Here is a 56218-nt window from a genome sequence, read left to right as displayed (position 1 = left end):
CGTTCCGGGTCAGGAAGAATCGTAGCGACGAAATGTGCGCATCGATTGTTTGGGTTTTTACCTCAAGCTTGCGCTGCCCCCCGGTAACAAGTGGTGCGACGACGTCGTAGCCGAACAGATCGGAGACGAGGCTCACCCGCGAGCAACGGTCGGCAAGGTCCGCGCGTCGCATCCCCCGAAGCTCCTCGCGAACGAGATTTAGGACGTGCTCCTCGCCCGCTGCACCCACCTCCGCTTTATCCTGCCCAAGTGTGCGTTCGTTCACGATTCGCAAGAGTTCTTTGGGTGCTGCTTCACCGAAACTGGCCTCGAGAAATATCCTTAGTGCGGACGTGGGCCGCAGTCGATCGCCGTCGAGTTGGAGGAGGCCGGCTTCAAGCAGTAACCCCTCACCGACACGGAGTATCGATGGTGAGAAAGTCCTGTCAGCGGCTGCAGTACGGTACGCGGTGCGGACATCGGAATGCACGTTCCCGGCGTCATCGATCCAACGCGCGACCTGAAGGGCAGCGACCAACTCGTGCTCCGTCGGCTGGCTCACTGCTCCTGAGCCCCCGAAAGGTGTTCCAGTACCTCCTGAATGTCCAGACCGTCGTCCAAGACGTCACCGATGTTCTCGTCGTCCGGTAGCGCCATGGTTACTAGGCCAGGATCCCTGAGCATCTGGCCGAGGCGAGTGACCTTCGCCGTAAGTCGCTTCTCGACACGCTCATCGATGGTTCCCTCAGAACTGAGGAGATAGAAGCGCGTCTCAGTTCCTTCTTTCAGCCCCAGTCGATGAATGCGATCGAGCGATTGCAGGTACTGGCCCGCGTTGAATGTGCGGTCGATATACACTGCGTCATGACACCAGTGATGAAGTGAAACGCCCTCAGACATCGCAGCCGGATTCGCGAGGAGCACCAAGCAGTTTGGATCCTCCCTGAACCTACGCAACTCCGTCTCGCGGGTCCTGACTCCCGGTTCGGTCTCCTCGCCGCTTGGAATCCCGCCGTAGACGACGGCGGGTTCTAACGCCGCAAGCTGCTGTTCAAGCGCGAGGAGATTGCCGGGAAAATGCGACCAAACGAGCGTCTTCCGAGGAAATGGCGTGTGGTTTGCGTTTCGGAATACGATCTTGCAGGCTTCGGCAATTTTTGCGGGCACCTCGTGCTCCGAGTAGGTTTCGACCATTCGTGCGAGATCGCTGCCCGGGGGAATTGCTAGCGGCGGAAATCGGTAGGTTCGGGATGGGTCCGCGGCAGACGCCAGAAGTTGGGGACTCGACGCCGCTTGTATGAGGTACATTGCCACCTCGCCCATCCTCGCGAACTTATCGGCGTCATTCTGTCCGAGGCTGAGCAATCCAGCATAACGCCGAAGCATCGCGTCATAAATGTCCTTTTGCAAGGGCCCCATCTGCAGCGGCGGAATCCGGACGTATCTCACAGGCGGAAGACTCAGTGTGTCTTTCGTCGTACGAACGTACATCGGTTGGATGTGGCGGTTCATCTCAAGCAATGCCGACTTCGTCGGTTCCGCGGCGAACGCTCGACGCGGGATCGCGCGCGTCGCCATGCCGCCGGGCCAGAGGATGTCGAGCAGCGCGACGAGGTCCTTGGGGTGGTTGGGGGCAGGCGTCCCGGTAAGAACGTCGCGCCGAGCAGCCAACGGAGCGAGCGCCATGAGTCCGCGTCCCCACTCACCCAGGCTGCCTCGCTTTGCACGATGCGCCTCGTCGACGACCAGATGAACTTTCCGGGATCCCATCCACTCTGTGAGTTCTGGAATTGCGCTAGCTAGCCGCTGGTAGTTTATGATCACAACGTCGGCATCATTCCCCAGTCGTCCGGACCAGCGTGTTGTCGTCAGGGGGGGAGAGACAATGCCGTTCGCTTCCTCTTCCCACGCTTCGAACGCAGATAGCGGTCCGACAACGATAAGTCGGTCAACGCGGTCGACGGCACGTTCCATTAGGTGGACCGACAGTGTGACGGTCGTCTTGCCGGCCCCGGGCACGGAGAAGTTCGCGCCGTGACGCATTTCCCAGAGTCGGGATACGTCCGCCTCCTGAAACGCCTTCAGGTCTCTTCCCACGAGTCGGTGGCTCCCGGCAGACATTTCAGGACGTGTTCGGGTTGGAGAACTCCCGGTCAGCAGCGCCGTCAAGGTCACCCTGTCCTCTTTGAGCCGACCAAGAACAGTACGCACTGATGCGTCGACACTCATCGAGGCGCCCAAGCCAACGAGTATCTGCTTGAGCGTATTGGCGCGAGCGACGATCTGATCTGCGGATGCCAGCAAGGGAGTACTTGGGCGCGGAAGTGTTCCCGTAACCCTCACGGCGATGTTCGCCCAATCCGTGTCGTCTATGCCGGAGCGGCTCAACTCGATAGCCCGGCCATCGTCCGCCAAGCGCATCATCAGTCGTGGCTTTGTGCGCAACGGAGCAGGCTCCTCAACCACGGCTAAGGATTTCCCGCATCTCGTCCAGTCCTGCTGCCACTTCGTCCAAGACTGCCCATACCTCAGCAACAGACCCTGCGAACTCATCGTCCTCGATGACGTCGGCCAACGCGCTGTTTGCCTGCTCGAGAGCGGTCCGCGCATCCTCTAGCAACCTGATTGGCTTTTCGAGCCGTGCGCCCGCGTCCAGTGCCATCTTTGCGGACTTCAGCGCTGCCTTCGTCGACTGAGCGAGCGCGCTCAGCACGTCGGAGGCAGGTAGCGAAGTTCCATCTGCCAACGTGACTTTGCCCGAAGTCCCCGCGCGGCGTGCCTGAAGGGTGACGCTGACTACGGCCTCCGCTGCCTGGCTGCCCTCGTTGCCGTCCCCGCCGCCAAAGTTGAGCAGATCGAGATCCCCGAACGAACCCTCCTCAATGTCGGTGTGCGTCTCACCCGGCTGGGCGGCGAGCGAAGCAAGCTTCTTGCCGACGTCTCCGGACCGGTCCAGCGCTCCGAGTAGGTGCTTGTCGACCCAACCGGGTGTGGCGCTGCGGAGGTTGTGCACGGCGTCCAGGTCCAGGAGGTGCAACTGAAGGTACTCCCGAAGATGATTGTCGCCCGCCTCCTGGCCGTCCTCTTCGTCAAGACGCTCAACCCGGGCAACGAGTTCTTTCCAGTTCTGCAACTGGGTCTTGGCACCGCCGAAGCTGTCGATAGGCAGTGGCTCGGGCGTTAGGTGTCGTGCCCGCTCCATGAGTGCCAGCACCTTGAAGCGCAGTGCAACCTCGGGCACCCGGATCCGTTGCCGCTTTGCAATGCGTTCCGCGGACATGCCACCGACCTCGTGCAGCCTGCGCAGCATCATCAGCTCGGACACCAGGTCGTACTCATCCTTGTAATCGCGCTGCTTCTGAAGGACGGCCTCCAGGTCGTAGCGCTCGGCCGGGCCGACGTCCTCCGGCAGCACCGCAACACGGATCGCGTTCTCTCTCAAAACGCCCTCATCCAGCAGCTCGCGCATCAGTATGCATCGCGTGTTTGCGTTGATGAGAACCCCGTCCCGCGTAATCACGCCAGGGTCTGACTGACCCTCCTCCCGCAGCGAAACCTTGAGATCCTCAGCGCGATGATGTCGGGCGCGGACCAACTCGCGAACGACATTCTGCGCCTCAGGACTTGTCGGATCCGACTCGACGAGACCGCGGTCAGGGTGGTCGAGGAGCACCGGCGCGATCCGCGAGGACTCTGCATTGAGCAGCGGCGCCGTAACGGGCAGCGTCACCACGGCAAGCATCGTCTGACCTCGACTCAAGGGGAACGGGCTCCGCTCAGGGCTACCGCTGCTCGCGTGCACCTGCAGTGCCATTCGGATCTGCTGCTCCAACGATGCCTCGGTCAATGGGGTTCCTCCCGTGCGTCGAGCTGATTGCGAGCCTAAGCGTAGAGGTAGCCACCGACAGCGGCGCAAATTCGACACGACGGTGCTGCCGCTCGGCGACACACCCGGCGAACTTGGCGGCTTCGGCACGTCTTCATCCCGCCCGCGGGGAGTTTTCAAGGAATCGACCTGGATCACCGCCCGAACATCGCCGCATCTTCCTCCGTCGGCGACTCGGGATCACGACGTGACGCACATGCACCCTCATCGAGCACATCGTCACCGGGCGCCCGCAACATGCTCGTGAGCGCTTTCCTTACTGGCTCCAGTGCGCGGCTCCGCCGCGTGGGGCGGCCTCCCGGGCGGGGCGCCGCGCTCCGCTCGCTCCGCGTACCTCACCCTCCCACTCCGCACGGCGAATGCGGCCCCGAGCCGTCCCCGGAACCGCCACTCATTGCTCTGCCGGACGCTGTGCCGCCGTCGACCACCTTCTTGATCCTTCATCCCGGCCGTGCCGTGCCGCTCGCGTTCGGCCCTTGACTGATCGCCGAGCATCCGGCCGACTCCTCCTCGCGTCAAGGGCGACTTCGGCGTCGCGACGCGATGGCCTGCGGCCACCCCTGACCCGGCCTCCGCCGACTTCTCAGGCTCCGCCATCGGTTGGGTGCCTTCGAGTATCCCCACTGGTTGGCTACTTCGGTTTCCTCACCCCGATGGACTGGGGCCCCAGAACCCCAGGAGACACAGCGACGCCGAGGCGAGGGACTGTGAGCATCACGCCCAGCCCGAGTGTGACCCTCGAGAAGTGGTCGGGGCCCCTCGCCGTTTCCCGAGGGCGAACCTGCTGCTCGCCGCGAGCTGGTCCCTACGAACGCCCCTCAGGGCTGGCCCGAACCGACACATCCCCGCTCGTCCGGCCCCTCTCAAGGCCGACCAGCACGCGCTGGACGTCGCCCAGCGCGGCATCGTCGAGACACTCCTGCCACGCGTCGCCCGTGGCTGCCCGACGCCCACCACCCAGGGCCCCTCCGTCGGGACGTCGTCGGGCGTCGGGACGGATGCCCCTGTCGAGCAGGCACCGAGGCTGGCCGTTGCGACCAGCACCATGAGCGCGGCTCGGAGTCGTCGAGGAACGAGCACGGTGACCTCCGGGCGTCGCGGGGCGGTTGCGGGCCATCATGGCCGACGGACACCGCCCTGACCAGCGTCGCCGGGTGCCCTCGCGCTGTCACGACATGGTCGGTTCGCCCGAGATGAACCAGCCGGTCGGGCCCATCGGTGGAAGAGTGTCCCCGTGACCTCGAACGACGCCGACAGCGCAGACGACCAGCCGAGACCGTCCGGTGCGTTCGCCGCAGCCCCCGACGCCGACTCGGTCTTCCCTGCGCGTCCCGCGCCGGCGCCCGGTGAGGGAGCGCCCGCGAACAGTGGCGACGCGACCGACCCGGCCGGCCCGGCTGGCCCGGCCGACCAGCCCACGCCCCAGCAGCCCGCCGACCACGACCCGGAGCACGGGACGCACCACGACCCGGCCCCCACCCGCCGCCGCTGGTCGTTCGCTCGCGAGGTCGGGATCATCGTCGTCGCGGCGCTGATCATCTCGTTCCTCATCAAGACGTTCCTGGTCCAGCCGTTCGTCATCCCGAGCGAGTCGATGGAGGACACGCTCATCAAGGACGACCGGGTCCTGGCCTCGCGCCTGGTCCCGCGGTTCCTCGACGTGCACCGCGGCGACGTCGTGGTCTTCAAGGACCCGGGCGGCTGGCTCGCGAGCCAGCCGCAGAACGAGTCGACGGGGCTGGTCAAGGCGGGGGAGACGTTCCTGACGTTCATCGGCATCCGTCCGGTGGACGCCAACGAGCACCTCATCAAGCGGGTCATCGGCCTCCCGGGCGACCACGTGACGTGCTGCGACGCGCAGGGTCGGGTCTCGGTCAACGGTGTGCCGATCGACGAGACGTACATCAAGCCGGGCTCGGCCCCGAGCGAGATCCCGTTCGACGTGACGGTCCCTGAGGGATACCTGTTCGTCCTGGGCGACAACCGCCAGAACTCGGGCGACTCGCGGTACAACACCGACAAGCCGGGGAAGGGTTTCGTGCCCATGGAGAACGTGGTGGGCACCGCGGTCGCGAAGGTGTGGCCGCTCGACCGGGCCGCGTTGATGCGCAACCCGGGCAGCGTCTTCGAGGACGTCCCGGAGCCCTGAGCGGCCTCACCCGCACGACGACCCCGCCGCCCGGGCACTCTGACCCCGCATCCCCTAGCGTGGGGGCACTGCCCGCGCGCGGAAGGACTGTCCGTGTCTGAGAGGTCTGCTCGTCCTGTCGGGGGCCTGCGTCGCAGGGCGGTCCTCGTCGCGACCGCGGCGGTCGCTCTGGTGGTCGCCGCGGGCTGCACGGGGTCGCCCTCGCAGGACCCGGGCCCGACGCCGGAGCGCCCCACCGCGGGCGCCTCGCCGTCGGAACGGCCCACGCCCACGCCCAGCCCCACACCGGCCCCGACCCCGACCCCGACACCCACGCCCACCCCGACGCGTGCCGCGTCGAACGTGCCCATGACGCGTCTCGCGCCGGGCGAGAACCCGCCGCAGTTCGTCATCTTCTCGTTCGACGGCGCGGGGTGGCACGACCGCTGGACCGAGTTCCGCGAGGCCGCGGCGCAGGTGAACGCGCGGTTCACGGGGTTCCTCACGGGCATCTACCTGCTCACGGACGAGCACCGCGACGCCTACACGGGTCCCGGGCACTCGCCGGGCAAGGCGTCGGTGAGCTTCGGGGGAGACGCGGCGACCGTGACGACGCTCGTGGGCGACCTCAACGCGGCGTGGATGGAGGGGCACGAGATCGGGACGCACTACAACGGTCACTTCTGCGCGGACAACCCGCCGGGCGGGGCGTCGTGGTCGACGGCCGACTGGAACAGCGAGCTCGACCAGTTCTTCGGGTTCTGGAACGGCTGGCAGGAGATCGACGGCCTGCAGGGCACGCCGCCGCTCGCGATCCCGGCGTCCGAGGTCAAGGGTGGCCGGACGCCGTGCCTCGAGGGGAACTGGGACCAGATCGCCCCGGCGTGGGCCGCGCACGGGCTGACCTACGACTCGTCGATCCCGGGCAGCGGCATCGCGTGGCCCAAGCAGGAGTACGGCGTGTGGGAGTTCCGCATGCAGACCACGAGCTCCCCGACGCTCGGGAGCGTCATGGCCATGGACTACAACTTCTGGTACAAGTTCAACAAGGCCAAGAACCAGCCCGAGCGGGCCCCGGAGATCCACGCCGCGGTGCTCGAGACCTACCGCCACATGTACGAGGCGGCCTTCATCGGCAACCGGGCGCCGGTGCTCGTGGCGAACCACTTCAACCAGTGGAGCGGCAACGCGTTCAACCCTGCCGCGAAGGGGTTCATGCTCGAGACGTGCGGCAAGCCGGAGACCATCTGTGCGACGTACCAGGACGTCATCGCCTGGATGAACCTGCAGGACCCGGCGGTGCTCGCCGAGCTCCAGGCGCGCCCGGCGGTGTACTGAGCCGTGGTCACGAGCGCGGGGCTCCTGCTGTACCGGGTCGCGGACGACGGCGCGTTCGAGGCCTTGCTCGGCCACATGGGCGGGCCGTTGTGGGCGCGCAAGGACGAGCGCGCGTGGACGATCCCCAAGGGTGAGCACGCCCCTGACGAGGACCCGCGCGACGCAGCGGTCCGCGAGTTCACCGAGGAGCTGGGCTCGCCGCCGCCCGAGGGCCCCGAGGTCGACCTGGGCGAGATCCGGCAGCGAGGGGGCAAGACGGTCCGGGCCTGGGCGCGCCGGGCCGACTTCGACGTGAGCACCGCGGTGAGCAACACGTTCGAGATGGAGTGGCCGCCGCGCTCGGGCCGCCGGGCGACGTTCCCGGAGCTGGACCGCGTGGAGTGGGTGCCGTTCGGGCGGGCGCGCGAGCTGGTGGTCGCGGGTCAGGTGGCCCTGCTGGACCGCCTCGAGGAGGCGCTCACCGAGCCCTGACGTGCCCGAGGACGGAGCGCGCCCCGGGCGACCACCTCTCCGTCGGGAGGTGGTCGCCCGGGGCGCGCGGCGCCGTCGGGCAGGGAGGGCGGGGCCTACTCCGGGAGGCCCGTGACGCCCGTCAGCTCGTTGGGCACGACGTCGAGCGTGGTGCTCGCGTAGACCTCGCCCGACTCGACGTCGACCGCGTGGACGGTCTGGGTCGCGGGGTCGGTCACGTACGCGGTGTGGTCGAGCACGAAGAGCGTGGGACGCGGGGCCTGCCACTCGTCGGGCTCGGTCCAGGCGTCCGTCACGGCGATGGTGCGGGTGATCGTGCCCGTGGCGGGGTCGATGACGCGCAGCGACCCGTCGGTCCCGAGGACGAGGGCCTCGCCGTGCGGGCCGCGGCCGAGCGAGCGGAACGAGTAGCTCGCGCCCGTCTCGACCAGGGCGATCTGCTTGCTCACCGTGTCGACGAGCGAGACGCGGGTGGGGCGTTCGAGGTCGGCGTCGGGGTCGGTCTTGTAGTCGCCGAGGACGACCGGGGACTCCTCCGAGCCGGCCTGGTTGCCGATGCGGCCGTACGCGTCGGCCGACGCGATCTTGGTCAGCTCGCCGCCCGCGTAGACGACGACGCCGTCCTGGCAGCCCACCACCACGGCCTCGTCGGACGCGACGGCCTCGCCGTGCACACCGGGGCAGGTGTCGGTGCGGGCGATCTCGTGGCGCGCGCTGTCGAGGACGACGACGCTCGACCGGGCGTCCTCGGTGCCGTCGGTGACCAGCAGGTCACCGTTCTCGAGCTCGACCGCGACACCGTGGTGCGGGGCCGGCGTCGTGTACGTGGTGGTCTTCGGGTCGCCGTCGGCGAGGTCGTGCGGGTCGAACGACTCGACGAGTCCCGAGCCGTCGTTGAACAGGACCGTGCGGCCCGCGTGGCGGACCACGTGCCCGGGGTTGTTCGCGGCGAACTCGACCTTCGTGAAGGCCGGGTCGGCCGTGTAGAAGTGCGAGTGGTCGCCGTGCGGCTCGCCCCACGTGCCGAGGTCGAGGACCCGGAACGCGTCGCCCGCGGAGACGATCACGTGGCGCTCGTCGCCCGCGGGGTTGAGGCGCGTGAAGCCGTCGACGGGCAGGTCGGCGACCTGTTCGAGGCTCGTGCCGTCGAGCACGACGACGCCGCCGTCGTAGCTCAGGGCGATGCGCGGGGTGTCGGTCGCGGCCTCGGTCCCGTGGCCACCCCCCTCGTGCTCGTGCTCGTGCTCTGCTGCGTCGGACGCGGCGGGGGAGCCCTCGCCCGTGGCACAGCCGGCGAGGACGGCGGCGGGCAGGGCGAGGGCGATCCCCAGGGCGAGGCTGCGGTGTCTGGTGCTGGTCATGGCGTCACGGGACCCCGACGGGTCCCACCGTCCTTCCGGTAGGTGGATGGGTTCCGACGCAGGAGCGACGGACCTCGCACACCGTAGCAGAGAATGAGAACCACTCTCATTATCAATCGCAACCTCGCTGGACCTACGCGTCGCGCACGAGGAAGCGCCAGACCCCCAGGCCGCCGACCAGCACCACCCAGGCGAGCGCGACGAGCGTCGCGGTCGGCCCGTCGAGCGCGCCCGGACCGGAGTCGAACCAGGCCGCCGCGGCACGGTCGGGCAACCAGCGCGCGTGCTCGGTCGCGCCCGCGAGCAGCGGGGACACGACGAGGACCAGCGCGAGGACACCGACGAGCGCGGGCACGAGGTGACGCACGACCAGCGCCACGGCGTGCGAGAACACCCCGATCAGGACGAGGTAGGCCGTGGCTCCCAGGAGCGCACGCGCTCCGGCACCGTCCGTCGAGGCGGGAGCGTCGAGCAGGCGCTGCGTGACCGTGGCCGCGGCCACGCACGCGCCGAGCGTCGAGATCGCCGCCAGCGCGACCACCGCGGTCGCCGCGATGCTCTTGCCCGCGACGAGCAGACCTCGTCGCGGCACCGCTGCCAGGGTCGTGGCGACCTGGCGACCGGCGTGCTCCTGGGAGACCGCCAGCACCCCGACCAGCACCAGGCCCGCCACGACGAAGGGCACCGTCCGGAGCGTGACCTCGACCGCCGAGGCGGGCAGGTCCTGGTCGGCGGTCGCGCCCGCCTGCGCCGCGGCGATCAGGGCGCCGACGACGACGGTCCCCACGACGGCGAGGACCGTGACGGGCAGCGTGCGCAGCTTGTCGAGCTCCGCGGCGACGACGGACCGCAGTCCCACGGCCCTCACGCGTCCCGCCGGGAGAACACGGCGCCCGCGACCACGAGGAGCGCCAGGGCCCACCCGGTCATGACGAGCGCGCCGGGTCCGGCGGCCAGCCCGCCGGCGACCGTGTCGACGTCCCCGAAGAGCCTGCGCCCCGCCATGTCCGGGAGCCAGTGCGCGACCGGCGTGAGCATCGTGAGCAGGAGTGACACCGATACCAGGGAGCTGTTGACCACGAGCACGAGGAGCGGGACGACCCCGTTGCGCGTGAAGACCGTGACGGCCAGCGCGAGGAGCGCGGTGAGCGTCCAGTAGAGGGCCGCGCCGAGGCAGCGCCGGACGGCCTCGTCGACGGGGACCGTCGAGGTCGCGGCGTCGCCGATGATCGCCTCGGCGAGGGCGACGCTCGCCGGGATCGCCACCGCCGCGGTCGCGAGCACGAGGAGGACGACCGCGCCGGCCTTCGCGACCAGGACGCCCACGCGGCGCGGGACGGCGACGAGCGTCGTGCCGATCTGCCGCCCGCCCCCGGCGTCGGGGCTGTTCGCGGTGAACTCGCTGCTCATCGCGACCACGCCGATCACGACCGCCCCCACGGTCCCGATCGGCATCGACGCGAACGCGGTGTCGAACGCGGAACCGTAGCCCGAGTCCTCGGGACGTCCGGCGACGAGCGCGTCGCGGACACCGACCGCGTTGAGCAGGGTCAGGGCGGCCGCCCCGAGGACGGCGACCGCCGCCCCGGTCCACACCGCCGGGAGCGCCGAGAGCTTTTGCAGCTCCGCGACGAACACGTTCCACGCCCTCATCGGACCGTCTCCCGGCCGTCGCTCGTGAGCGCGAAGAACGCGTCCTCGAGGGTCTCGTAGCGGCGGGTCACCTCGTCGAGCGTCCCGTCCGCGACGATCCGCCCGCCCGCGATGATCACGAGGTCGTCGGCGATGTCGGCGACCTCGCCCATGAAGTGGCTCGACAGCAGGACCGTGCCGCCCGCGTCCGCGTGCGCGCGGAGCAGGCCGCGGATCCAGCGGATGCCCTCCGGGTCGAGCCCGTTGACGGGTTCGTCGAGCACCAGGGCCTCGGGCTCGCCCAGGAGCGCGCACGCGAGCCCCAGGCGCTGCCCCATCCCCAGGGAGTAGCGCCCCACGCGCGTCCGTGCCGACGCCGTGAGCCCGACCTGCTCGAGCACGTGGTCGACCCGCCGCTGGGGAAAGCCGTTGCTGCGCGCGACCCAGGAGAGGTGGTTGCGGGCCGTGCGCGAGCGGTGCGCCCCGGAGCCGTCGAGCATCGACCCGAGGGTGCGCAGCGGGTCGCGAAGGGACCGGTAGGGCCGGCCCGCGACGAGGGCGCGCCCCTCGTCGGCCCGGTCCAGGCCGAGGAGGATGCGCAGGGTGGACGACTTGCCGGCGCCGTTCGGCCCGAGGAACGCGGTCACCCGGCCTGGTCGGGCCTCGAAGCCGACGTGGTCGAGGACGGTGCGGGAGCGATGGCGTTTGACGAGGTGCTCGATGGTCAACATGCCCACAGTCCAGCCGCCCGGGGTGCGCAGGTCATGGGGCCAGGGGCCGGACCTGCGGCGCGGCGTCCGACCGTGGTCCCTCGGACCGTGGTCCGATGTGCGCCGCGCGGCGGGTCCCTAGACTCCGGGGGTGGAGACCACCGCCCGACCCGTGCTGCGATCTCGCGTGTGGCCGATCGCGGGCGGCCTCGTGGGCGCCCTCGTCCTCGTGCTCGCGACCCTCGGCGTCGACCGCCCGGTGACGGCCCTCGTCGTCCTCCTGGTGGCGACCGCCGTGACTGCGGGAGTCCTGGCGTGGGCCCTCGTCCGGTCCCGGCGCGAACGCCGCGCGTACGAGGAGGACCTGACGGGCTGGGCAGCGGAACGGGCCGCGCAGGCCGAGCGCCTGCGCATCGCCCGCGACCTGCACGACCTCGCCTCGCACGGCCTGGGCCTCATCACGGTGCGCGCGGCGTCGGCGCGCACCGTCCCGGGGCCCGACGGCGATGCCGAGCGCGCGCAGGCTCTCGCCGACATCGAGCGCGCCGGGCGGGACGCGACCACGGAGCTGCGCAGGATGCTCGCCGTCCTGCGCAGCCCGGGAGACGGCGCCCCCTTGCGCCCCGCAGAGACGCTCGACGACCTCCCGCAGATCGTCGAGAGCGCGCGGACGGCGGGCCTGGACGTCACGCTCGACACCGAGGACGTCACGGTGTCGGCAGGTGTGGGGCTCGGCATCTGCTCGGTCGTCCGTGAGGCGCTCGCGAACGTCCTGCGGCATGCGGGCCCGACGAGGGTCCGGGTCGTCCTCTCCCGTGGCTCCACGGGGCTGCGGCTGGTCGTCGAGGACGACGGACCTGCCCCCGGATGGGCGCCCCGTCCGGGGGCAGGAGTGGGGCTCGTCGGCCTGCGCGAGCGGGTCGTGGCGCTCGGCGGCTCGCTCGCCTCGGGCCCCTGCGGGCGCGGTTTTCGGGTGGAGGCCGCGCTGCCAGGCGGGCGGTCGTGACGACGTCGGGGCCCGCGGCCTCGGGGGCGCCCGTGCGGGTGCTGGTCGTGGACGACGAGCCGCTGATCCGCCACAGCCTGCGGCTCGTGGTCGACGGCGCGGACGACCTCCAGGTGGTGGGCGAGGCGGACTCGGGCGAGGCCGCGGTGGCGGTCGCCCGGCGGACCCGGCCCGACGTCGTCCTCATGGACGTGAGGATGCCCGGTGGCGACGGGATCGACGCCACGCGCCGGATCGTGGCCGACCCGGTCCTCACCGGGACGCGCGTCCTCGTGCTCAGCATGTTCGAGCTCGACGGGTACGTCCACGGAGCCCTGCGCGCGGGGGCGAGCGGCTTCCTGCTCAAGGACGCGGAGCCCGCGAGCCTCGTCGACGCCGTACGGCGTACGCACGCGGGCGAGTCGCTGTTCGCCCCGGCCATCCTGACCCGGATCGTCGGGCACTACCTGGACGGCGGGCCGTCGCGCGAACCGGTGAAGCCCCAGGCCCTCACGAGCCGGGAGGTCGAGGTGCTCGCGCTCGTGGGGAGGGGGCTGTCCAACCAGGAGATCGCGCAGCGGCTGACGATCTCGATGGGCACGGTCAAGACCCACGTCGGCAACCTGCTCGCCAAGCTGGCCGCTCGTGACCGGGCCCAGCTCGTCATCGCGGCGTTCGACCACGGCCTCGTGACCGCCGAGCGCCCCTCGCCGGCCGGCCGACCCGCCCGACCCGGCCGCGCGTAACCCCGGACCGCGCCTCTGGTCAGGGGCTCGCGACCGGGCCCGGGTCCGGACGGGACACGGGTGGCTCGGCCTGCGCGGGCGCTGCGGGCTCGGTGGGGCCAACGGGCTCAGCGGGGTCGGTGGCCGCCCGCGCGGGGGCCGTCCCCGCGGGCATCCTGCGTCCCAGCCGGACGAGCTGGACCACGGCCCCGACGAACAGCACCACGAGCGCGACGTTGCGGACGGCCGCGAGCAGGACGATCCACGGCGTGCCGATCATGAACTCCCAGTACGCGACCGGGTAGAGCACCTGGGTCAGCGCCGCGGTGCCCAGGACAGCGAGCGCGGGCGGGGACCACACCGATCGTGCGCCGGGTCCGGCGAGCGCGATCGCCACGGCGACCGGCGGCCCGATCCACGCGACGAACTGCGGCGACCCCACCTTGTTGAACACGATGAGGCTCAGGAGCAGCGCCGTCACCGCGAGGAGGAAGACGTCGGTGCGGACCTCGGGTCGGCGGCGGACGGCCCACCACGAGATCGCGGCGATCGACAGGACCGCCAGGGGCAGCAGCACGTCGAGGAGCCGCCCGGTGGTGCGGGCGCCCGGGCCGAGGATCTCGAGCGTGCGGATGTCCGGGTTCATCCAGACCCGCCACTGCGGGTCGATCAGCCGCAAGAGGCTGAACGGCGTCGCGAACACCGACTCCGACTGGAGGCCGCGCGCGTCCTGGGTGCCGAACACCCCGAGGACGCGTGACCCCGCGCCCCCGGCGAGCGCGAGCGCGACGACCACGAGGCTCACGACCGCGCCGGGCAGGATCACGGTGCGCCACGGGCGCTTCGCGGTCGTCAGGAGCGCCACGACCACGGCCCCGGGCGCGATCTTGACCCAGGCGCCGAACGTCGCGATCGCGGTCGCGACGGCGGGGCGCCGGACGGCGACCGCGAGTGCGACGACCAGCAGCGCCCCGGCCACGCCGTCGAGGCGCCCCAGGAAGATGGGGCCGAGGGCGACGAGGAACGCCAGCCACCACCAGGCCGCGATGCGGCCGCGGCCCGGCAGCCGGGCGAGGAACCAGAGCGCGACCGCGTCGAGCACGACGACCAGGGCCAGGAACTGCGCGTAGTAGGCCTCGAACGACGTCCCGACGAACGCGGGGGCGGCGACCGGCAGCAGGGCCCCCACGGGGTACACCCAGTCGTAGTCGAGCACGGGCCAGATCCCGCGGTCCCAGCCTGCGCGGGCCCAGTACCAGTAGAGCTGCACGTCGCCCGAGATCCGGTATCCCCAGGTCAGCGCGTCGACGACCAGCCAGGCGTGCACGAGCACGAAGCCCGCGACCAGGGCCCAGGGGGAGCGCAGCGTCCAGGCGAGGAACCGGCGTCCGGTCGACGTGGGCCGGGCGGCGGTGGTCTCGGGCACGGGCTCATCGTCGCACGACGGCGCCACGCACGGCGGGCGAACGACGCCCGGTGGACGCGTGCGCCGTCGGGCACGAAGAAGCGGCCCGCCCGGGCGGAGAGGAGGCCCGGGCGGGCCGCTGGTCGCGCGGTGAGGCAGCACCGCGCGACGCGAGGAGGAACGACTCAGGCGCGCAGGATCAGCGCGTCCCCCTGACCGCCGCCGCCGCACAGCGCGGCGGCGCCCACGCCGCCTCCGCGGCGCTGGAGGGCGAGGGCCAGGTGCAGGGCAAGGCGGGCGCCCGAGGCGCCGACGGGGTGGCCCAGGGCGATCGCGCCGCCGTCGGCGTTGACGACCGCAGGGTCGATCCCCAGGTCCTCGACCGACTGGAGCGCGACGGCCGCGAAGGCCTCGTTGATCTCGACGAGGTCGAGCTCGTGGGCCTTCATGCCCTCGCGCTCGAGCGCACGGGTGATCGCGCGGGCGGGCTGGGAGTGCAGCGAGTTGTCGGGGCCCGCGACCTGGCCGGCGGACCCGATCTCGGCGAGCCAGGTGAGGCCGCGCGAGACCGCGAAGGCCTTGCTGACGACCACGACGGCCGCGGCGCCGTCGGACAGCGGGGACGACGAGCCCGCCGTGATGGTGCCGTCCTGCACGAACGCGGGACGCAGCCCGGCGAGTGCCTCGACCGTGGTGCCGGGGCGGATGCCCTCGTCCTCGGCGACGACGACGGGCTCGCCCTTGCGCTGCGGGACCGTGACGGGCGCGATCTCCTCGGCCAGCCGCCCCTCGGCGCGGGCCGCGGCGGCGAGGGCGTGCGAGCGGGCCGCGTACTCGTCCTGGACCTCGCGGCCGATGCCGCGCGTCGTGCAGCCGCGGTCGGTGGCCTCGCCCATGATCTGGCCGTCGAACGGGTCGCGCAGGCCGTCGTGCGTGAGCGAGTCCGCCATGGTCACGTCGCCGAACGCGAAGCCCTTGCGCGAGCCCAGCACGAGGTGCGGCGCGTTCGTCATGGACTCCTGGCCGCCCGCGACGACGACCGACGCCTCACCCGTGCGGATCAGGCGCGCCGCGTCGATGATCGCGGTCAGGCCCGACAGGCACAGCTTGTTGATCGTGACCGTCGGGACGTCCCACCCGATGCCTGCCGCGATCGCGGCCTGGCGGGCCGGGCCCTGACCTCCGCCCGCCTGGATGACCTGACCCATGATCACGGCGTCGACGTCGGTGGCCTCGACCCCGGCGGCGTCGAGCGCGCCGCGGATCGCGTGCGCGCCCAGCTCGTTCGCCGACAGGGACGCGAGCGCACCCTGGAAGCGCGTGAAGGGCGTGCGCGCGCCGTGCAGGAGGACGGGAACGTGGGCGTCGTTGCTCATGGGGTGCTCCGAGGGGGAAGGGGACCCGGCGCCGTGCTTGTCAGGTGAACGAGGAGGTCCGGTACGGCGCCGGGTGGACGGTGGTGCCGGCCGACGACCGGCCGACGGAGGGTGCGGCGCTCCCGGTACGGGGGAGCGCCGCCGGTGAGGGGCTACACGAACGCGGAGACGCCCGTGATGTCGCGGCCCACGATGAGGGCCTGGACGCTCTCCGTGCCCTCGTACGTGTGCAGGGCCTCGACGTCCGCGAAGTGCCGCGCGACGCGGTTCGCGAGCAGGATGCCGTTGCCGCCGAGCATGTCGCGTGCGCTCGCGGCGATCTCGCGGGCACCGCGCGTGCACGTGTACTTGGCGATCGACGCCTGGGGGCCGCTCAGCGTGCCCGCCTCGTCGAGGCGCGTCATCTGCGCCACGAGGAGCTGCATCTGGGTGAGGGTCGAGAGCATGCGGGTCAGGCGCTCCTGGACCATCTGGTTCGCGGCGAGCGGGCGCCCGAACTGCACGCGCTGCTTGGCGTAGGCGACGGCCGTCTCGTAGCAGGCGGTCGCGTGCCCGACGGCGGACCAGGCCACCCCGAGGCGCGTCGCCTGGAGCACGCGGCCGGTGTCCTTGAACGACCGCCCGCCCGGGAGCACGGCCGAGGCGGGGACGAACACGTCGGTCAGGACGATGTGGGCCTGCCAGATCGCGCGCAGCGAGACCTTGCCCTCGATGGTCGTGGCCGCGTACCCCGGGGTGTCCTGGGGGACGAGGAAGCCGTGCACCTGGTTGTCGCCGTCGTCGCCGACCAGTCGCGCCCACAGCACCGTGATGTCACCGCACGACCCGAAGCCGATCCACTTCTTCTCGCCGTCGATCACATAGCCCTCGACGCCGTCGCGGGTCTCGCGGCGGGCCGTCGTCTCGAGCGAGACGGAGTCCGAGCCGTGCGTGGGCTCGGTCAGCGCGAACGCGCCGAGCTTCTCACCGCGTGCGAGCGGGCCGAGCCACTGCGCCTTCTGCTCGTCCGACCCGAGGAGCTGGATCGAGCGCAGGGCGAGCCCGCCCTGGACGCCGCAGATGGTCGCGACCGACCCGTCGCCGCGCGACATCTCCATCTCGGCGAGGCCGGCGCCCATGAGGCTGATCGAGGGGGAGCCGGGGACGTCGACGCCGTCGCGCAGGAAGTCGAGCTCGCCCATGCGCTTGGCCAGGCCGAACGGCACCTCGGCGCGCTCCCAGTACCCGTCGATCACGGGCAGGACCTCGTCCTGGACGAACGTGCGGACCCGCTGCTGCAGCTCGCGGTCGGCGGGCGTCGCGTCCGCGAACGCGTCGGCGTAGTCGATGTCGAGGGGCTGCGAGAGGTCGTAGTCCGGCTCGGTCACGTTGCGGCGGACGGGGTTCTCGATCGTCATGGGTGTGCTCCCGGGCTCGGGCCGGACGTCGGTGTCGGGCGATGGTCCCATGGTGCGTGATATTGCGTCTCACGTCAAGAGACGGGGTATCAATTGGTGTTTCGGCAGGACAAGAGGTGATTCCTGGTACATGCTTACCGCTATCGACATCCGTCGCGAGATGGACAGATGTCGCACGTTCCCGTCAGGGAGCGGCGGTCGATGTCGATCGCACATTTCGGAGGCATGGGGGCTTCGGCAGAGATGACAGTTCCAGGGGGCGGCGGAAGCGCTTTCGCCGGACAGGACGACAACGCAGCCGCTCGGCGCGAGGCCGGGCGACGCGCACGCGATGCGTTCCGCGACGGGGTGCAGAAGCAACTCCCGGCACGCGAGAACCCGCACACGAGCGCGAGGGCCGCGGGCACGCACGACCTGATCGGACCAGCGTCACGTCGCGCTGCGCCCCCGTGGGGCCCCGCACGTCCGTCGAGGGCACGAGCCCTCCAGGCCTGACCTGTCCGTCCTCGGGGCGCTCCTCGACCGTCCGCGGTCAGCACCGCACCTACCGCTGCGCTCTCGCGCGCCCAATTGTCCGGAAGGCACTGCACGTCGACGTGCTCGCTGCCTCCCGGCGTTCATGAAGATCATCCAACGAAGGAGCGACAGATGAACACGAAGAAGATCCGACGTCCCGGTCACAGCCTCAAGGCCCGCCTGGCCGCCACGGCCCTCGCGGTCGGGCTGTTCGCGTCGGGCGGGGTCGCGGCGGCGACGTCGGCGTCTGCGGCCGTCGGCAACTGCCCGGTGGGCTACGCCTGTGCCTGGGGTGACACCGCGCACCAAACCGCAGGCAACGGGGCCGCGCTCATCAGCTTCTTCCAGTGCCAGAAGGACTTCGCGTGGGTGAACTACGCGGGCACGAGCATCAACGCAGGCGCCACGGCCTCGTCGGTCGCGAACCGGGGCCAGCACCAGAACGTCACGTTCTACATGGGAGCCGGCTATACCGGTTCGTCGTTCACCCTCGCTCCGGGCGAGTTCGACTCCAGCCTGGCCAACACCGTGGGCCAGGCGCCCGGTGGGTTCGACAACAGCATCCGGTCGGGCAAGTTCGCCAGCGCCTCGACCTCCTGCGTGTGAAGCACCGTGCCCGCGCAGCGCTCACGCGCTGCGCGGGCACGGCACCGGTTTGTGATCGACTTCGACAGGAGATAATCGTGAGTTCCCGCCCCGCTGGTCGTGCCGTTGTCCTCGTCATGGTCGCGCTGAGCCTCGCCGCCTGCGAGTCGTCGGTCGGCGCGGCGGATCCGGGGGTGGTGAGAGCCTCGGCGTCGGACCGGGCGACCTGGAGGCTCCCGCTCGACGAGTACCGAGTCGACGACGCGTACAACTACGCTCTCGGTGTTCTCGCCGAGTCCTGCATGCGGACGGAGGGCTACGAGTACTCGCGCCCGGAGATCGACGTCAGGGCAGCCTCGGAGACGGTGTCGGGTGCGGGGCGCAACCTGTTCACCACCGAGACCGCTGCGCAGTGGGGATACAGCGGTGCCCCGGACCCGAACGCGAAGGTGCTGGCCGCAGCCGACGCCGAGTCCGGCACCTGGGGGCCCGAGCAGTCCGAGGTGTTCTCGGGATGCCTCGAAGCCGCACACGCGGAGCTGCAGATTCCGGACAACAACACCTTCCTGTCCGGTCTGGCCCTGTCCGCGTGGAACGGTGCGACGCGTGACCCCGCTGTCCTCGACGCGGCGGAGGACTGGGTGGCGTGCATGGCGCCTCTCGGGATCCCCGACCTGCCGCCGTCGCCAGTGACCGGCGAGGGGGTCCCGACACGGAGCATGAGCGCGGCCTTCGGTCTCGTGGCGGACGGCCGATCGGACGACGCCAGGACTCCCGAGCAGGAAGCCGAGGAGGTCAAGGTCGCCGGGTTCGACGCGGAGTGCCGGGAGACGTCGGGCTTCTCCGAAGCGCTGTACCAGGCTGAGTGGACCCGTCAGGTCAGCTTGGTCGAGCAGAACGGCCCGGCCCTCGCCACGTTGCTCGAGGCCAAGGTCGCCTACGAGCAGCGCGGCGCCGACATCTTCCGTGAGGCCGGGCTGGAGTGAGCGTCGACGTGGTCGCGCGGTAGGGGTCCTTCACGGCGTCGTCGCTCGTGAGAGGGCCGTGACGCATTCTCAGCCCTGCGCGGCCGCGATGTTGACGAGCCAGCTCACACCGAACCGGTCGACGCACATGCCGAACGCGTCGCCCCACGGTGCGACCTCGAGCGGCACGGTCACGGTGCCGCTCGACGACAGCTCGTCCCAGTAGCCGCGCAGCTCGCCGTCGTCTTCCTGCTCCCCGCTGAGCGACACCGAGATGCTGGAGCCCGGCGAGTACTCCATGGAGCTCGGGGTGTCGGCGGCCATGAGGACCAGGCCGTTCGGCGCCTCGAGCTGGGAGTGCATGATCTTGTCGGCGTCGGCGGGGTCGTCGGCCGCCTGGAAGTCGGCGAACGTGCTGATGGTCAGCTCGCCGCCGAACACGTCTCGGTAGAACTCGATCGCCGCACGGGCGTCGTCCCGGAAGTTCAGGTACGGGTTGAGTCGAGTCGTCATGGTGTCGCCTTCTCCGTCGCGGTCGGACGTGGTGCGCCCCGCGCGAGCAGGGGCGCACCTTCGAGTATCCGCCCGGCCCACCGGGGCGCAAGAGGTGGCGTCAGGCCTGCCCGGTGGTGGGCGCGGCGGGGGAGGCGCCCGCGAGGAGCAGGGCCTTCGAGCGCCGGTCGATGCGCCACCACACGAAGAAGCCCACGAGCGTGAACGCCCCGTAGAACACGTACATGAACGCCGACGCGTAGAAGCCCGCGTCGACCAGCAGGGGCACGCCCACGATGTCGACGGCGACCCAGATCAGCCAGAACTCGACCCAGCCCTTGGCCATGCCGTACGTCGCGAGCAGCGAGCCCATGAAGATCCACGCGTCGGCCCACACGGGCTCGTACGACTCCAGCGCGCGGAAGATCGGGGTCAGGAGCGCTGTCCCGGCCACGAGCGCGACGACCAGGAAGGCGCGCTGGCGCCACGAGGCCCAGCGCGGCACGACCGCCACGCCGTGGCTGTCGGCGTCCGCCTCCCCGAGACGGTCGCGCGTCCGGCGCCACTGCACCCACCCGTACACCGACACGACGACGAACATGACCTGGCGCCCGGCCTGGCCGAGCAGGTTGACGGGGTTGGGCGTCGCGAAGACGGCCCCGAGGAACACCGTGAGCAGCAGGAGGTTCCCGACGATCCCCACCGGCCACGCCCAGATCTTGCGGCGCATGCCGCCGAGCGCGGACGCGAGCCCGAACCCGTTGCCCACGATCTCGCGCCACAGCAGGTGCTGGTCGCCGATCGTGAGCTGCGCGTCGAAGAGCGCGTGGATCAGGTCCATGGGGTGTTTCCTCGTCGTCCCGGGCACGTCGGCTCCGGGGTGAGGGCGGGCGGCGGGCCGGTCCGCCCGTTCCCGGGCTGCCCGACGGCGTCGCTCACCACGGCCAGGCCGGTCCCGCTGGTCGGGGGCGGGCTCGACCGATCGTCTGCCCGGCCCGGCCGGGACGGCCGTGCCGCACGTGCTTCCTCCCATCCGGACTTTCACCGTCGGTCCTGGAGTTCCACCAGGTCAACCGCGCGTGGGCGCGGGTCGCGGACTGTCACCGCCGGCTCGGAATTGCACCGACCCGGAGCACGTTCGTGCGTACTGCTTGCTGTGTGCTGCAACCTCTGATGCTACTCGCGCATTCCCGGGCCCGTCAGGGCGCCCAGGGCTCGTCCCGACGTGTTCAGGCGAGCGCGTCGCGGACCGCGCGGGCGACCTCGTCGGGGTCGGCGTCGCCGTCGAGCACGGTCACGACGACTCTGCGGCCCGACGCGTCACCCGACCGCGCGAGGGCGTCCCCCGAGCCGCGCGCAGGCGACGTGGGTGCGGGGGCGGGTTCCGTCGTCGGGCCGGCGGGGTTGCGGGCCGCGCGGCGCAGGTCCGCGAACGCCTCCTCGAGCTCGGGGCGCAGGTCCTGGTCCGGGTCGCGCAGCCAGCGGCGCAGGATCGCGTTGTGCACCGCGACGACCGACGCCGCGAACGCGACCGACGCGGTCGAGTTGCGGGTGTCCGCGGGCAGCGAGTCGCGCAGGTAGGACGTGAACGCGCGCTCGTAGCGGTGCGTCGTCACGAGCTCGCGGTCGCGCAGCGCGGGCACGTCCTGCAGCAGGCGGTGCCGCGCGACCGACGTCTCGCGCTGGCCCACGTGGTGGTCGAACACGAGCCGCGCGGCCTTGCACACCTCGACGTACGGGTCGACGTTCTCGAGCTCCTCGGGGGTCACCCCGCGCGCCGCGGGACGGGTCTCCCCGAGGAGGACCACGACGGCGTCGAGCAGCAGCTCGTGGTCCGCGAAGACCACGTCCTCCTTGGATCGGAAACGGCGGAAGAACGTGGCCCGGCTGATCTGTGCGGCGTCGGCGATGTCCTCGACGGTCGTCTGCTCGTAGCCCTTGCGGGTGAACAGCTCGATCGCCGCGTCCACCGCCTGCGCGTGCGTGTTGCTTCGTGCGGCACTCATGGACGGGACGCTACACGGCGTGCGCGGCCGGGGAGGAGCGACGAGGGACGGTGGGCGCGCTGCGTTCGTCAGGTGGTCCCCGGTCGGTCGCCGCGCGGGGGGCCCGACGGCGTCGCTACAGTGACGAGAGAGGCGGCGGCAGGCGGGGACGACCGGGAGGCGACGCGCATGACGGACGGCGACGAGGCCGGGACGGGCGACGAGGGACGCACCCCGGGCGGCGACGGTGCGGCGCGCTCGTGGAAGAGCGTCGACCACCACGCCCAGCGGGACGCCCTCAGCGACCGGTTCGCGCGCGGCGGCCCGGCCGACTTCCTCTACGGGGCCGTGGTGTCGGGGTTCATGCTCGCGGTCTCCAGCACGCACGACGCGTCGAGCGACTTCGTGATCCTCGCGGTCGCGGGCGTGCTCGTCGGGTACTGGGCCGCGCACGTGTACGTGTCCGCGATCGGTGGCCGTTTTCGCGACTCCGAGCACACCATCGCCGAGCGGCTGAGGCTCGCGTCGTCGGAAGAGGTGTGGGTGCTGATCGGCGGGGTGCCGGCGCTCGCGGTCTTCCTGGTGGGCAGGGTGTTCGGGCTCGGGGTCACGGACTCCGCGTTGATCGCGCTCTGGTTCACCGTGCTGATGCTGGGGGTGGTCGGTCACCTTGCGGCGCACCGGGCCGGTGTGCGCGGCTGGGCGCTGACCGTGGAGACCGTGGTCGCCGGGGCGTTCGGGCTGCTCATCATCGGGCTGAAGACGCTGCTCCACTGAGGTGCACCGAGCTACGGGTCTACCTCGGCGGGTGGTACGCCGTCTGATCCTCCACCGGTGCGCGGCGGAAGTCGCCCGCGCCGTTGACGACCTGACCTCGGCGCAGCGTGATGCCCGCCGCGCGCCCGGCCCCCTTGAGCAGGGCGCCGCGCGAGGCGACGTCGGGGGCGTCGCCCGGCTGACCGCCTTCGAGCGTGCAGGCGCGGGCCTCGATCGGTCCGAGGACCTGGCAGCTGTCGCCGTACGTGCCCGGCCCGAGCAGGAGCGCCATGCGGTACCGGCCGTCGGCACCGACGTGCAGTTCCTGGCCATCGGCCACGAGGGTGCAGCCGCCCGGGCCGAGCGTCGTGCGGGCCCCTACCCGGACCGAGGCGCCGTTCGTCGCGCTGATCCGGGTGCCGGGGTGAAGCACGGCTCCCTCGCTCACGGTCACGCTCGACGCGCCGTCGCACTCCACGACGACCGTCGGGTGGAGCACGACCCCGGGAGCGAAGCGGGCTCGCGCCGAGACCCACACGGCGTCCGGGGCGGGGACGACGACGCCGATCTCGGCGAGAGCCTCGACCCCCGCGCGGTCGAGGAAGGAGACACGGAGCGGACGCTCGTCCGGGATGCTGGTCACGACGAGGACCTTTCCACAGGTCGCGCCGTGGGTGTGCGTGACCCCGTCGAGCAGACAGGGCGGCAGCTAGCCCTTGGTCCGCACCAGCTCCCCGCACGCGAGCTCGACCGCGAGCGTGTTCCCGGGCGGCGCGAGCGGGCACGCCCAGGCCGGGTCGTACGCGCACGACGGGTTGTACGCGAAGTTGAGGTCGACGACCAGGGGAGCGTCGCCGTCGGGCCCCGGACGGGACGACGCGGACCCCAGGTCCGCGCCCTTGATCGTGTCCAGCAGGTAGCGACCGCCGCCGTACGTCGCGGTCGACCGGTCCTTGACCGGCACGAACAGCCCGCCGCCGTACGAGCGCAGCGCCCACACGTCGAGCGACCCCAGGCCCGGGAGGTTGAGGCGCCCGACGCGCTCGAACGGCACCACGCCGTCGGTGCCCGTGGGGACGTCGAGGCGGGCGGCGTCGGGGGTGCCGCGCGCGGGGTCGGGCACGAGCGGCACCTCGAAGCGCATCGCGGCGTCGTACGGGCCGACCGGAACCCCGGTGAAGGTGGGCCGGTCCGCGGGCAGGATCGGCGACGCCGGGTGCTCGGCCAGCAGGGCGTCGCGCGACGCCACCCAGTACTCGTGCGCCGCTGCGGGGTCCTCGACGGCCAGGTCGCGGACGTGCGCGTACAGGTGCTGGACGCGGCGGCGCCAGTCGACGACGTGCAGCTCGGTGATCATCTGGCCAGGGTGCCAGCCGGGACGTCCACCGGCACCTCGTCAGGCGCGGGGGCCTGTCGGGGTCGAGGCGTCCGCCTCGTCGTGATGGTCCGCTCGCGTCAGGTCACGCACGTAGGTCTGCGAGTCGCGTCGTAGCAGGGCGTGCTCGACCGGGTCTCCCCGAGGGACCCAGCCGTGCCGCTCGTAGAGGCTGACCGCGCCGACGTTGTCCGTCAGGACGTGAAGCACGGCGCGAGAGTAGCCCTGTCGAGCGAGCAGACCGGTGACGTCCCGGAGAAGCCGGCGGCCGAGGCCCGCACCCTGGGCGCGGGGATCGATCGCGAGCAGGCCGAGCACCGGGGCCCCGGGTGGGTCGCTCGCCAGTCCGCTGCCCGGACGCGTCCCCACGGCGAACCCGACGACGTCGCCCACGCCGTCCGTCGCGACCGTCCACGCGACGCTCTGGTCGAACTTCCCGCGGGCGCGAGCAGCGACGCCCTCGACTCGGCGCCCGTCGCGGGCGGCACTCGCCTCGATCCACACCCCCAGGCACTGCTCGACGTCGTCCTGGCGCCCAGGACGCAGCTCGAAGAGGTCGGGTGCTGTGGTCACGGAACGAACATACTGGAGCCCGAGCGGACGAGCGCCGAGCCTGCGCCAGGGTCAGGGGGCGTGCTCTCGGAGGCCGCTCAGTGGTGCAGCCGGTAGAACCGGAAGAAGCTGAACCCCACGACCGGCAGCACCTCGACGCGCTCGAACCCCGCGTCGAGCGCGTACCGCTCGAGCGTCGCGGGTCGCATGACCGTGCCCGTGCCGACTGACGGGGACGACGACAGGCCGTCCGGCAGGCACACGAACTGGCTGAACCCGTACATGAGCCGTTCGACCTCGTCGCCCGGCGCGACGAACTCGTCGGCGACGGCCTCGTCCATGACCACCACGGCGCCGTCGGGCAGGACGGCCCGCCGGACCGCCGACAGGACCTCGACGGGGCGCGGCATGTCGTGCGTGCACTCGAACGCGAACGCCGCGTCGAGCAGCACGTCCGCGGGCAGGGTCGCCGCGTCCGCGACGTGGAAAGCCACCCGGTCCGCGACGCCCGCGGCCTGCGCGTTCGCGCGAGCCATGTCGACCGACGGGGCGTCGAGGTCGTACCCGTCGAGCCGCGCCTGCGGGTAGGCGCGGGCGAGCGCGACCGTCGACCACCCCGCCCCGCACCCCACGTCCGCGACCCGGGCATCAGGTCGGGACAGGATCGCGTGCAGGTCCGGGACGCGGCCGAGCGCGCCCGCGAGCTCGCGCTCGAACCACGGGCGGTTCAGGTCGGCCTGCGCCTCGCGCGCGTCGGCGCCGAGCCGACCCCACGACACCCCGCCGCCGTCGCGGTACGCGTCGAGGAGCTCGTCGAACGTGCGCCCCACGGCCGCGAACAGGCGGGGCAGCGGCGCCAGGTACGCGAGGCTGTGCTCGTCCGTCAGCACCTCGGCGGGCCCCGCCTGCAGGGCGTAGCGCCGTGCGGCGCCGTCCGGCGTGCCCGACGCCGGAGCGTCGTCCCCGGGTCCACGTGCGTCGGGCGCCGCGACCGTGAGGATCCCCGCGACCGCCTGACCCTCCAGCCACTCGCGCGCATAGCGCTCCTGCGTGCCCGTCCTGGCGGCCAGCTCGGCCGAGGTCGCGGGGCCGTCGGCCGCGAGCGCCCGGTACCAGCCCAGCCGGTCGCCGAGGTACACCGAGAAGACGTCGAGGGCGCCGAGGGACGACGCGAACAACCGCTCGGCGAACTCCTCGGCTCCCGGACCCTCGCCCGTCGGGCCACCGGGGCCACCTGGGCTGCCGGGACCGCCGACCGGGACCTGCGGTGTCGTGGACATGGGCTGCTCCGTCCGTCGAGGACGCGGCGCTCGCGGTCGTCGTCGACGCGCGGACGCACGGACCACCTCCAGCGTAAATCCGTTGTGCCCCCGTGGGAGCATGCACAGCATGCTGGTCACCCTCACGACGACCGCCGGTGCGCCGGCCGGGTCCGTCGAGCACGGAGCCCTTCTGGACGCGACCGACCTCGGGTCTAGCGTCAGGACGGGCGTGACCTCGAGGTCACGCCCGTCCTGACGGGTGTCGCCGGTCAGCCCAGCGTCGAGAACGAGCTCAGCGCGAGCGCCGAGAACAGCGCGATGGCCACGAGGACCGAGCCGGCGACGAGCCAGCCGTTCGCCCGCTCGGACGGGTCGGACGACGCACCGGGGCGACGTTCCTGCGGGCGGGGCGCTCCGCCGTCGGGCCGTGAGGTGGGGGAGGAGCCCGCAGGGCGAGCCGACGAGCGCGCGCGGCGGGCCGTCGTGTCGTGGCCGCGGAGTGCGACGCGGATCGGCGTCGAGGTCGTGACCTGCGTGGTCATGGCTTCCTCCCCAGGAAAAGTTGGCCGCCCTCGCTGTCGCGGGGCGTGCTACCAGTCTCTTCGGGGAGGCGGTGCGGGCACATCGGCCCTCCGACCCATCCTCGGCGGGGGCCTCGTCCTCCCGGAGGATGACGGGCGCCCGTCGGATGGGGGACATCCCTTCCGGGAGGCCCCTGAGCCGGGGCGCAGGGTCAGCGCGGGGCGTTGCGCTGGTGGTCGATGCGCTGCAGGTAGCGGATCTCGCGGAAGCCTACCGCGACGGCGACGAGCAGCGGGAACCAGGCCCACGTGCGGCCGCGGAGCAGCGAGAACAGGCTCACGAGCCCCACGACGACGCAACCGAGCACGGTCAGCAGGCTCGCCCAGCGGATGGTCTTCATGCGGTCCTCGGCTTCTCGGTGCGGCTCGCTGGGGCGGGGGGTGGGGCAGGGGAGGGCGAGGAGGGCGCGAGCACGACGCCCTCGATGCTGCGGACCGCCATGCGCAGCGCGTCGCTGCGCGACGTGCAGTCCTCGGTCATGACCGACCAGGCATTGAACAGGGTCCACCACAGCGTGCGCTGGTCCCACGAGATCGTGAGGGTCGGGTCGAACACGCCATCTCGTTGCCCGCGCTCGAACAGGTCGCGGACGGGTGCCTCGGCGGTGTCGCTCTTGCGCCAGAACTCCGCGTCGTCGGCGAGCAGCGGGTCGGCGAACAGCAGCATGTACCAGGGACCGAGGTCGAAGTACTCGACGACGAGGCGGCGCAGGGCGGCTGCGGGGCCGCCGTCGTCGAGCCGCGCGGCGCGGATCGCGGCGCGCGTGCGGTCGAGGGCCTCGTCGCCGACGGCGCGCATGAGGTCGGCGCGCTCGGGGAAGTAGCGGTGCAGCGTGCTGCGACCGACCTGCGCGGCCTGGGCGACCTCTCCGAGGGAAGCCGCCGGGTTCGCGCTGAACACGGAGACCGCGGCGTCGAGGATCGCGCGCCGCGTCCGGGCGCGCGCGCCCGTGGCGGGGGCGTCGGGCGCAGCGCCGGTGCTCGCCTCGCCCCGTACGGCGGCGGTGTCGCTTGCTGTCACGTGCTCAGCGTAGCCGTGACCCGATGGGACGGCTCTTGTCTAAAATGGGACACCCGTGTTCCACTGGATCATGGCCGACACCGACCCCGCGCCGACGACCCCACCGCACCTCCCGACAGCCCAGGCGACCGAACCCACACAGGACGAGCCGACGGAACCCAAGGGCCCGCTCCTGCCGCGTCTCAAGATCCTCTGGACGTTCGTCACCCCTCACCGCAGGACGCTCGCGGCGGGACTCGCGCTGGGGCTCGGCACCACGGCCGCGAGCCTCGCGACCCCCATGGTCACCAAGTCGGTCCTCGACACCCTGGGCACCGGCGCCTCGCTCGTCCCCGCGGTGAGCCTGCTGGTCGGCCTGCTCGTCGTGGGCCTGGTCCTGGGCATGTGGCAGTGGATCCTGCTGGGTGCGCTCGCCGAGCGCGTCGTGCTCGACGCCCGCACCTCGATGGTCCGCCGCTTCTTCCGGGCCAAGGTCGGTGCGCTCGGGTCACGGCCCACGGGCGAGCTCGTCACACGGGTCACGTCGGACACGGTCCTGCTGCGCGAGGCCGCGTCGTCGAGCATCGTGAGCCTCGTCAACGGTGTCGTGAGCCTGGTCGGCACGGTCGTCCTCATGGCCGTGCTCGACATGGTCCTCCTCGGGACGACGCTCGCCGCGATCGTCGTCATCGGCGTCCTCGTCGGGGTCCTCATGCCCCGGATCGCCAAGGCCCAGGAGCAGGCGCAGGAGTCGCTCGGCAGGCTCGGCGGCGTCCTCGAGGGTGGCCTGCGGGCCCTGCGGACCATCAAGGCGAGCCGCGCCGAGGAACGGCAGATCGACCGTGTCGTGGCCGACGCCCAGGACTCCGCGCGCTACAACCTCAAGGCGGTGCGCACCGGGGCCGTCGCGTGGACCATCGCGGGCGGCGGCATCCAGCTCGCGATCATCGTGATCCTCGCGCTCGGGGCGTGGCGCGTCGACCAGGGGCTCCTCGCGGTCTCGAGCCTCGTCGCGTTCCTGCTCTACGCGTTCCAGATCGTCGACCCCGTCACGACCCTCACGCAGAACGTCACCGAGCTCCAGGCCGGCATCGCGGCCGCGGGCCGCATCCGCGAGGTCGAGGCCATCGAGACGGAGGAGCCCGAGCGCACCTCCGGTGCACCCGGGCGAGACGCCGCGGGGAGCCGCGCGCCGTCGTCGGGCACCGTGACCTCGCTGCCCGACGACGCCGCGCACCATCCCGCGCGCCTCGCCGACGCGGAGGGCGAGCCGCCCGTGCTCGCGTTCCGCGACGTCGCCGCGCGCTACCTGCCGGGCGGCGAGCCCGTCGTGCGCGACCTGACGTTCGAGGTGCCGCGACGGGGGCAGGTCGCGATCGTCGGGCCGTCGGGTGCCGGGAAGACCACGACCTTCTCGCTGCTCCTGCGCTTCCTCCAGCCCGAGTCCGGGACCCTGCTGCTCGACGGCCGCCCGTACTCGGACTACACGTTCGACGAGGTGCGCTCGCGCATCGCGTACGTCGAGCAGGAGACGCCCGTCGTGCCCGGCACGATCCGCGAGAACCTCCGGCTCTCCGACCCCGACGCGACCGAGGACGCCATGTGGGACGCGCTCGCCAAGGTGCGCCTCGACGCCAAGGTGCGCTCGCTCGCCGACGGGCTCGACACGTCGCTCGTCGGGACCACGGTGTCCGGCGGGGAGCGACAGCGCGTCGCCCTCGCCCGCGCGGTGCTGCACGCGCCCGAGGTCCTGCTGCTCGACGAGGCCACGGCCCAGGTCGACGGTCTCACCGAGGCCGCGGTCCACGCCGTGATCGAGGACCTGTCGCGTGACCGTGCCGTCGTGACGATCGCGCACCGGCTCTCGACCGTGATCGACGCCGACCAGATCCTCGTCATGGAGGACGGGCGCGTGCGAGCGCGCGGCACGCACGCCGAGCTCCTCGCGGCGGACGACCTGTACCGCGACCTCGTGGCCGCGCTGCGGATCTCGACCGAGGCATCCGCGGGGGTCGAGGTGCGCTGAGGCCCGTCGCGCTCAGCCGAGCTGCGCGAGGCCCTCGGTCGCGATCTTCTCGAACGTCGCCTGGTCGGCCGCGAACTGCGAGTCGGCGATGGGCCAGTGCAGGACGACCTCCGTGATCCCCTGCTCACGGTAGGCGGCCGCGGTCCGGGCGAACGCGTCGACCGAGTCGAGCGGCCGGTCCGGGGTGAAGCCCGTCAGGAGGATGCGCTCGATGCTGCGGGGGTCGCGCCCGGCCTCCGTGCACGTCGCCTCGAGGCGGGCCACCTGGGTACCTACGGCGGCGCGCGACGCGGCCGGCGTCCCGTCCTCGCCGACGGCCGCGTCGCCCGTCGTGACCCACGCCTGCCCGTAGCGGGCGGCCAGCCGCAGCCCGCGGGGCCCGGTCGCGGCGATCGCGAACGGGATGCGCGGCTCCTGGACGGGGCCGGGGATCGTGCGCGCCTCGTGCGCGCGGTAGTGGCCCTCGTCGTGCGTGACGACGGGCTCGGTCAGGAGGCGGTCGAGCAGCGCGGTGAAGTCCCGCAGCCGGTCCGCCCGCTCGCGCGCCGACCATCCCTCGCCCCCCAGGACGGTCGCGTCGAAGCCCGTGGTCCCCGCGCCGAGCCCGAGCGTGACGCGCCCGTCCGACAGGTCGTCGAGAGTCATGAGGTCCTTGGCGAGCGTCACGGGCTCGCGGAAGTTCGGCGAGGTGACGAGGGTCCCGAGGCGCAGGCGCTCGGTGACCCCGGCGGCCGCCGCGAGCGTGGGCAGCGCACCGAACCACGGGCCGTCGCGGAAGGTGCGCCACGACAGGTGGTCGTACGTGTAGGCCGCGTGGAACCCCAGGTCCTCCGCGCGGCGCCAGACGTCACGCCCCTCGGACCAGCGGTAGATCGGCAGGATCACGGTGCTCAGTCGCATGGTCCGACCCTACGTGCCCGTGGTCCGCCCGGCCCGGCCCGGCCCGGCCCGGCCCGGCCCGGCTCGAACCGGACCGCGGACCTGTGATGTGCTGGTAGCAGTCCCGCTCACGCACCACCGGAGGTCCCCCATGGCTGTCGTCGTCAACGTCTCGCACCGCTACCCGCGCACCGGCTCGCGCGCCGAACAGCTCGCCGTCGTCCGGGGCGACTGGCCCGTGCCCGAGGTCGACAACCCGGAGGCGTTCGCCGACTCCGACGACGCGCAGGAGCTCCTGGACGCGGCGGACGTGCTGATCGCCGCGGCGGGCAACGAGGTCGTCGACGTCCAGCGCATCACCGGGCTGCAGGTCGACGAGGGTGGGCACGTGCGGTTCGAGACGGTCGACGAGCCGGTGCTCGTGGGGATGATCGGGCAGCGCCTGCGGGCGGGGGCGGCGTGGGAGCCGGGAGAGAGCTGGCCCGTGAAGCTCGCCGACGCCGCAGGGGCCGTGAGCGAGTACCTCGAGCTCGTCGGCGAGCCGGCTCCGGGGGAGGGTGAACCGCTGCCTGCCGACGCACCGGAGGTCGTCGGTGCGGGGGCTCCCGCGGGCGAGGTCTCCGCCGAGCTCGAGCTCGGCGGGTTCCGCCTGGCCCTGGGCGCCGACGGACACCTGGTCGTCACGGCTCCGGCGGGTCGTTCGGTGACCGTGCTCGCCGCGCACGAGGGCTGAGCCGGGGCGTGCGGGAGCGCGACCACGGCACCCCGGGGGACGTGGCAAGGTGGAGGCCATGACGATCGACCTCCGCATCTTCACCGAGCCCCAGCAGGGCGCCACCTATGACGACATCCTCGCGGTCGCGCGAGCGACGGAAGAGCTCGACTTCGACGCGTTCTTCCGCTCGGACCACTACCTCGTCATGGGGGACGGCGACGGGCTGCCCGGCCCGACCGACGCCTGGACGACGCTCGCCGGCCTGGCCCGCGAGACGAGCCGCATCAGGCTGGGCACGCTCGTGTCCTCGGCGACGTTCCGGCACCCGGGCGTCCTCGCGATCCAGGTCGCGCAGGTCGACCAGATGTCGGGCGGCCGCGTCGAGCTGGGCCTGGGCGCGGGCTGGTTCCCGCAGGAGCACTCGGCGTACGGCATCCCGTTCCCGGCCAAGCGGTTCGGGATCCTCGAGGAGCAGCTCGCCGTGATCACCGGGCTCTGGGAGACCCCCGTGGGGGCCACGTTCGACTTCGCGGGCGAGCACTACACGCTCACGGACTCTCCGGCGCTGCCCAAGCCCGCGCAGTCCCGCGTCCCGGTCATCGTGGGCGGTCACGGTCCCCGCCGCACCCCGGCGCTCGCTGCGCGCTACGCGACCGAGTTCAACGTCGCGTTCCCCGACCCGGGGGTGCTGGGCGACCGCATCGAGAACGTCCGCGTGGTCTGCCAGGACGCGGGCCGCGACCCCGACGACCTGATCTACTCGGCGGCGTTCGTGGTGTGCGTGGGCAAGGACGAGGCCGAGTTCCGGCGTCGCGCCGAGGCGATCGGCCGTGATCCCGAGGAGCTGCGCACGAACGGCATCGCGGGCACGCCGGCCGAGGCCGCGGACAAGCTCGCGGCCGCGAGCGAGCAGGGCGCGACGCGCTTCTACCTGCAGGTCCTGGACCTCGCGGACCTGGATCACCTCGAGCTGATCGCGCGCGAGGTCAAGCCGCAGCTGAGCTGACCCAGCCCTCCCGCCCGACGGCGGAGCGCGCCTTCCTCCCGAGGGTGCGCTCCGCCGTCGGGCGTCCTGGGGGGCGGGGACGTGGGACGGGGGTGTCCACGACGTACCGGCCGGTAACGGGGGCTGCTTGCTCGGCAGTACCCTTCCCTTCGGCACTTCACCAAAACTTCACGAACGGAGCCCCCCATGGCAGCACTCGGCTGGAAGATCCACGGAGACGGGAAGCGCGTCGAACCCGGCGCCGTGGTCAGCACCGACGAGCGCCTGAGCTGGCCCCGCACGATCGGGATCGGCATGCAGCACGTCGTCGCGATGTTCGGCGCGACGTTCCTCGTCCCGCTCCTGACCGGCTTCTCGCCCGCGACGACGCTGTTCTTCTCCGCGATCGGGACCATCGGGTTCCTGCTCATCACGCGCAACCGGCTCCCCAGCTACCTCGGGTCGAGCTTCGCGTTCATCGCTCCCATCACCGCCGCGACCGCCTCCGGGGGGCAGTCGGTCGCCGTCGGCGGGATCCTGGTGACCGGCGTCGTGCTCGCGCTCATCGGCGTCGTCGTGCACTTCGCCGGGCCGCGCTGGATCGACCTCACGATGCCGCCCATCGTGACCGGCACGATCGTCGCACTCATCGGCCTGAACCTCGCGCCCGCGGCGTGGAACAACTTCCAGCAGTTCCCCGTCACGGCCGTCATCACGCTGGCCGCGATCATCCTCATCACGGTGCTCTTCAAGGGCATCGTCGGGCGCCTCGCGATCCTGCTCGGCGTGATCGTCGGGTACGTCGTCGCGACGATCCGCAGCGAGGTCGACTTCGCACCCGTCGCCAAGGCGGCCTGGCTCGGCCTGCCCGAGTTCGTGACCCCCACGTTCGACGTCGCGGTGCTCGGCCTGTTCGTCCCGGTCGTGCTCGTGCTCGTCGCGGAGAACGTGGGCCACGTGAAGTCCGTCGCGGCCATGACGGGCAAGAACCTCGACGACCTCACGGGCCGCGCCCTGTTCGCCGACGGCCTCGCGACGACGTTCGCGGGCATCGGCGGAGGCTCGGGCACCACGACGTACGCCGAGAACATCGGCGTCATGGCCGCCACGCGCGTCTACTCGACCGCGGCCTACTAGGTCGCGGGCGCCACGGCCCTGGTGCTGAGCATGTCGCCCAAGTTCGGGGCGCTCATCGCGACCATCCCCGCGGGCGTCCTGGGCGGCGCGACGACCATGCTCTACGGCATGATCGGCATCCTCGGTGCGCGCATCTGGGTGCAGAACAAGGTCGACTTCTCCGACCCGGTCAACCTCACCACGGCCGCTGTCCCGCTCGTCGTCGGCATCGCGAACTTCACGTGGGTCATCGGCGACGTGACGTTCGAGGGCATCGCCCTGGGCACGGCGTCGGCGCTCGTGATCTACCACGTCATGCGCAACATCGCCCGGTGGCGCGGGACCTCGCAGGAGCCCGCGAGCCCGGCGTCGGTGCCGGGCGGCACGGAGATGGCGGAGCGCTGACCGTGCTGTCGGACCCGGGGTCGGTCAGGCAACCCCTGACCGGCCTCGGGTTCGGCCCGCGGGCCGTGTCTAGAGCTTGAGCCCCAGCACGTAGCCCTCGTCGGTCGGGACGCGTTCGAGACCCAGGTGCTCGTAGAAGCCGATCGCCGCGGTGTTCGTCTCCGAGACACCCAGGTGGACCCCCTGGACACCGCGCTCCCGCAGGGCGTCGAAGAGCACCTCGAGCAGGCGCCGCCCGTTGCCGCCGCCCTGGGCTGCGGGCAGCAGGTCGATGTGGAGATGCGCGGGGAAGAGGTCGACCACCGCACGGTCCGCCGTCGACGGGGCGTGCATGGCGCGCACCAGGCCGGCGTCGTCCGTGTCCGGGACAAGTGTGTCCAGCGGATAGCGGGCCCGCAGGGCCGGCCACCAGTCGCGCTCGCAGCGTTCCTCGAACGCCGCCGTGTCCCTGGTACCGACGACGTATCCGAGCGCGCCGGACCCGTCGTCGACCACGAACGCGAGGTCCGGCTCGAACGCCAGGTAGGCACCGAGGTAGATCTCGCCGAGCAACCGGGGGTCGCGATACCTCTCCGTGGCGTCGCCGCCGTCGGCACCCGTCCGCAGGCAGATGTCGTACAGACGCTCGACCTCGCGAGGATCGGTGGTGCGAGCAGGGCGGATCGGGAGGGAGACCATCGTGTGCCGGACCGTTCGAGAGCAGGGAGGAGGAGACGCCGCGCCCAGACAGTAGCCGCGAACCCGGCGCAGGGCCACCGGGATGTGCGTGCCGTCGGGGAGTGCGTCAGCCTCCTACGGCCTGCTCCCCCTCGGCGGGTACCTCGTCGGCCGGCGGCTCCTCTGCGGGCGGCGCCGGCGGCACGTAGGCCTCCCGCGGGGTGATGGTCTCGACCGCGACGCACTTCGCCGGGTTGGCCAGGGGCACCGCGGGGTCGATCTCCACGAGCTCCTCGTCCACCAGGTTCACGAAGTTCTCGCCGAGCACCAGGTCGACGCTCGCGTCCGCACGGTTGTCGAGCACCAGGACCGGGTCCTGGTAGTGCGCTGCGAGCGTGTACGCCTGCGCGACCCCGTTCACGCCGAACGAGATCTGCGTGCTGTGCTGGGTCGTGCCCTTGCCGGCGGGGGTCTGGAGATTGCCGACCAGGGCGATCGTGAAGCCGCGGTTGCGGAGGACCTGCTCGTTGGCGGCGCCCAGACCGCCCTTGCCCGTGGCGTTGAAGATCCGGACCTGGACGTCGCTGTAGGTGACAGGCAGGGTGCCCTCGGCGAGGCACGGGGTCTTCGCGTCGGCGATGACACCGTCGACCTTGGGAGAGCTGAACTGGCGGTCGAAGGGAGGCTCGACGGCACCCGTGTAGACCGCCAGGGCGCCGATGCCGGTGATCGCCAGGAACGCGACGAGCAGCCCGAAGACCACTGCCTGCCGCTCGTGCATGCGCCGTCGGCGGACGGTTCGAGAGGGATCGGAGCCAGGCTGCGTGGTCACGCCAGAAACCTACCCGACCGAGGGGGCGTTGAGCATGAGCACACGGGCGTGCAGGATGGCGCGCTGCTGCAGGGCTGCGCGGACCGCCCTGTGGAGGCCGTCCTCGAGGTAGAGGACCCCCTGGTACTCCACGACGTGCGCGAACAGGTCACCATAGAACGTCGAGTCCTCCGAGAGCAGGTTGTCGAGGTTCAAGGTCCGCTTGGTCGTCACGAGCTCGTCGAGCCGGACCTGACGGGGCGGGACGCTCGACCAGTCCTTGGGCGTGACCAACCCGTGATCCGGGTACGGGCGCCCGTCACCGACGGCCTTGAAGATCATGCGGGCCAGTCTAGGGGGAGCCCTCGGCGCGTTGCCGCGGATCGCGCCACGTCGCCCCACAACTCCACAGGCCCCGCACATCCGGCCCTCACTGCCCGCTCGGGGACCGGGGGCACGTCACGCACCTCCCACGTCCCGGCGCCGGAACCCGGCGTAGGCGACCGCGACGAGGGCTCCGGCGATCGCGGCCAGCACGAGCACGGGCCCGAGCGAGAACGGGTCGAGCGGCACCTGGGGCACGTGCGTGAAGGGCGACAGGTCGCGGACCCGCTGCGGCAGCCCGAACAGCTCGCCGAGCTGACCGACGACCAGGAAGACGGTGACGACGCCCCAGCCCAGGGCCACGAGCCGAGGCCGCCACGCGTACAGCACCAGGACGAGCCCGGCGACGACCAGGGCGGCCGGGACCTGCACGAGCCCGGCCCCGACGGCGTCGCCGAGAGCGTCGGCCCAGCCACCCGACACGAGCGCGTGCCCCAGACCCATCATGATCCCGGCCCACAGCGGGACGGCGACGACGCCCGCGACCAGCAGCACGACCGAGGCCGTCAGGTACCGCGTCCGGGAGGTGCCCGTCGCGAGCACCAGCTCGGCCCGACCAGAGGTCTCCTCGGCGTGGACCCGGGACACGAGCGTCACGGCGAACGCCGCCGCGGCGATCCCGACGAAGCCCATGATCGCGACCTGGAAGACCTGTGCGAGCGCCCCGGCCCCGCCGAGCTGCGCGATGACCTGCTGCATCTGCGGGGACGACCCGGCGACGTCGTCGACCGAGTCCAGCAGGAAACCGACGAGCAGGCAGTACGCCCCGACTCCCAGCGTCCACGACACGATGCCGGGGAGCTGGAGGCGCGTCGCGAGCGCGAGCGGGCTCACGAGCGACGCGGAACCGGCCGGCCCGGCGCGCGGCTGGACGAGGCCCGCGCCGAGGTCCCGCCCGAGCGAGAGCCGGGCTGCGACCGCCACGCCCGCGACGAACAGTACGAGGCACAGCAGTGCGGGACCCCAGGCGTTCGCGCCGAAGGGGTCGATCTCCTGGACCCACCCGACGGGCGAGACCCAGTGCAGCCAGTCCGCGGCGTCGATGTCGGCCACGCCGCGCAGCGCGTACCCCGCGACGAGCAGCAGGACGCCGATCGTGTTGGCGGTCCGCGACGACGTCGCGACCTGGGCGCACACGGCCCCGATGCCGGTCGCGGCCAGGCCGAGCGCCGCGAACTGGAGGCCGAACGCGACGGACGAGGCGCCGTCGGCCCCCTGTGCCACGAACATCGCGGCCATGGACGCGCCCGTGACCACGGACATCCCGGCCGCGACGAGGACCCCCGTCGCGAGCGGTGCGAGCGACCCCACGCGGGCCGCGCGCACGAGCTCGAGCCGGCCCGTCTCCTCCTCCTTGCGCGTGTGGCGCACCACGGTCAGCACGGCGAGGACGCCCAGCACCAGGACCATGAACAGGCCCACGCGCCAGGTGGCCGTCGAGGCGACGGACCCGGTGTGCTCGAGCGGCCCGAGCAGCGCGAGGAACGCGCTGTTGGTGCCCATGCTCGCGGCGAGCTCGTCGCGCTCGGCCTGCGTCCCGTAGACGGTGGCGACCGACGAGTACGTGACCGCGACCATGAGCAGCACCACGACCACGTACACGGGCAGGACGATGCGGTCGCGGCGCAGCGCGAGGCGGGTCAGGGCGCCCGTGCCCGCGAACGCTCCGCGCAGGGACAGGGGAGGGGCCGACACCCGCGACGGGGCCGGGGCCGTCGCCGACGAGGCGAGCGTGGTCATCTCAGGGCCTCGCCGTCGAGCAGGGCGAGCTCGTCGCCGTACTGCCGCAGGAACAGCTCTTCGAGCGAGGGAGGCTCGATCGTCAGGCCGTGGGGTTCGAGGTCGGCGAGCGCACGCGTGACCTGGGGCAGGGCGTCGTCGTCGACGTGGAAGGTCACGTGCGAGCCGTCGGCGACGAGGTCGTGGACCCCGGCCAGGCCCGCGAGACCGCCCGTGAGGTCGGAGGTACCAGCCGCGCCGGCTCTGCGCCCGGCCCCCGGCCCGACGGTCACGACGACCTTGGACCGCGTCAGGTGCCGCAGCTCGCGCAGGGTCCCGGACTGCACGGCGCGGCCGCCCCGGATGATCGTGACGGTGTCGCACAGCGCCTCGACCTCGGCGAGGATGTGGCTCGACAGCAGGACCGACGTGCCGCGCGAGGTCGCCTCGCGCACGCAGTCCTGGAACACGGCCTCCATGATCGGGTCGAGGCCCGACGTCGGTTCGTCCAGCACGAGCAGCTCGGCGTCGGCGCTCAGCGCGGCGACGAGCGCGACCTTCTGCCGGTTCCCCTTGGAGTAGGTGCCTGTCTTCTTGGTCGGGTCGAGCTCGAAGCGTTCGAGCATGCGGGCCTTGCGCCGTCCGTCGACGGCCGCGCCGCGCAGGCGCAGCAGCAGGTCGATCGTCTCGCCGCCCGAGAGCTGGGGCCAGAGCGTGACGTCGCCCGGGACGTAGGCGAGGCGCCGGTGCAGCGACACGGCGTCGCGGAACGGGTCGCCGCCCAGCAGGGTCGCGGTGCCGGCGTCGGGGCGCAGGAGGCCCAGCAGGACCCGGATGGTGGTGGACTTCCCGGCACCGTTGGGTCCGAGGAAGCCCGCGACCTCTCCGGCACGGACCGTGAGGTCGAGCCCGTCGAGGGCCTTGGTGGTGCCGAACGACTTGTGCAGGTCGTGGATCTCGACGGCGGGCCCGCGGGGGGCGGGGGCCGTGCGTGCGGTCGCGGTCATGGTTCCTCGTCGGGTGAGGGAGGGTGCGAAGGGGAGGGGGACGGTCGTGGGCCAGGGTCGGGCGGGAGCGGCGCCAAGGTACCCGACGGCGCCGCTCGCCCCGGAGGGACCGGCTGCGGACCGCGTCCGTCGTGCTGGGGCTACCGGGCCGGCGCTGCGGCCTGTCCGCGGGGTGGCGGCTCGGCGTACCGGAGGTATGCGTCGAGGAGCGTGCGGTCGGTGAGGAACCCGTCCGTGAAGAGCTCGATCGACGGCAGGCCGTGCCGGTCGACGTACCCGCGGACGACGGCCCCGGTGTCGCCCGGGTCGGCGGGCGGGTTCAGCGTGAGGTCGAGGAGGATCGTGCCGAGAGACTGCGTCACGAGGTAGCGGGCGCGCGCTCTCTCGTCGAGCGAGGGCTTGATGGTCCCGGTGGCGACCCCGTCCGCGACGTAGGCCACGGCGTCGTCGATCAAGCTCTCGACGAAGGAGCGGGCGAGGTCGCCGCCCTCCTGGAGGCTGCGGAGGACGTAGCCGAGCACGGGACCGTACTCCTCGATCGACGAGAGCTGCGCGAGGACGTCCATGGGGCTGCCGCGGGAGCCGTGCTCGTCGCCCAGGACGTTGCGCTTGTTCTCGCGGACGAGGACGAGGACGTGCTCGTCGCACGCACGGCGCAGCCCCTCCTTGGACCCGAAGTGGTGGATGACGAGTCCCGGGCTGACCCCGGCGTCGGCCGCGATGGTGCGGACCGGGACCCGGAATCCCTCGGACGCGAAGCGGAGCAGGGCGGCGTCGCGGATCCGGGCACGCCCGGTGAGGTCCGGGACGTCGGGCGTCTCCGGGACGTCCGACGTCCGCGGGCCCGTGCCGGTCGGGACCGGACCGGCAGCCGGGGGTGCTGAACGCATGTTCAACACGCTAAACACTTGTTCAGCAGGGCACAAGGGGTACGCCTCAAGAAGGCGTCAAGGTTCGAGGCCGTCGCCGACGCGGCCGGAGTGGCCGAGAGTCCGTCGCGAGGATGACGGCCGACCCTCTCCGGACGGACCGGCGGATCAGGGACGGACCAGGGGAGTCCCCGATGTGCGCGCACCGGGCCCCGGCGTACCGTCGAAGCATGAGCCACATCCTCGCCAGACCGCGCCACGGCGCCGTGATCGCCGGTGTCTGCGCGGGCCTCGCCCGCCGCTTCGACATCAGCCCGACGCTCGTCCGCGTCATCGCGGTCGCCTCGTGCATCCTGCCGGGACCGCAGGTCCTGGCCTACGTCGTCCTGTGGATCATGCTGCCCCGCGACCCCGAGTGAGCCCTCTGCCGCGTGCCCGTGGCCGTCAGAGCCGCAGAGCGAGCCAGCGCTGCGCGTACCGGTCGTCGTTGAACGCCGGGACGTCCACGTACCCGCGTCCCGCGTAGAGCGCCAAGGCCTCGACCAGGTCGTGCCGGGTGTCGAGCCGCACCACCTCGGCGCCGAGGTCCCGAGCCGCGGACTCGGCCGCGTCGAGCAGAGCCGTGGCGATGCCGCGTCCGCGGAACGCAGGGTCGACGAAGACGCGCTTGAGCTCGGCGGTCGGCGCGGAGGCGTCGCGTGCGAGCACGACGCCCGCGCACCCCGCGGCCACGGGGCCCTCGCGGCCGTCCGCCCAGGCGAGGTGGAACGAGCCTCCGGGAGCAGCCGGTCCCGAGGAGTCCTGGGCGGCGAAGCCCAAGACGAGGTCCTCCTGCGGGGTCGCGTGGCCGAAGAACCGGTCGCTCACCTCGGTGTAGTACCGGAACAGGATCGCCTGCGACTCCGGAGCGCGGACCGGGTGCTCCGCGACGCGCCAGGTCACCGCGAGGTCCGTGCGGAAGGGGCGGTCTGCAGGGGGCACGCCCGCCAGTATGCCCCGGGCGCACCGCGTTCCTGCCCGGTCGCCCGGGGCTTTTGTCCGGCAAGGGTCGGCATGGCACCATCCGAGGGTGCGCTCCCACCCCACCCGAACCGCCCTGCTGCCACTCTGCCTCGCCGTCGCCGCCATGACGCTCGCAGGATGCGTGTCCACCGCCTCGCCCATGGCGACCGCGGAGCAGACCCCCGCCGCAGCGCCTCCCGCGACGCCGATCTCGCCGTTCGACGGGGCGACCAGGGCGGGCGCGCTCCTGCTCGCCGCGGCAGGCGAGCTCGACCCGGCGATCCTCCCGGCGGGCTTCCACTACGTCGAGACCGTCGACCTCGACCTCTCGGAGTCGACGAGCTCGGTCTACGTCCAGGGGCAGCCCGGGGAGCAGGGGCCAGGGCTGTATGTCCACGCGGTGCACGCGGGCGTCACGGTCGAGAGCCTCGGCGACGACTGGACCCCCGAGGCCGTGCCCGAGCTCTCGGGCGAGGAGACGGTGACCGTGGCCTCGGACCCGGTCGGGCAGGACCGGTCGGTCGTCACGATCGACGCGCCCCCCGCGGGCACGGTGCGGCTCATCGGAGACGGCGTCTCGCGCGACGAGCTTCTCGCGACGGCGGAGCGTCTGCTCGACTCGGTGGGCTGACGTCTCGCCCACAGGTGCCCGCGAACGACGAAGGGCCCGCAGCGCACGCTGCGGGCCCTTCGGTCTGCGGAGGATGGGGGATTCGAACCCCCGAGGGCTTTTAACCCAACACGCTTTCCAAGCGTGCGCCATAGGCCACTAGGCGAATCCTCCGTGCTGCAGCGTCGACCCACGCGGGGCGTCAGGCAGCGTGTCGAGAATACCGGACGCCGGGCCTGCGACCGAATCGGCCCGTCCCGGGCGGTGTCCGGCACCGCCTTCCGGGACCGCGTCGGCTCGGGGGGACCGGTTTCGACCGGGGGGCCGGGGGCCGGTTTCGGACGACCGGCCCTCCTGGGCTAGGCTGGGTCCAGACCCCTCGTGCGGCGCTATCTCACTGAACTCCCCCAGGGCCGGAAGGCAGCAAGGGCAGGTGGGCTCTGGTGGGTGCACGGGGGGTCCTTTCATGCCCCGGCCAGATGTGGCCTGCGTCATAGACGACGCGGCGATATCGCCCCAAACCCGTACGTATCGCCTGCGACCAGCCACGATGTGGACGAAATTCCCTCCAGCATCTGGAATATCGACCATCGCAGTGGTTTTGAGGCGACGAGCGTGCGCATCATGGAGCCATGACCCGCCCCACGAGCACCGAGCTCACGACGCACCGCGCAGCCACCGGCTGCCGAATGTCGTGTCGCTCCGTCCTGCGTGGCGCCGGTCGAATGTGCTGTCAGCTCTGACCTGACCCCAGCACCGCACCGCCCGCTTCGCGAGCGCAGCCCGGAGACGACCGGAGCCCGCGCCGCAGCGCCCCGCCTCATCCCTTCCTGAACCACCGACCACCGGTGACGTGTCCTCGCGACGCGCGCTCCGTCGTCGGGCAGGAGGACGTTCCACCTCCCACCCCGTCACCACCGTGACGCTCCCTCACGGACGCCCTGCGACAACCGCCGGCGCCCGTCACCGGAAGGACAGACCATGCTCCGCAAGAACCTCACCCTCGCTGCGATCGCGGCCACCGCAGCCCTCACGCTCGGAGCGTGCGCCACGACCCCCACCGACAGCGGTGCCGCGGCAGGCAGCGCCGACGACGTCGTCAAGATCGGCGTGGTCGGCGCAGCCGACGACAAGTGGGCCGTGTTCGAGAAGGTCGCCAAGGAAGAGGGCCTGAACATCGAGATCGTCGACTTCGGCGACTACCAGCAGGCCAACCCGGCGCTCGCGCAGGACCAGATCGACCTCAACCAGTTCCAGCACCTGCAGTTCCTCGCGGGCTACAACGTCGAGGCCGGAGACGACCTCCAGCCCATCGGCGCCACCGCGGTCTACCCGCTCGCGCTCTACTCGACCAAGCACACGGCGCTCGAGGACATCCCCGCGGGCGGCGAGATCGCGGTCCCCAACGACGCGACCAACCTCGCCCGCGCGCTCCTGGTCCTCCAGGAGGCGGGGCTCATCGAGCTCAAGGACGGCGGCAGCTCGCTGTCGACCGAGGCCGACGTGCTCCCGTCCTCCAAGGTCAAGGTCACCCCCGTCGACGCCGCGCAGACCGCGATCTCGCTCCAGTCCGTCGACGGCGCGATCATCAACAACGACTTCCTCGAGGACGCCGGTCTCGCCCCCGAGGACGCCCTGTTCCAGGACGACCCCGACTCCTCGGCCTCCGAGCCCTACATCAACGTGTGGGTCGCCCGCGCCGCGGACAAGGACGACGAGACGCTCCTGAAGATCGCCGCCCTCTCGCAGAACGAAGAGGTCGTCGCCGCCGAGAAGAAGGCCTCGGGCGGCACCGCGGTCATCAAGGACAACTCCGCGGCCGACCTCCAGGAGATCCTCGCGGGGATCGAGGAGAACTACCGCGCCCAGGGCTGAGCCCTCGGCGTGAGCCACCGGTGCCCGACGACGTCACCCACCGTCGTCGGGCACCGGCGTCCCCTCGCCCGACGCACCACCAGCGTGTTCGACTGTCCGTACACGCGTCCCCCGCACACGGTGCGAGGTCACGCGGCCCTCACGAGGGGCCCGGCCACCGCACCCCCGCACGAGAGGTTCCTCCGTGAGCACCACCTCGGACACGATGGTCCGATTCCGCGACGTGACGAAGGTCTTCGGGACCGGCTCGTCCGCCGTGACGGCCGTCGACGGCGTCACCCTGGACATCCGGGCAGGTGAGATCTTCGGCGTCATCGGCTACTCGGGCGCGGGCAAGAGCACGCTCGTCCGGCTCATCAACGCGCTCGAGCCCGTCACCACCGGGAGCGTCGTCGTCGACGGGGACGAGGTGAGCGCACTCTCCGAGCGCGAGCTGCGGCCCGTGCGCGCGAGCATCGGCATGATCTTCCAGCAGTTCAACCTGCTGTCCTCACGGACCGTCGCCGGGAACGTGGCCTACGCGCTCAAGGTCGCGGGCTGGGACAAGCCGCGCCGCGAGGCCCGCGTCGCCGAGCTCCTCGAGTTCGTGGGGCTCTCCGACAAGGCCAAGGCCTACCCGTCGCAGCTCTCGGGCGGGCAGAAGCAGCGCGTCGGGATCGCCCGTGCGCTCGCCACGTCGCCCAAGCTCCTGCTCGCCGACGAGGCGACGAGCGCCCTGGACCCCGAGACGACGCGCGACGTGCTCGCGCTCCTGCGCCGCGTCAACGCCGAGCTCGGTGTGACGATCGTCGTCATCACACACGAGATGGACGTCGTGCGCTCGACCTGCCACCGGGTCGCGGTCATGGAGCACGGCAAGGTCGTCGAGGTCGGCGAAGTCTACGACGTGTTCTCCTCGCCGCAGGCCACCGCGACCAAGAAGTTCGTCGGGACGGCCCTGCGCGACCGGCCCGGCCCCGACGCCCTCGAGCGCCTGCGCCGTCGGCACCCCGGACGGCTCGTGACCGTCGGGGTCCACGAGGACGGGACCTCGGGCGCGAGCCTGACCCGGCTCCTGCGCGAGCACGGGCTCGACGGCTCCGTGGTGTTCGGTGGGATCTCCGAGATCGGGGAGCGGCCCTTCGGCTCGCTCACGCTCGAGCTCGCGGGCGACGACGCCACGATCGCGGCGTTCCTCACCGAGCTCGCGGCGACCACCGACGTCGTGGACCTCGGGACCGCCGCCGACCCCCGCGACGACCCGCGCGTCGTGGCCGGGGCGAGCGACGAGTCGGGCGAGGCCGACGACGCGACCGGGGCTCCGCCGTCGGGCCGGGTCGACGAACCCGACCCGCGCGACGCGTGGCAGAGCGAGAGATGGCCCGGGACGGGCAGCACCGGCACCTCGGGGCTCGGTCGCCCCGGCACGCAGGGGACCCAGCCCGGTGACTTCGGCACCGAGCCCGGCACGTTCGGAGGCAAGCGATGAACCGCGACTGGTCCACCCTGCTGCCGATCCTGTGGGACGCGCTCGGCGAGACGCTCTACATGGTCTCGATCGCGCTCCTCGCGGGCGGGCTCGGCGGCCTGGTCCTGGGGCTCGCGCTCTACTGCACGCGCAAGGGCAACCTGCTGGCGAACAGCGTGGTGTTCAACGTCCTCAACGTGCTCGTCAACATCGTCCGGCCCATCCCGTTCATCATCTTCCTGACGATGATCTACCCCGTGACGCTCGCGGTCGTCGGGACGACGATCGGCACCGAGGCGTTCATCCTGCCGCTGTCCGTCATGACCGCGTTCGGGACCTCGCGCATCGTCGAGCAGAACCTCGTGAGCATCGACCCGGGCGTGGTCGAGGCCGCGCGCGCCATGGGCGCCTCGCCCTGGCGGATCATCCGGACGGTCCTCATCCCCGAGGCGCTCGCGCCGCTCATCCTGGGCTACACGTTCATCTTCGTGGCCGTGATCGACATGTCCGCGATGGCCGGGTACATCGGCGGCGGCGGCCTGGGCGACTTCGCGATCCGGTACGGGTACCAGCGGTACAACTGGGCCGTCACGGCCGTGACGGTCGTGGTCATCATCGTGATCGTGCAGGTCGTCCAGTTCTTCGGCAACTGGCTCGCGCGCAAGGTCCTGCGGCGCTGAGGCGCGGCCGACGGCCGCGGGCAGCGCGGCCGTCGGCCCGCTGTGCGCGCTGTCAGCCACGCCGTCTAGAGTTGCCGGGGTGAGCACCGCCCTGTACCGCCGCTACCGGCCAGAGACCTTCGCCGAGGTCATCGGGCAGGACCACGTCACCGGACCACTGCGGCAGGCGCTGCGCAGCGGACGAGTGAACCACGCCTACCTCTTCTCCGGCCCTCGCGGCTGCGGCAAGACGACCTCGGCGCGCATCCTCGCGCGCACCCTGAACTGCGCACGCAACACCGAGGAGACGCCCGTCGACACCCCCTGCGGGGAGTGCTCGTCGTGCGTCGAGCTCGCGCGCGGCGGGTCCGGCAGCCTCGACGTCATCGAGATCGACGCGGCCTCGCACAACGGTGTCGACGACGCCCGCGAGCTGCGCGAGCGCGCGACCTTCGCGCCCGCCCGCGACCGGTACAAGATCTTCATCCTCGACGAGGCCCACATGGTCACGCCGCAGGGCTTCAACGCGCTCCTCAAGCTCGTCGAGGAGCCCCCGCCGCACGTGAAGTTCATCTTCGCGACGACCGAGCCGGACAAGGTCATCGGGACCATCCGCTCGCGCACGCACCACTACCCGTTCCGCCTCGTCCCTCCGGACGTCCTGGGTCCGTACCTCGAACAGCTCTGCGCCGCGGAGGGCGTGACCATCGGCACGGGCGTCGTACCCCTCGTGGTCCGCTCGGGCGGCGGCTCGGTGCGTGACTCGCTGTCCGTCATGGACCAGCTCATCGCGGGCGCGGAGGCCGGGAGCGTCGACTACGAGCGCGCCGTGGACCTGCTGGGTTTCACGCACGCCTCGCTGCTCGACGACGTCGTGGAGGCCCTCGCGGCCCGCGACGGCGCGAGCATCTTCCGGGTCGTCGAGCAGATCATCACCACGGGCCACGAGCCGCGCCGCTTCGTGGAGGACCTCCTCGAACGCCTGCGCGACCTCATCGTCATCTCCGTCTCGGGCGGCGCTGCGGACGCCGTGCTGCGCGACGTCCCGTCCGACCAGCTCGACCGCATGAAGACCCAGGCGCAGAACCTCGGCGCGGCTGAGCTCTCGCGCGCGGCGGACCTCGTCAACGCGGCGCTCACCGAGATGAGCGGCGCCACGTCGCCCCGCCTGCACCTCGAGCTCCTGTGCGCGCGCCTCCTGCTCCCCGGCGTGGACGACGGCGCCGCGGGGCTCGCGGCGCGCATCGACCGGCTCGAGCGAGGCGGCCTCGGGGTCGCGGGCATCGCGCCCGTCGCGGCCGCGCCGCGCCCGGGAGGTCCCGAGGGCCTCGTCGCCCCCGCGCCGCGTGGCCCGCGGGTCGAGGACGACGCACCCGTCGTCCCCGTGAGCGGGCTCAGCGGGGCTGCTGCCGCCCGGGCGGCGCTCCAGGCCCGCAAGGCAGGGGAGGGGGCGGCACCTGCGGCCGCCGAGCCGCAGGCCGCTGCGCTCACGAGCGACGTCGCCTCCGCGGGCGAGACGGCGGGTGCTGCGGGCGAGAGCGAGGACTGGCCCGTCGTCGTGCCGGTCGGCACGGGCGAGCCCGCGACGAGCGAGGTGGCGACGGACGCACCTGTCGGGACGCCGGTCGTCGCCTCCCCGGTCGAGGGTGGTGCTGCCGCGTCCGTCGCGCCGGACGACGCCGCCGCCCCTGCCGCGCACCTCGGTTCGGTGACGGCACCCGAGGACGCGCGGGTCGAGCCGGCTCCCGCACCTGCTGCGGCCACCCAGGCGCCCGTCGCGCCGGTGGCTGCGGTCCAGCCCCCGGCCGCCCCGGCGCCCGCCGCTCCGGCGCCCGCGTCGAGCGATGTCGACGCGCTCAGCACCGACGTCCTGCGTCGACGCTGGCCCGAGGTCCTCCAGACTCTGAGCTCGAGCCGCGTCACGTGGTCGCTCGTGAGCGGCAACGCGCAGGTCGGGGAGCTCACGCCGGACACCCTGTACCTCGCGTTCCAGACGCCGGCGCTCGCGCGGACCTTCTCCACGTCCCGGCACACGGGGGCCGTCCAGGAGGCCGTCTACCAGACCCTCGGCTTCCAGGTCCGGGTCGAGGCCCGCCTCGACGAGGGCGGCGGCTCGGCCCCGAGCGCTCCCGTCCCGGACGCGCCGCCTGCGCCGCGCCGGGACGAGCCGTCCGACGACGGCGCACCGGGCGCCCCTGCTGGTCCGGCCGCGGGAGGCCCCGCGCCGACCGCACCGCCGACCGCACCGTCGAACGGCCCCGGCGGTTCCGGACCTGAGGCCGTCGTGCCGGTCGGCGAGCCCGTCGGCGTGGTCTCGGCACCCGGGGGACCTGGGGTGCAGTCGGCCCCGTCAGCCCCGAACGGTCCGGGTGCTGTCCGGCCCTCGGGCCCCGGTGCGCAGGGAACGGCCTCCGTGCAGCACGGCGGCGTCGCGCTCCAGGAGCGCCCGGCAACCCGGCCCGCCTCCGCTCCCCGCACCGCGCCGGAGGCCGAGCCGGTCGTCAACGCGGCCGACGAGGCCTGGCTCGCGGGTCTGCCCGTGACCGAGCCCCCCGTCGACTACGACGAGGGCCACGAACCGCCGCCCGCGGAGCAGGGGCGAGCGGCGTCGTCGGGCAGCAGGCCTGCTCCCCGTCCCACCGCGCCTTCTCAGGCCTCCGCGCCGTCGGCGCCCAGCGCCCCGACGCCCGCCGTCCCCACCGGGCCCGCGCCTGGCGTGCGCGAGTCGCGCCGTCAGACCCTCGAACGGCAGGCCGCCGAGCAGAGGGCCCGACAGTCGTCGGCGCGCGTCGCGGTCTCGATGGACGACGACTCGCCGTCCGACGACGACCCGGACCTCGCGTCGTCGGGCCTGGTCGGCGCGCCGCTCGTGGCTCAGCTGCTGGGCGGCGTCGTGATCGACGAGACCATCGACACCGGGCTCTGACCGTGAGCCCGCGCGGCGAGCTCCACCACGTCGAGCTGTGGGTCGAGGACCTCGACACCGCGGAGAGCTCGTGGGCGTGGCTGCTCGACGAGCTCGGCTACACGCGCTTCCAGACGTGGGCCTCGGGCCAGAGCTGGCTGCGCGGGGCGACGTACATCGTGCTCGAGGCGAGCCCCGCCGTCCGCGCCGAGAAGCACGACCGCCTGCGCCCCGGCCTCAACCACCTGGCGTTCTCGGGCGGTCGCCCGAGCGAGGTGGACGACCTGGCGGCGCGCGCGGCCGAGCACGGGTGGAGCCTGATGTTCGCGGACGCCCACCCCTACGCGGGCGGCCCCCAGCACTACGCGGCCTACCTCGAGAACGCCGACGGCTTCGAGGTGGAGATCGTCGCGGCGGACGACTGACACGACGCCTGACACACGGCCCGCGACGCCTGCGCGCGGCGGACCTCGGAGTCGGTGGCGCCACGTAGGCTGGGGGAGTGTATGAAGGCGCGGTCCAGGACCTGATCGACGAGCTCGGCCGACTCCCCGGAGTCGGCCCCAAGAGTGCCCAACGCATCGCGTTCCACCTCCTCGCGGCCGACGCCGCGGACGTGCGGCGGCTCGCCGACGCGCTCACCGAGGTCAAGCTGCGCGTGCGGTTCTGCGAGATCTGCGGCAACGTCGCGGAGTCGGAGCAGTGCCGCATCTGCCGTGACCCCCGGCGCTCCGCAGAGGTCATCTGCGTCGTCGAGGAGCCCAAGGACGTCGTCGCGATCGAGCGCACGCGCGAGTTCCGCGGCAAGTACCACGTGCTCGGTGGGGCCATCAACCCCATCGACAACGTCGGCCCCGACGACCTGCGCATCCGCGAGCTCCTGACCCGGCTCGCCGACGGCGCGGTCCAGGAGGTCATCCTCGCGATGGACCCCAACGTCGAGGGCGAGGCCACGGCCACCTACCTCACGCGCATGCTCTCGCCCATGGGGTTGCGCGTGTCCCGCCTGGCGTCCGGGCTGCCGGTGGGTGGAGACTTGGAGTACGCCGACGAGGTGACGCTCGGGCGGGCGTTCGAGGGACGGAGGGTCGTCAGTGGTTGAGACCGAAGAGGCCGTGGGGTCGGACCTGAGGTCCGTCGCCGCCTCGGTGTCCGCGCAGGCGCGCACCTTCCTCACGACGACCGCCGAGGTCGCCTCGGGCGCCGCCCCGGAGGCCGCGATCCCGCTGCTGCTCCTGGCCACGTCGGACCTGCTGGCCGTCGGCGCACGGCTCGGCGCCATGATGGACGTCGTCCCGGACCAGCGCTTCGAGCCCGACGCCGGGCCCGAGACCGACCTCGACCCGTTGCGCGAAGGCCTGGCCCGGCTGCTCGACGGTCTCGACGACTACCCGGAGATCGAGGACCCCGTGCTGGGCGCGGTCGTCGGGCAGGCGTCGGTGTCCGGGGACATCGCGTGCATCGCCGAGGCCCTGGCCAAGGGGCTCCAGCACTACGACTCGGGCCAGGAGCTCGAGGCCCTGTGGTGGTGGCAGTTCTCCTACCTGTCGTTGTGGGGCGAGCGGGCCGCGAGCGCGCTGCGCGTCCTGCAGCTCGTGCTCGCGCACCTGCGGCTCGACGTCGAGGACGACGTCGCCGCCGAGGCGGAGTACGACGCGCTGCACGCCTGATCCACGACCGCCCGCGTCGTCGGGCGCAGGTCTGAGCGACGCCGGACGGGCGCGACCACGCGGTCGCGCCCGTCCTGACGTCACCCCTCACGCCACGCGCGTACCGCGCGGCAGCTTCACGGTCGGGATGCGCAGGCGACGCACGGCCAGCACCACGCCTCCCGCCCCGAGGAGCAGGTTCGCACCGAGGCCCCACGGCCAGACGGCGGAGTCGTCCGGCTCCGGGGCGTCGACGGGGCTCGCGCCCCCACCGCACCAGTCCTGCTCGGACGCGGGCCCCGTCCGGGCTGCACGCACGCCTGCGCGGATCAGCGACAGCGGGTCGGACGCCGAATAGTACGGGTCGCCGTCGTCCGCGTGCGTGGGCTCGGGGGCCGCGTCGGCGACGATCACGAACGGGTTGACCGCGAGGAGCCACCAGGTCCTCTCGGTGTGGGTCTGCGGAACGGTCACCGTCTCCCAGACGCACTCGGGCAGGTCGGTGGACTCCCAGTCGTGGTCGGAAGGCACGGTCCAGACCTGGATCCTGCTCTCCTGGGTGACCAGCGGGGTCGTGAGCCCGAACAGGAGCAGGCTCACGACCGTGAGCCCCGCGACGGTCAGGTAGGTCAGGACCGCGGAGCCCGACGTCTTGGTCGTGAGCGCCGAGAACCCGAGCCCGATCGCACAGACCACGGCGAGGAGCACCGCGAGCAGCAGGACCGTCGTGACGAGCGCCAGGAACGAGACCCCGCCCGCGACGAGCGCCCACGCGATGAACGGGATGCTCACGACGAGGAACGCGAGCGCCGCGCTCCACGCCGCGACGAGCTTCCCGACGACGATCTCCGCCGCGGTCAGCAGCGTCACCTGGAGAGTCGCGAGGGTCCCGGCGTTCCGGTCGCCGTTGATCGCGGAGGCGCTGAGCGTCGGGGCCACGAGCAGGCCGAGGAACAGGACGAAGAAGACCACGGCGCCGAAGATGATCGGGCCGTACTGCACGTCGGAGCCGTTGTCGTATCCCGTCGTGAAGGAGAGGGCCCCCGACGTCAGGAGCGTGATGCCGCCGACGACCACGAACCACACGACGAGCGCGATCTTCCACCGGGTCGAGCGCACGCGCTGACGCAGCTCGAGCGTCGCGACGGTCTTGACCCCGTGCCACGACAGCGACCAGTCGCCGCGCTTGTCCGGCGTGCTCGCGCTGCCCGTCGGGGCCGTCCCGGTCGGCTGGGGGGAGAGGAACTGCTGGGTGCTCATCGACGCTCCTCCTCGAGGGCGAGGTAGGCCTGTTCGAGGATGCCCCCGGCGGGGGCGCTCGCGACGACGGGGACCCCGGCGACGACCGCGTCGCGCAGGAGCGCTGCGGCCGAGGCGTCGCTGTCGAGGTCGACCAGCGCGGCGCCGTCGGGCTCGGTGCCGAACACGACCCCCGCCCCGGTGAGCCAGGTGTGCAGCGCGACCGGGTCGAGCGCGCGCACGCGCCACGTGCGCCGCGTCGTCGCGGCCTCGCCCACCGTCTCCGACGCGACGGTACGCCCGCGCGAGAGGAAGACGGCGTCGTCGGCCATCTCGTCGAGCTCGGTCAGCACGTGGCTCGAGATGAGGACGGTCTTGCCGCGGGCCGCGAGCTCGCGCACGAGGACGCGCAGGTCGACGCGCGAGCGCGGGTCGAGGCCGCTCGCGGGCTCGTCGAGCAGCAGGACGTCCGGGTCGTGGACCAGCGCGCGAGCCAGGCCCAGGCGCTGCTTCTGCCCGCGGGACAGGACGCTCGCCGGGCGGTCGGCGTACTCCTCGAGGTGCACCAGGGCCAGCAGCTCGGCCGCGCGCGCGGCTCCCACCGCGGCAGGGAGCCGGTAGGCGGCGGCGAACGTCGTGAGGACCTCGCGGGCCGTCAAGGAGTCCCAGGTGCCGAACGCGTCGGGCATCCACCCGGTGCGGGCGCGCGCCGCGAAGCTCTGCGTGACCGGGTCGAAGCCCGCGACGCGCACGCTGCCCGTGTCCGGGGTGAGGAGGCCCGCGAGGACGAGCAGGAGCGTCGTCTTGCCCGAGCCGTTGGGCCCCACCAGCGCCGTGACCCGGCCGGGGCGCGCCACGAGGTCCACGCCGTCGACCGCGCGCACCGCCCCGAACGCGCGCCGCACGCCCTGGGCGACGATCCCGCCGGGGGCGGCGGCGCCGTCGGGCGCGTGGTCCGGGCCCGGTGCCGCGGGCGCCTCGGGCGCCACGGGCACCTCCGGCCCGACGGCGTCGCTCCCCGACGGTGCGGTGGCGTCCTGGGCGGGTCGTGGTGCGGGAGGCGTCGCGGGCGGGTCGGCCTGTCCGGGTGGTCGGTGCTCTGCTGGATCCCCCTGGGGAGCCCCTGTGCTCGTCATGGCGCCGAGCGTAGCGGTGCACGCCCCGGAGCGGTGCAGCCCGCCCGGGTGAGGCCCGGGCGGCTCGTGCGCCTCCTGAGTGACCCCTCCGCCGTCGTGCAAGACTTCCGTGTGACCTGGGACCTCGCCGCGACGCTGCCTCTCGTGGCGCACGCGCCTCTCGCTGCTGGCGACGGGATCGTGCTGCCCGGCTCGGGCGGGCTCGAGCTCAACCTCCTGACGATCGCCCTCCTGGTCCTCGCGGGCCTGACCGCGGGCTGGATCGACGCCGTGGTCGGCGGGGGTGGGCTCGTCCAGCTCCCCGCGCTGCTGCTCGTCCCCGGGATCAGCCCGGTCCAGGCGCTCGCGACCAACAAGCTCGCGAGCATCATGGGCACGTCCGTGAGCGCGACGACGTACTACCGGCGCGTGGGGCCGGACCTGCGGACCGCGGGTCCCATGGCGCTCGCGGCGCTCGTGGGGGCGGTGGGCGGTGCTGCGCTCGCGTCGAAGATCCCCGCCGAGCTGTTCAAGCCCATCATCCTGGTGGTCCTGATCGCCGTGGCGGCGTACACGATCGCCAAGCCCAGGCTCGGCCACACGACGAACCTGCGCTGGGAGGGCAACGGCCACCGGTGGGCCGCCGCAGGGATCGGGCTCGCGATCGGGTTCTACGACGGGCTGCTGGGCCCCGGGACGGGGACGTTCTTCGTGATCTCGCTCGTCAGCATCCTGGGGTACGCCTTCCTGCCCGCCTCGGCGCTCGCGAAGATCGCGAACTTCGCGACCAACGCCGGGGCGCTCATCTTCTTCGTCCCCTACGGCGCGGTGCTGTGGGGTCTGGGGCTCGCGATCGGGGCCGCGAACCTGCTCGGCGCGTACGTCGGGGCGCGCATGGCCGTGGCCAAGGGCAGCGGGTTCGTACGGGTCGCGTTCGTGGTCGTGGTGGGGGCGCTCATCTGCAAGCTGGGGTACGACGTCGTCACGAGCCTGGGGGAGTGACCGTGCGCGAGGAAGGGGTGTCGGGCGTGGCGGCGGTCGTCCTCGATCTCGACGGGACGCTCCTCGACCACGACGGGTCCGCGCGGGCGGCGCTCGCGGCCTGGCTGCCGAGCCTCGGCGTCGAGGCGACCGACGAGCTGGTCGCGGCGTGGTTCGCGGCCGAGGAGAGACATTTCTCCGCCTGGAGCTCGCGCGAGATCACCTTCGCGGAGCAGCGTCGGCGGCGCCTGCGCGACGTCCTGCCGCTCGCGGGCCTCGACCTGGACGTCGACCTGGGGAGCGACGCCGAGCTCGACGAGGTCTTCGCCGGGTACGCCGCGCACTACGAGGCGTCGTGGACCGCGTACGACGACGTGGAGCCGATGCTCGCGGTGCTCCAGGACCTGCCCGTGCGGCTGGCCGTCCTGACGAACGGGACCGACGAGCAGCAGCACGCCAAGCTCGGCGCCGTGGGACTCGTCGGTCGCCTGGGGCCCGTGTTCACGGCCGAAGGGCTGGGCGTCGCCAAGCCGGACCCGCAGAGCTACCTGCTGGTCTGCGCCGCGCTGGGGGTCGATCCGCGCGACGTGCTGCACGTCGGGGACCGGTACGACCTCGACGTCGTCGCCGCTCGGGCTGCAGGGCTCCGGGCCGTGCACCTGGACCGCACCGGACAGGGGCCGTTCGAGGAGCCCGCGCGCATCACGTCGCTGGCCGGGCTGACCCGGCTGGCCGGGCTGGTCTTGCGGGGAGGGGCGTGACGGCGCCGGAGGGCACCGGTCGCCCGGGGCCGAGACGGGTGGTCCGGTCCGAGACGGGTGGCTACGCACCTGACGGCGAGACCCGTCTCGTGCGCGAGCACCCGTCTCGCGGGCGGTCGCAGGTGACCGGCTGCCCACCCGCCGCCGAGAACGGGATGGAGGTCGCCAACGGCCTGGAAACGGCCCGAACCCCGTTCTCGGCGCCCGACCAGCACGGCGTCGGCGCTGGTCAGCGGGCGACCCCGGCCGCATCCTGAGCCCCCTCCCGGCGACCCCGGGCCCCGGGCTATCATCGACCGACTCGTAAAGCACCCGGCGGGCCGTTGAGAGAGACGGAGGCCGGCGACGTAACGGAGCAGCAAGTGGCACTTGTCGTGCAGAAATATGGTGGCTCGTCGGTAGCTGATGCGGAGAGCATCAAGCGGGTGGCGAAGCGCATCGCAGAGACCAAGCGGGCCGGACACGACGTGGTCGTCGTGGTCTCGGCCATGGGTGACACGACGGACGAGCTCATCGATCTCGCCCAGCAGGTCACCCCCCTCCCTCCCCAGCGCGAGATGGACATCCTGCTCACGGCAGGCGAGCGCATCTCGATGTCGCTGCTGGCGATGGCGATCAACAACCTCGGTGTGAAGGCGAAGTCGTTCACGGGCCAGCAGGCCGGCGTGATCACGGACGCCGTGCACGGCAAGGCGCACATCGTCGACGTCGTCCCGCACCGCATCCGCGAGACCGTCGAGAGGGGCTCGGTCGCGATCGTCGCCGGGTTCCAGGGCGTCACGCAGAGCACCAACGACGTCACGACGCTCGGCCGCGGCGGCTCGGACACCACGGCCGTGGCGCTCGCGGCGGGCCTGAGCGCCGACGTGTGCGAGATCTACACCGACGTCGACGGCGTGTTCACCGCGGACCCGCGCATCGTGCCGACGGCCCGCAAGATCGACCACATCTCCTACGAGGAGATGCTCGACATGGCGGCGAGCGGGGCCAAGGTCCTGGTGCTTCGCTGCGTCGAGTACGCGCGCCGCTACGGCGTGCCCATCCACGTCCGTTCGTCGTTCTCGACGAAGGCCGGGACGATCGTGTCGAACGACGCGCGCTCCGTGCCGAACGTCCCCCAGCAGGCTCCCGGCTCCCCGGCCGGCAACGAGGCAGAGGTCATCATGGAAGCTCCGATCATCTCCGGCGTCGCGCACGACCGCAGCGAGGCCAAGATCACCGTCGTCGGCGTCCCGGACGTGCCGGGCACGGCCGCACGCATCTTCGAGGTCGTGGCCGGTGCGGGCGCGAACATCGACATGATCGTCCAGAACGTCTCGGTCGCGGCCACGGGCCTGACGGACATCTCGTTCACGCTGCCCATGGACGACGGCGCCCTCGCGACCACGGCCCTGGACGCCGTGCGCGAGGAGATCGGCTTCGCGTCGCTCCAGTACGACGACCAGATCGGCAAGGTCTCGCTCATCGGGGCGGGCATGAAGTCGAGCCCGGGCGTCTCGGCGCAGCTCTTCGGTGCGCTGCGCGACGCGGGCATCAACATCGAGATGATCTCGACGTCGGAGATCCGTATCTCGGTCGTGACCCGCGCCGACAGCCTCGACGACGCGGTGCGGGCCATCCACACCGCGTTCGAGCTGGACGGCGAGAGCGAAGCAGTCGTCTACGCCGGCACCGGCCGTTGAGCGAGGAGAGAACCATGAGCAACCAGAACTCTGCAGGCCTCGTCGTCGGCGTCGTCGGGGCGACCGGTCAGGTCGGCGCCGTCATGCGTCGTCTGCTCGAGGAGCGCGACTTCCCGGTCGCGCAGATCCGCTACTTCGCGTCGGCGCGCTCCGCGGGCAGCACGCTGCCGTGGAAGGGCGAGGACGTCGTCGTGGAGGACGCGGCCACGGCCGACGTCTCGGGCCTCGACATCGCCCTGTTCTCCGCGGGCGGCGCGACCTCGAAGGCGCAGGCCGAGCGGTACGCTGCTGCGGGCGTCGTCGTGATCGACAACTCGTCCGCGTGGCGCATGGACCCGGACGTCCCGCTGGTCGTCTCGGAGGTCAACCCGGAGGCCATCCACGAGGCGCGCAAGGGCATCATCGCGAACCCGAACTGCACCACCATGGCCGCGATGCCGGTCCTCAAGCCGCTCGCGGACGAGGCCGGTCTGGAGCGCCTGATCGTGGCGACGTACCAGGCGGTCTCTGGCGCGGGGCTGGCCGGTGCGGCCGAGCTGCGCGACCAGGCGGTCGCGGGCGCCGAGCAGGACCTCACGGGTCTGGTGCACTCGGGCAGCGCGGTCTCGTTCCCCGCGCCGGACAAGTTCCCGCGCAACATCGCGTTCAACGTGGTGCCGCTCGCCGGCTCGATCGTGGACGACGGCGAGGAGGAGACCGACGAGGAGAAGAAGCTCCGCAACGAGTCGCGCAAGATCCTCGGCCTCCCGGACCTGCTGGTCGCGGGCACGTGCGTGCGCGTCCCGGTGTTCACGGGTCACTCGCTCGCGATCCACGCCGAGTTCGGGCAGGCCATCTCGCCGGACCGTGCGCGCGAGCTGCTCGCGGTGGCTCCGGGGGTCGCGCTCTCGGACGTCCCGAACCCGCTCGAGGCCGCAGGTGCCGACCCGTCGTTCGTGGGCCGTATCCGTACCGACCAGAGCGTGCCGGGCGGTCGCGGCCTGGTGCTGTTCGTGTCGAACGACAACCTCCGCAAGGGTGCCGCGCTCAACGCGGTGCAGGTCGCGGAGCTGGTCGCGGCGGACCTCGCGAGCAAGGCGTCGACCCCGGTGTGACCCGGCTGTCAGAACCAGCGTGACCCCGAGGTCGCGCTGGTTCTGACACGGACGACGCATCGCAGTGCCCGACGGCGCCCCTCACCTTCTGGTGGGAGGGCGCCGTCGTGCTGCGTGCCGTCCCCGAGAAGTGAGCTGTGGCCCCTGATCCGACGGGATCAGGG

Annotated in this window: 53 protein-coding genes, 1 tRNA gene, 1 other RNA gene, 2 pseudogenes and 1 riboswitch (1 of these 58 cut by a window edge); of the genes and pseudogenes, 26 read left to right on the top strand and 31 right to left on the bottom strand. The window is 72.3% G+C overall.

The annotated features are described in order from the left end of the window. The 3 genes in view from ACZDYF_RS14150 to ACZDYF_RS14140 are tightly spaced (at most 34 nt apart) and all read right to left on the bottom strand, a layout consistent with a single transcriptional unit that may run on beyond the window. On the bottom strand, nt 1–541 hold the 5' portion of the coding sequence (locus ACZDYF_RS14150; protein ID WP_475058114.1) for a protein NO VEIN domain-containing protein. Its footprint begins 209 nt before the window's first position; 541 of the gene's 750 nt are visible here — the first part of the coding sequence; its start codon is at nt 539–541; its stop codon lies beyond the left edge, outside the window. Then, nucleotides 538–2403: an SNF2-related protein gene (locus tag ACZDYF_RS14145; protein ID WP_475058111.1), complete on the bottom strand. Its 1866-nt coding sequence runs from the start codon at nt 2401–2403 to the stop codon at nt 538–540. Before ACZDYF_RS14145 ends, ACZDYF_RS14150 begins: the two co-directional genes overlap by 4 nt. 34 nt (nt 2404–2437) lie before the next feature. Further along, the gene (locus tag ACZDYF_RS14140) at nt 2438–3712 is read right to left on the bottom strand and encodes a hypothetical protein (protein WP_475058108.1); all 1275 of its coding nucleotides are present in this window, start codon (nt 3710–3712) and stop codon (nt 2438–2440) included. A 1387-nt stretch (nt 3713–5099) separates the two neighbouring features. Here ACZDYF_RS14140 and lepB point away from each other — a divergent pair. From lepB to ACZDYF_RS14125, 3 genes are all read left to right on the top strand, one after another. Next, nucleotides 5100–6014, top strand: a complete 915-nt coding sequence (gene lepB / locus ACZDYF_RS14135; protein WP_475058105.1) for a signal peptidase I — start codon at nt 5100–5102, stop codon at nt 6012–6014. Nucleotides 6015–6107: 93 nt separating this feature from the next. After that, nucleotides 6108–7331 (top strand): polysaccharide deacetylase family protein, encoded by a 1224-nt coding sequence (locus ACZDYF_RS14130; RefSeq protein ID WP_475058102.1) that lies wholly within the window; start codon nt 6108–6110, stop codon nt 7329–7331. Between the two features lie 3 nt (nt 7332–7334). After that, complete coding sequence (locus tag ACZDYF_RS14125) at nt 7335–7802, top strand: NUDIX hydrolase (RefSeq protein WP_475058099.1); 468 nt, start codon at nt 7335–7337, stop codon at nt 7800–7802. Nucleotides 7803–7897: 95 nt separating this feature from the next. Here ACZDYF_RS14125 and aztD read toward each other — a convergent pair whose 3' ends face one another. From aztD to ACZDYF_RS14105, 4 genes are all read right to left on the bottom strand, one after another. Continuing rightward, nucleotides 7898–9163 (bottom strand): zinc metallochaperone AztD, encoded by a 1266-nt coding sequence (gene aztD, locus ACZDYF_RS14120; RefSeq protein WP_475058096.1) that lies wholly within the window; start codon nt 9161–9163, stop codon nt 7898–7900. A gap of 133 nt (nt 9164–9296) precedes the next feature. Continuing rightward, nucleotides 9297–10022, bottom strand: coding sequence for a hypothetical protein (locus tag ACZDYF_RS14115; protein WP_475058093.1), 726 nt, complete (start codon nt 10020–10022; stop codon nt 9297–9299). 5 nt (nt 10023–10027) lie between these two features. Beyond that, the gene (locus ACZDYF_RS14110) at nt 10028–10816 is read right to left on the bottom strand and encodes an ABC transporter permease (RefSeq protein WP_475058088.1); all 789 of its coding nucleotides are present in this window, start codon (nt 10814–10816) and stop codon (nt 10028–10030) included. Further along, the gene (locus ACZDYF_RS14105; protein WP_475058085.1) at nt 10813–11526 is read right to left on the bottom strand and encodes an ABC transporter ATP-binding protein; all 714 of its coding nucleotides are present in this window, start codon (nt 11524–11526) and stop codon (nt 10813–10815) included. Before ACZDYF_RS14105 ends, ACZDYF_RS14110 begins: the two co-directional genes overlap by 4 nt. Before the next feature lie 130 nt (nt 11527–11656). Here ACZDYF_RS14105 and ACZDYF_RS14100 point away from each other — a divergent pair, with 130 nt between their 5' ends. Beyond that, nucleotides 11657–12511 carry a sensor histidine kinase gene (locus tag ACZDYF_RS14100; RefSeq protein WP_475058081.1) on the top strand — a complete coding sequence of 285 codons (855 nt, stop codon included), beginning with the start codon at nt 11657–11659 and terminating at the stop codon, nt 12509–12511. Beyond that, complete coding sequence (locus ACZDYF_RS14095; protein ID WP_475058078.1) at nt 12508–13236, top strand: response regulator; 729 nt, start codon at nt 12508–12510, stop codon at nt 13234–13236. Before ACZDYF_RS14100 ends, ACZDYF_RS14095 begins: the two co-directional genes overlap by 4 nt. 19 nt (nt 13237–13255) lie before the next feature. Here the strand turns inward: ACZDYF_RS14095 and ACZDYF_RS14090 are convergent, their stop codons facing one another. The 3 genes from ACZDYF_RS14090 to ACZDYF_RS14080 form a co-directional block, all read right to left on the bottom strand. Beyond that, nucleotides 13256–14641 (bottom strand): glycosyltransferase 87 family protein, encoded by a 1386-nt coding sequence (locus tag ACZDYF_RS14090; protein WP_475058075.1) that lies wholly within the window; start codon nt 14639–14641, stop codon nt 13256–13258. A gap of 164 nt (nt 14642–14805) precedes the next feature. After that, nucleotides 14806–15996: an acetyl-CoA C-acyltransferase gene (locus ACZDYF_RS14085; RefSeq protein ID WP_475058070.1), complete on the bottom strand. Its 1191-nt coding sequence runs from the start codon at nt 15994–15996 to the stop codon at nt 14806–14808. Between the two features lie 152 nt (nt 15997–16148). Next, nucleotides 16149–17393, bottom strand: coding sequence for an acyl-CoA dehydrogenase family protein (locus ACZDYF_RS14080; RefSeq protein WP_475058843.1), 1245 nt, complete (start codon nt 17391–17393; stop codon nt 16149–16151). A gap of 648 nt (nt 17394–18041) precedes the next feature. Here ACZDYF_RS14080 and ACZDYF_RS14075 point away from each other — a divergent pair. Together ACZDYF_RS14075 and ACZDYF_RS14070 are read left to right on the top strand one after the other, a co-directional pair. Continuing rightward, a complete protein-coding gene (locus tag ACZDYF_RS14075; protein WP_475058066.1) occupies nt 18042–18515 on the top strand; it encodes a peptidase inhibitor family I36 protein in 474 nt (157 codons plus the stop codon). A gap of 77 nt (nt 18516–18592) precedes the next feature. Next, on the top strand, nt 18593–19480 hold the full coding sequence (locus tag ACZDYF_RS14070; RefSeq protein WP_475058061.1) for a hypothetical protein: 888 nt from the start codon (nt 18593–18595) through the stop codon (nt 19478–19480). 69 nt (nt 19481–19549) lie between these two features. Here ACZDYF_RS14070 and ACZDYF_RS14065 read toward each other — a convergent pair whose 3' ends face one another. The 3 genes from ACZDYF_RS14065 to ACZDYF_RS14055 all read right to left on the bottom strand — a co-directional run bounded on the left by ACZDYF_RS14065 (nt 19550) and on the right by ACZDYF_RS14055 (nt 21957). Beyond that, nucleotides 19550–19972 carry a VOC family protein gene (locus ACZDYF_RS14065; RefSeq protein WP_475058058.1) on the bottom strand — a complete coding sequence of 141 codons (423 nt, stop codon included), beginning with the start codon at nt 19970–19972 and terminating at the stop codon, nt 19550–19552. Between the two features lie 100 nt (nt 19973–20072). Further along, complete coding sequence (pnuC, locus tag ACZDYF_RS14060; RefSeq protein WP_475058055.1) at nt 20073–20792, bottom strand: nicotinamide riboside transporter PnuC; 720 nt, start codon at nt 20790–20792, stop codon at nt 20073–20075. 175 nt (nt 20793–20967) lie between these two features. Further along, a riboswitch (FMN riboswitch) is annotated at nt 20968–21090 on the bottom strand. Between the two features lie 90 nt (nt 21091–21180). After that, the gene (locus ACZDYF_RS14055; protein WP_475058050.1) at nt 21181–21957 is read right to left on the bottom strand and encodes a TetR/AcrR family transcriptional regulator; all 777 of its coding nucleotides are present in this window, start codon (nt 21955–21957) and stop codon (nt 21181–21183) included. Between the two features lie 168 nt (nt 21958–22125). On the opposite strand from ACZDYF_RS14055, the gene ACZDYF_RS14050 reads away from it, so the two are divergent. Continuing rightward, nucleotides 22126–22713 carry a hypothetical protein gene (locus ACZDYF_RS14050; RefSeq protein ID WP_475058045.1) on the top strand — a complete coding sequence of 196 codons (588 nt, stop codon included), beginning with the start codon at nt 22126–22128 and terminating at the stop codon, nt 22711–22713. Between the two features lie 19 nt (nt 22714–22732). Here the strand turns inward: ACZDYF_RS14050 and ACZDYF_RS14045 are convergent, their stop codons facing one another. From ACZDYF_RS14045 to ACZDYF_RS14015, 7 genes are all read right to left on the bottom strand, one after another. After that, nucleotides 22733–23335, bottom strand: a complete 603-nt coding sequence (locus ACZDYF_RS14045) for a hypothetical protein (protein WP_475058041.1) — start codon at nt 23333–23335, stop codon at nt 22733–22735. A gap of 66 nt (nt 23336–23401) precedes the next feature. Next, nucleotides 23402–24049: a DUF1684 domain-containing protein gene (locus tag ACZDYF_RS14040; protein WP_475058035.1), complete on the bottom strand. Its 648-nt coding sequence runs from the start codon at nt 24047–24049 to the stop codon at nt 23402–23404. Nucleotides 24050–24088: 39 nt separating this feature from the next. Continuing rightward, nucleotides 24089–24640 (bottom strand): N-acetyltransferase family protein, encoded by a 552-nt coding sequence (locus ACZDYF_RS14035; RefSeq protein WP_475058032.1) that lies wholly within the window; start codon nt 24638–24640, stop codon nt 24089–24091. A 77-nt stretch (nt 24641–24717) separates the two neighbouring features. Further along, nucleotides 24718–25899 (bottom strand): class I SAM-dependent methyltransferase, encoded by a 1182-nt coding sequence (locus tag ACZDYF_RS14030; protein ID WP_475058026.1) that lies wholly within the window; start codon nt 25897–25899, stop codon nt 24718–24720. Nucleotides 25900–26150: 251 nt separating this feature from the next. Beyond that, on the bottom strand, nt 26151–26423 hold the full coding sequence (locus tag ACZDYF_RS14025) for a hypothetical protein (RefSeq protein ID WP_191789665.1): 273 nt from the start codon (nt 26421–26423) through the stop codon (nt 26151–26153). Nucleotides 26424–26614: 191 nt separating this feature from the next. Further along, complete coding sequence (locus ACZDYF_RS14020) at nt 26615–26803, bottom strand: hypothetical protein (protein WP_191789664.1); 189 nt, start codon at nt 26801–26803, stop codon at nt 26615–26617. Then, the gene (locus ACZDYF_RS14015; RefSeq protein WP_318243659.1) at nt 26800–27483 is read right to left on the bottom strand and encodes a TetR/AcrR family transcriptional regulator; all 684 of its coding nucleotides are present in this window, start codon (nt 27481–27483) and stop codon (nt 26800–26802) included. Before ACZDYF_RS14015 ends, ACZDYF_RS14020 begins: the two co-directional genes overlap by 4 nt. Before the next feature lie 55 nt (nt 27484–27538). On the opposite strand from ACZDYF_RS14015, the gene ACZDYF_RS14010 reads away from it, so the two are divergent. After that, nucleotides 27539–29488, top strand: a complete 1950-nt coding sequence (locus tag ACZDYF_RS14010; protein ID WP_475058018.1) for an ABC transporter ATP-binding protein — start codon at nt 27539–27541, stop codon at nt 29486–29488. Nucleotides 29489–29500: 12 nt separating this feature from the next. Here the strand turns inward: ACZDYF_RS14010 and ACZDYF_RS14005 are convergent, their stop codons facing one another. Continuing rightward, nucleotides 29501–30388, bottom strand: coding sequence for an LLM class flavin-dependent oxidoreductase (locus ACZDYF_RS14005; protein WP_475058015.1), 888 nt, complete (start codon nt 30386–30388; stop codon nt 29501–29503). Between the two features lie 130 nt (nt 30389–30518). Between ACZDYF_RS14005 and ACZDYF_RS14000 the strand changes: the two genes are divergently transcribed. The 3 genes and pseudogenes from ACZDYF_RS14000 to ACZDYF_RS13990 all read left to right on the top strand — a co-directional run bounded on the left by ACZDYF_RS14000 (nt 30519) and on the right by ACZDYF_RS13990 (nt 33588). Beyond that, nucleotides 30519–31100 carry a hypothetical protein gene (locus ACZDYF_RS14000; protein WP_191789662.1) on the top strand — a complete coding sequence of 194 codons (582 nt, stop codon included), beginning with the start codon at nt 30519–30521 and terminating at the stop codon, nt 31098–31100. Between the two features lie 64 nt (nt 31101–31164). Then, a complete protein-coding gene (locus ACZDYF_RS13995) occupies nt 31165–32088 on the top strand; it encodes an LLM class F420-dependent oxidoreductase (RefSeq protein ID WP_191789768.1) in 924 nt (307 codons plus the stop codon). Nucleotides 32089–32274: 186 nt separating this feature from the next. Beyond that, nucleotides 32275–33588, top strand: a pseudogene (locus ACZDYF_RS13990) (uracil-xanthine permease family protein). Nucleotides 33589–33657: 69 nt separating this feature from the next. Here the strand turns inward: ACZDYF_RS13990 and ACZDYF_RS13985 are convergent. From ACZDYF_RS13985 to ACZDYF_RS13960, 6 genes are all read right to left on the bottom strand, one after another. Next, on the bottom strand, nt 33658–34266 hold the full coding sequence (locus ACZDYF_RS13985; protein ID WP_400273909.1) for a GNAT family N-acetyltransferase: 609 nt from the start codon (nt 34264–34266) through the stop codon (nt 33658–33660). Nucleotides 34267–34372: 106 nt separating this feature from the next. Continuing rightward, entirely contained in the window at nt 34373–35077 is a 705-nt protein-coding gene (locus tag ACZDYF_RS13980; RefSeq protein ID WP_475058006.1) for a LytR C-terminal domain-containing protein, read from the bottom strand. 9 nt (nt 35078–35086) lie between these two features. Further along, nucleotides 35087–35398 (bottom strand): type II toxin-antitoxin system VapB family antitoxin, encoded by a 312-nt coding sequence (locus tag ACZDYF_RS13975; RefSeq protein ID WP_138822644.1) that lies wholly within the window; start codon nt 35396–35398, stop codon nt 35087–35089. A 117-nt stretch (nt 35399–35515) separates the two neighbouring features. Next, nucleotides 35516–37180: an ABC transporter permease gene (locus tag ACZDYF_RS13970; RefSeq protein ID WP_475058001.1), complete on the bottom strand. Its 1665-nt coding sequence runs from the start codon at nt 37178–37180 to the stop codon at nt 35516–35518. Then, nucleotides 37177–38166 carry an ABC transporter ATP-binding protein gene (locus ACZDYF_RS13965; protein ID WP_475057996.1) on the bottom strand — a complete coding sequence of 330 codons (990 nt, stop codon included), beginning with the start codon at nt 38164–38166 and terminating at the stop codon, nt 37177–37179. Before ACZDYF_RS13965 ends, ACZDYF_RS13970 begins: the two co-directional genes overlap by 4 nt. Nucleotides 38167–38306: 140 nt before the next feature. Further along, on the bottom strand, nt 38307–39056 hold the full coding sequence (locus ACZDYF_RS13960; protein WP_475057991.1) for a TetR/AcrR family transcriptional regulator: 750 nt from the start codon (nt 39054–39056) through the stop codon (nt 38307–38309). Nucleotides 39057–39265: 209 nt separating this feature from the next. Here ACZDYF_RS13960 and ACZDYF_RS13955 point away from each other — a divergent pair, with 209 nt between their 5' ends. Beyond that, the gene (locus ACZDYF_RS13955) at nt 39266–39454 is read left to right on the top strand and encodes a PspC domain-containing protein (RefSeq protein WP_191789655.1); all 189 of its coding nucleotides are present in this window, start codon (nt 39266–39268) and stop codon (nt 39452–39454) included. Between the two features lie 25 nt (nt 39455–39479). Here ACZDYF_RS13955 and ACZDYF_RS13950 read toward each other — a convergent pair whose 3' ends face one another. Then, nucleotides 39480–40016, bottom strand: a complete 537-nt coding sequence (locus ACZDYF_RS13950; RefSeq protein ID WP_475057982.1) for a GNAT family N-acetyltransferase — start codon at nt 40014–40016, stop codon at nt 39480–39482. 163 nt (nt 40017–40179) lie between these two features. Here ACZDYF_RS13950 and ACZDYF_RS13945 point away from each other — a divergent pair, with 163 nt between their 5' ends. After that, nucleotides 40180–40668 (top strand): hypothetical protein, encoded by a 489-nt coding sequence (locus ACZDYF_RS13945; RefSeq protein WP_475057975.1) that lies wholly within the window; start codon nt 40180–40182, stop codon nt 40666–40668. A gap of 67 nt (nt 40669–40735) precedes the next feature. On the opposite strand, the gene ACZDYF_RS13940 is transcribed toward ACZDYF_RS13945, so the two are convergent. After that, nucleotides 40736–40821: transfer RNA gene (locus ACZDYF_RS13940), tRNA-Ser, on the bottom strand. Nucleotides 40822–41017: 196 nt separating this feature from the next. Here ACZDYF_RS13940 and ffs point away from each other — a divergent pair. The 8 genes from ffs to ACZDYF_RS13900 all read left to right on the top strand — a co-directional run bounded on the left by ffs (nt 41018) and on the right by ACZDYF_RS13900 (nt 49203). Continuing rightward, an RNA gene (gene ffs, locus ACZDYF_RS13935) (signal recognition particle sRNA small type) lies at nt 41018–41114 on the top strand. A gap of 514 nt (nt 41115–41628) precedes the next feature. After that, a complete protein-coding gene (locus ACZDYF_RS13930) occupies nt 41629–42522 on the top strand; it encodes a MetQ/NlpA family ABC transporter substrate-binding protein (protein ID WP_475057972.1) in 894 nt (297 codons plus the stop codon). A 184-nt stretch (nt 42523–42706) separates the two neighbouring features. After that, complete coding sequence (locus ACZDYF_RS13925) at nt 42707–43990, top strand: methionine ABC transporter ATP-binding protein (protein WP_475057969.1); 1284 nt, start codon at nt 42707–42709, stop codon at nt 43988–43990. After that, on the top strand, nt 43987–44649 hold the full coding sequence (locus tag ACZDYF_RS13920; RefSeq protein WP_138822662.1) for a methionine ABC transporter permease: 663 nt from the start codon (nt 43987–43989) through the stop codon (nt 44647–44649). The genes ACZDYF_RS13925 and ACZDYF_RS13920 overlap by 4 nt, the downstream gene beginning before the upstream one ends. 79 nt (nt 44650–44728) lie before the next feature. Next, nucleotides 44729–47554 (top strand): DNA polymerase III subunit gamma and tau, encoded by a 2826-nt coding sequence (locus tag ACZDYF_RS13915; protein ID WP_475057962.1) that lies wholly within the window; start codon nt 44729–44731, stop codon nt 47552–47554. Nucleotides 47555–47556: 2 nt separating this feature from the next. Next, a complete protein-coding gene (locus ACZDYF_RS13910) occupies nt 47557–47958 on the top strand; it encodes a VOC family protein (RefSeq protein WP_204809916.1) in 402 nt (133 codons plus the stop codon). Between the two features lie 77 nt (nt 47959–48035). After that, nucleotides 48036–48635 carry a recombination mediator RecR gene (recR, locus tag ACZDYF_RS13905; protein WP_138822666.1) on the top strand — a complete coding sequence of 200 codons (600 nt, stop codon included), beginning with the start codon at nt 48036–48038 and terminating at the stop codon, nt 48633–48635. Further along, nucleotides 48628–49203 (top strand): DUF5063 domain-containing protein, encoded by a 576-nt coding sequence (locus ACZDYF_RS13900; protein ID WP_191789650.1) that lies wholly within the window; start codon nt 48628–48630, stop codon nt 49201–49203. Before recR ends, ACZDYF_RS13900 begins: the two co-directional genes overlap by 8 nt. Nucleotides 49204–49290: 87 nt before the next feature. Here ACZDYF_RS13900 and ACZDYF_RS13895 read toward each other — a convergent pair whose 3' ends face one another. Together ACZDYF_RS13895 and ACZDYF_RS13890 are read right to left on the bottom strand one after the other, a co-directional pair. Beyond that, nucleotides 49291–50442: an ABC transporter permease gene (locus ACZDYF_RS13895; RefSeq protein ID WP_475057955.1), complete on the bottom strand. Its 1152-nt coding sequence runs from the start codon at nt 50440–50442 to the stop codon at nt 49291–49293. Further along, nucleotides 50439–51299, bottom strand: a pseudogene (locus ACZDYF_RS13890) (ABC transporter ATP-binding protein); the annotation flags it as partial. The gene ACZDYF_RS13895 and the pseudogene ACZDYF_RS13890, both read right to left, overlap by 4 nt. Before the next feature lie 441 nt (nt 51300–51740). Here ACZDYF_RS13890 and ACZDYF_RS13885 point away from each other — a divergent pair. The 4 genes from ACZDYF_RS13885 to ACZDYF_RS13870 all read left to right on the top strand — a co-directional run bounded on the left by ACZDYF_RS13885 (nt 51741) and on the right by ACZDYF_RS13870 (nt 56054). Continuing rightward, entirely contained in the window at nt 51741–52538 is a 798-nt protein-coding gene (locus ACZDYF_RS13885) for a TSUP family transporter (protein ID WP_475058839.1), read from the top strand. Further along, a complete protein-coding gene (locus ACZDYF_RS13880) occupies nt 52535–53278 on the top strand; it encodes an HAD family hydrolase (RefSeq protein ID WP_475057951.1) in 744 nt (247 codons plus the stop codon). The genes ACZDYF_RS13885 and ACZDYF_RS13880 overlap by 4 nt, the downstream gene beginning before the upstream one ends. A gap of 362 nt (nt 53279–53640) precedes the next feature. Then, nucleotides 53641–54960 carry an aspartate kinase gene (locus ACZDYF_RS13875; RefSeq protein WP_475057947.1) on the top strand — a complete coding sequence of 440 codons (1320 nt, stop codon included), beginning with the start codon at nt 53641–53643 and terminating at the stop codon, nt 54958–54960. Between the two features lie 14 nt (nt 54961–54974). Then, nucleotides 54975–56054 (top strand): aspartate-semialdehyde dehydrogenase, encoded by a 1080-nt coding sequence (locus ACZDYF_RS13870; RefSeq protein ID WP_475057941.1) that lies wholly within the window; start codon nt 54975–54977, stop codon nt 56052–56054. The last annotated feature ends 164 nt before the right edge of the window (nt 56055–56218 follow it).

The organism is Oerskovia sp. PE-21s (assembly GCF_056158145.1).
The sequence above is the reverse complement of the archived record's forward strand: the minus strand, read 5'-3'. Positions and strand labels throughout refer to the sequence as shown.

Bases quoted from the DNA above. Each gene is read 5' to 3' on its own strand.
- ACZDYF_RS14065 (WP_475058058.1), bottom strand. From the start codon at position 19,972: ATGACGACTCGACTCAACCCGTACCTGAACTTCCGGGACGACGCCCGT.
- ACZDYF_RS14055 (WP_475058050.1), bottom strand. From the start codon at position 21,957: ATGAGTGCCGCACGAAGCAACACGCACGCGCAGGCGGTGGACGCGGCG.
- aztD (WP_475058096.1), bottom strand. From the start codon at position 9,163: ATGACCAGCACCAGACACCGCAGCCTCGCCCTGGGGATCGCCCTCGCC.
- ACZDYF_RS14005 (WP_475058015.1), bottom strand. From the start codon at position 30,388: ATGCGACTGAGCACCGTGATCCTGCCGATCTACCGCTGGTCCGAGGGG.
- ACZDYF_RS13965 (WP_475057996.1), bottom strand. From the start codon at position 38,166: ATGACCGCGACCGCACGCACGGCCCCCGCCCCCCGCGGGCCCGCCGTC.
- ACZDYF_RS13920 (WP_138822662.1), top strand. From the start codon at position 43,987: ATGAACCGCGACTGGTCCACCCTGCTGCCGATCCTGTGGGACGCGCTC.
- ACZDYF_RS14110 (WP_475058088.1), bottom strand. From the start codon at position 10,816: ATGAGGGCGTGGAACGTGTTCGTCGCGGAGCTGCAAAAGCTCTCGGCG.
- ACZDYF_RS13970 (WP_475058001.1), bottom strand. From the start codon at position 37,180: ATGACCACGCTCGCCTCGTCGGCGACGGCCCCGGCCCCGTCGCGGGTG.
- ACZDYF_RS14145 (WP_475058111.1), bottom strand. From the start codon at position 2,403: ATGATGCGCTTGGCGGACGATGGCCGGGCTATCGAGTTGAGCCGCTCC.
- ACZDYF_RS13930 (WP_475057972.1), top strand. From the start codon at position 41,629: ATGCTCCGCAAGAACCTCACCCTCGCTGCGATCGCGGCCACCGCAGCC.
- ACZDYF_RS14080 (WP_475058843.1), bottom strand. From the start codon at position 17,393: ATGACGATCGAGAACCCCGTCCGCCGCAACGTGACCGAGCCGGACTAC.
- pnuC (WP_475058055.1), bottom strand. From the start codon at position 20,792: ATGGACCTGATCCACGCGCTCTTCGACGCGCAGCTCACGATCGGCGAC.
- ACZDYF_RS13960 (WP_475057991.1), bottom strand. From the start codon at position 39,056: ATGCGTTCAGCACCCCCGGCTGCCGGTCCGGTCCCGACCGGCACGGGC.
- ACZDYF_RS13975 (WP_138822644.1), bottom strand. From the start codon at position 35,398: ATGATCTTCAAGGCCGTCGGTGACGGGCGCCCGTACCCGGATCACGGG.
- ACZDYF_RS13895 (WP_475057955.1), bottom strand. From the start codon at position 50,442: ATGAGCACCCAGCAGTTCCTCTCCCCCCAGCCGACCGGGACGGCCCCG.
- ACZDYF_RS14000 (WP_191789662.1), top strand. From the start codon at position 30,519: ATGGCTGTCGTCGTCAACGTCTCGCACCGCTACCCGCGCACCGGCTCG.
- ACZDYF_RS14085 (WP_475058070.1), bottom strand. From the start codon at position 15,996: ATGAGCAACGACGCCCACGTTCCCGTCCTCCTGCACGGCGCGCGCACG.
- ACZDYF_RS13955 (WP_191789655.1), top strand. From the start codon at position 39,266: ATGAGCCACATCCTCGCCAGACCGCGCCACGGCGCCGTGATCGCCGGT.
- ACZDYF_RS14020 (WP_191789664.1), bottom strand. From the start codon at position 26,803: ATGAAGACCATCCGCTGGGCGAGCCTGCTGACCGTGCTCGGTTGCGTC.
- ACZDYF_RS14030 (WP_475058026.1), bottom strand. From the start codon at position 25,899: ATGTCCACGACACCGCAGGTCCCGGTCGGCGGTCCCGGCAGCCCAGGT.
- ACZDYF_RS13985 (WP_400273909.1), bottom strand. From the start codon at position 34,266: ATGGTCTCCCTCCCGATCCGCCCTGCTCGCACCACCGATCCTCGCGAG.
- ACZDYF_RS14050 (WP_475058045.1), top strand. From the start codon at position 22,126: ATGACGGACGGCGACGAGGCCGGGACGGGCGACGAGGGACGCACCCCG.
- ACZDYF_RS14025 (WP_191789665.1), bottom strand. From the start codon at position 26,423: ATGACCACGCAGGTCACGACCTCGACGCCGATCCGCGTCGCACTCCGC.
- ACZDYF_RS14040 (WP_475058035.1), bottom strand. From the start codon at position 24,049: ATGATCACCGAGCTGCACGTCGTCGACTGGCGCCGCCGCGTCCAGCAC.
- ACZDYF_RS14105 (WP_475058085.1), bottom strand. From the start codon at position 11,526: ATGTTGACCATCGAGCACCTCGTCAAACGCCATCGCTCCCGCACCGTC.
- ACZDYF_RS14075 (WP_475058066.1), top strand. From the start codon at position 18,042: ATGAACACGAAGAAGATCCGACGTCCCGGTCACAGCCTCAAGGCCCGC.
- ACZDYF_RS13870 (WP_475057941.1), top strand. From the start codon at position 54,975: ATGAGCAACCAGAACTCTGCAGGCCTCGTCGTCGGCGTCGTCGGGGCG.